Below are 55,046 nucleotides of genomic sequence, written 5' to 3'. Positions count from 1 at the left end.
GGCAGCCCGGATCGCCCTGGGCGCACCGCCGTCTGGACGGCTCGGGCATTGATGACGTGGTGGGTACTGTGGCCGATGTCGACGAGCCGCGCCGGCTGACCCTGACCTGGGCCGGTCCCGGCGAGGACCGGCCGCACGGCGAATCCCGGGTCACCTTTGAACTCCAGCCCTACGGTGACACCACGCGTCTCACGGTCACCCACGTCAACCTGCGGGACGACAAGGAGTACCGCTCCATCTCCGGCGGCTGGAACTTCGTGCTGGCCAACCTCAAGACCTATGCCGAGACCGGCACGACGCTGCCCGTCCCGTCCTGGCGCCCCTGAGAAGACACAGCCCGGCGCATGCCCGACGCATGCCCGGCGCATGCGCCGGCACCGTCCGTACCGGGTACCGGGCCTCGTACCCGTTGTCGTTCAGGCCGGACGCGGCCGCGAGCGGAAGGTGCGGCGGTAGGTGTCCGGGGGCACGCCGACCGCGCGGTTGAAGTGCCGGCGCAGCGTCGTGGCGGTCCCCATGCCGGTGGCCGCGGCGATGGCGTCGACACTGTCCTCGGCGGTCTCCAGCAACTCCTGGGCGTGGCGGATCCGCTGAGCCGGCAGCCATTGCAGCGGGGGCGTGCCGGTCACCGACCTGAAGTGGCGGCCGAGGTGGCGCGAACTCAGCCAGGCCTGGCGGGCGAGGTCTTCGACGGCCAGCGGATGGTCAAGCCGTTCGCTCGCAAGGTCAGTTCTCGTGTGGCGGGGCGGCGGCGAGGAGTTCGCGCTTCACGTGCTCGTAGTCGGCCAGGGCCTGCGGGTCGCCGTGGTGATAGTCGGTCCAGAATCCGGGGCGCTGCCAGCGGGCGTCCGCGAGGCGGGTGCGGCCGTCGGCGATGGCCAGGGTCCAGCCGGGTGGTATTCGAGTGTCCACTGTCTCGAAGTCGGCGGGGTCCCAGAGCAGACCGGGGTCGGGTGTGCCGGGGCCGAGCACACGGATCTGGCAATCGATGTCGTAGGTGACCATCTCCAGAACCGGGTAGACACTGCCCACCCGGATCCCGTCGTACTCCGCGACCGGGATGCCGGCCGCGGGGTGGATGATCTGCCGGCACCTGACTCTCATGGGAAGAGTCTCGCCCCAGTCGATCCCCAGTCGTTGTCCGGGTCACCGCGACGGTTCCAGCGAGGCGGCCATGTCGCGTCGCGGGAGATGCCCACTCCCGGTATTCCCGTGGTTGCCCTGGCGGAACAGCGGCAGGGGCGGAAGCCCATCGCTGCTCCGCAGAGTCTGATGCCAGGTCCGGGGCGCCGCTGACGACCAGGCTCTGCCTTGAAGAGGCCCCGTCGGCCCAAACCGTCTGAGATGACGAGCGAATCGGGCCAGATCACCTGAGACGGGGACCACATCGGTTGAGGGGGGACGCGCGACCACAGCCCATTCGGCCCCGACAGCCGCTATCCGTCTCAACGAACCGAATCCTTGCCTCTCACCCAATCCAGTCCAGCAGCCCAGGTGCCAGGGCCCAGGGGTGAACCGCTCCCGGTGGCGCGGTCGCAGCAGTACCGGGATGGCGTAGGCCGGGGTGAAACCCACGACGGAAATCGCGGTCACCGCCGAGAACGCCGTGGCGGAATACAGGGACGGCAGGGTCGGCACGAAGGCGGCACCGGCCGCGAGCCGGACAGCGTTGGCCGGGACGGCCGTACGGCGGGTGACCTTCTGCCGGTGCGCCGAGCCGGGCAGGGCGCCGTTTGCAGGTTGGCCCAGGCGGCGATGAAGGCCGTGATGCCGTAGTCCTGGGCCGCGATCCCGCCGGGCAGCCCCAGGAGGTTGAGCCGGCCGGTGTATCAGCTCCCACGCTCACCGCCGAGCCGGCGGGCCATGTAGTACAGGCTGCCACTGGTGGGGTGGCGGGAGGCGATTTCGGCCAGCGCCGCGGCCAGGCGCAGCACCAGCGGCTCCACGGCGAGCCACCCCCACAACGCCACTGCGCAGCTGCGCCGGTACGGCGTTCACGCGAGGGGATGATGGACCAGGAGCAGGCGTCGGCGGACGACTTTTCGGCGCCTGTGATCGAGTTCGCCGACCTGCAGGGCCGATCGCCGACCTGCAGGGCCGAGCCGTCAGGTTCCGCCCCGCGGCAACGGGGACGGGGCTGGACCTGGGAGCCCATGTGCCGGTCGGCTGTCTGCCCGAACAGCCGGAGAGCACAAGGGCGTTCACCCGGAAGCACCGCCGGTCGCGGATCGTCGTCCTGCCTACCGGAGGCGTGCTCTTCCTCGGTGCCGCGGTGCCGGCCACGCTCACCTGGTGATCTTTTCCTTGTTCCTCGTCCATCGCGCAAGCTGCTTCGGTGTCGTGAGCGCACGGGGGATCGACCGCGAAGGCACGCGCGACACCGGTACGTCGATGCCCGGCCCGCGTCGCCGCATGTGTTCGGAGCCGCACCCAGTGGAGAACTGGCGTTCTGACGGACGGTAGCCTCGGGTGCCCGGAGAGTGGGCAGGCCGACCCGAGGAAGGATGAGGCGTGGCGGAGGACAGTCGGTTTCCGGTGCTGGTCGGGCGGCAGCGGGAGACGGAGCTGCTATCCGCGGCGCTGGTCCAGGCGGTGGACGGCGCGAGCGGCTCTACGGTGCTGCTGCGCGGTGATGCCGGAGTCGGCAAGAGCACGCTGCTGGTCTGGGCGGAACGCGCGGCCCGCGACCGCGGATTCACCGTGCTGCGCGCGGTCGGCACGGAGGCGGAGACGGATCTCGCGTTCGGAGCCCTTCATCAGGCCTTCTGGTCGCCGCTCTCGCGGTCCGGCGCCCTGTCCGCGCACCAGCGGGACGCCCTGGAGAGCGCGTTCGGCGTCCGCTCCGGGACTCCCAGCGGCTTCGCCGTCGGCACCGCCGCCCTGGCGCTGCTGGAGGAGGCGGTGCGGACCGCACCCGTGCTGCTGCTCCTGGACGACCTGCACTGGATCGACTCGTCGAGCGCGACCGTTTTCGCCTTCCTCCACCGGCGCTGTGCCGGGCTGCCGGTGGTGATCGTCGGTGCGACCCGCCCGGACGAGCCGGCCGCTCAGACGTGGTCGGCCGAAGCCGTCGACGTGCGGGCCCTGCCCCGGGCGGACGCGGCCCTGCTGCTGGGCACCCGCTACCCCGAACTCGCGGCGCCCGCCAGGGACCGGGTCCTGGCCGAGGCGGCCGGGAACCCCCTGGCGCTGGTGGAATTACCGCGCCAGCTCGCGGCCGGCCAGCAGCGGGGAACCGCTCCACTGCCGGAGCGGCTGCCCCTGGGCCGAAAGCTGGAGCGGATGTTCGCCGAGCGGCTGGGAGGGATGGCACCGGAGGTCGGCCGTCTCCTCCTGCTCGGAGCACTGGCCACCGGCCCGGACTTCAGCAGCGGCGGCTGGCTGCGTGCCGTCGCGGACGACAGCGCGCGAGAGGTCCTGGAACGCATCGAGGCCGACGGACTGGCCCGGCTCGACCCGGCCGGACAATTGGTGTTCCGGCACCCCTTGGTCCGCACCGCCGTCGTCTCCATGGCCTCCGGCACCGCACACCGCGAGGCCCACCGCACCCTGTCCGAAGCCTTCGCACCGGACGACCCCCGACGGCTGGTCCACGAGGCGGCCGCCGCGCTGCTGCCCGACGAGGATCTCGCACACCGCCTCCAGGAGGCCGGCCGTGACCTCGCCCTCCGCGGCGGCGACGCGGAGGGAGCACTCCTGCTCGAACGCGCCGCCGCCCTCAGCCCCAGCTCCTGCGATCGTGCCCGGAGGCTCACCTGGGCGGCGGTGATGTCGGCCCACGGCGGGCAACTGCGCCACACCGCGGCCCTGGTGGAGGAACTGAAGGCCAGCACGGTCCCGCAGGACGCCGCCCCGCTGTTCGCGTACGCGGTGGTCTACGCCGACCAGAGCCACCACGTCGACTTCGAGTCCTCCGCCGCACTGCTGCCCGCGGCCCTCGACACGCTGACCGCACCGGGCGCCGACACCTTCGGCGGGCTGGTCGAACAGGCCTATTTCAAACTGCTCCTGGCCGCGACCTACACGGACGACCCCTGGGCTTGGCGGGCCCTGGAACGGCACCGCGAGAACGTCTCCGATGCGGGCCGGCTGTGTCTGCGGGCCTGGACCGTCCCGGGCCCGGACACGGCCACCGCGCTCCGGGCGGTGGCCGAGCGGCTGACCGAGGAACAGGAGGCCGGCGCGGCCTGGCTCCTGCTGTGGACCGCCTCCGCGCTCGACTGCCCCGAGGGCGATCTGTGGCAGCGCTTCACGGGGCCGCACGGCTACGCCACCCAGGGCTCGGTCGCGAAGGCCAAGTGCCATCAGGACTTCCTGCTCGGACACTGGGACCAAGCGCCCGTCTGCCTGCGCGAGGCCGAGATCGCGGACGAACTCGGCTACCACACCAACGCCCTGATGTTCCGCCAGTACTACGCCCACTTCCTGGCCGGCCGGGGCGACGAGACCGGACTGCGGGAGATCGATCAGGTGATCAGACCGACCGCCACCCGCGCCCGGATGCGGTACGTCCTCGACCGCCTGACCCACCTGCGCGGCCTGGCCGCGCTCGCCCACCAGCGCTACGAGGAGGCGTACGCGCACTTCTGCGAGATCACCCCGTCCGGCCGGCTGCCGGGCGGCCCGCCCTGGCAGCACGCTCTGGTCTTCGACCTGGTGACGGCCGCCGTGCACACCGGCCGGCACGAGGAGGCGCGGGCCCACCTCGCGGCCGGGCGCACGGCACGTTCCGCGGAGATCTCCGGCCGGCACGCCTTCCTGTGCGCGGCCGCCACGGCCCTGGCCGCCGCCGACGACGAGGCCGAAGACGCCTACCGTGCCGCGTACGCCGTTCCGGGCGCCGAGCGGTGGGCGTTCGACCTCGCCCGGCTGCGGCTCGCCCACGGCTCGTGGCTGCGTCGCCGCCACCGGCCCGGAGCACGGGAGCCGCTGCGCGCGGCCCACCACGTCTTCCGCCGCCTCCAGGCCGCTCCCTGGGCCCAGGCCTGCGAGGAGGAACTACGGGCCGCCGGCGAGTCCGTGGCCCTGCCGCCGGACGAACCGGCCGAGGGACTGCGCGCCCTGACCGGCCAGGAACTGCGCATCGCCCGGCTCGCCGCGACCGGTCTGACCAACAAGGAGATCGGCCGGCGGCTCCAGCTGTCGCCCCGCACCGTCGGAGCCCACCTCTACAAGGTCTTCCCCAAGCTCGGCATCACCTCGCGCGCCGCCCTCGCCCACGCCCTCGACGGCGCCTGACCTGCCGCAACACCCGCCGTCCCCGGCCCGCCGCCCGGTGCCCGCACGCGACAGTCAGATGACCTAACGACCCGCGGCGCCCGAGCCCCAGGCTGAGCGTGCAGGACTTCGGCGGAAGGGCGGTCGGATGGGCATGCGGGTGACGACCACGTCGGTCGCGGACGACGAGAAGGCGGGCTTCTGGAGCGGGGCGGTGTCGCGGGCACTGGTACCGGTGGAGGCGTGCCCGCTCACTGACCGGCCGTTCGACGGGCTGGTGGAGTCGCACCGGCTCGGGTACGTGCGGATCTCCACGCTGGAGGCGGACCCCGCCCGGCTCTCCCGTACGGCGGCGCTGATCGCCCGGGCACCGCTGAGCGAACCGCAGGCCGTCGTCGGCGTCCAGGTGTCGGGCCGAGCCGTCCTGGAGCAGGACGGACGCCGCGCGGAGGTGCCGCCGGGCGGGCTCGTCCTGTACGACACGGCGCGCCCGTACGCCGTCGACTACCCGGAGCGGTTCCGCACCCACCTGTTCCACCTGCCGCGCCGGCTGCTCGGTGTGCCGGAACGCGACCTGCGGCACGCGTCGGCGACGGCCGTCGGCCCCGCGGAGGGGTACGGACCGGTGCTCCTGCCGTTCCTCGGTGTCCTGGCCGCCTCCGCGCAGACCTACCCGGCCCCGGTCGGCGACCGGCTGGCCGGCAGCGTCGCCGACCTGTTCAGCGCACTGATCGCCCAGCTGTGCCTCGCCCGGGCGGCGCACGAGCCGGGCACCCCGAACGAGCACCTGATCCGCAGGGTGCGGGAGTACATCGACCACCACCTGGACGATCCGGAACTTTCGCCTGAAAAGATCGCACGTGCCCACCACATCTCCGTGCGCTACCTGCACCGCCTGTTCGAAGGCGAGGGTGAGGGGGTGACTGTCAGCCGGTTGATCCAGCGGCTCCGGCTGGACGCGTGCGCCCGCGAGCTGGCCCGGCGCGGCCGCACCGCGCCGACGGTGTCGTCCGTCGCCCAGCGGTGGGGCTTCGTCAGCCCGGCGTACTTCAGCCGGGCCTTCCGCGCCGCGTACGGAGTTCCGCCGCGTGAGTGGCGCTCGCTCCGGAACGAGGATGCCGACCGGCGAGCCGCCCGACCGCCGGCCGAGAGGCACGACGACCTTCCCCTGCCCTGCCCGATATCGCGAGGCCGGACCGGCCGGTCCGGTCGACGTCCGTTTGAGTCAACAGCCGTTTGAGGAGCACTGATGTCCGTCGTCCTCGACACCGCCGAGGTGCCGACCGCCGACCGCGCCGAGTACTGGCACGAGGCCGTCTCCCACACCTTCATCCCGCTGGACGTGGCCCTGTTGGAAAGCGCGCCCGCCCCCGCGACGATCACCAGCCACCGGCTGGGCGCCTTACAGGTCTCTCTGGTGCAGGCCGGCCCGCAGCGGGTCGAGCGCAGCGCGGACCTGATCGCTCGTGGCGGAGAGGACCACCTCACGCTGGCACTCCAGCACCGCGGTACCGCCCGGCTGGCCCAGGACGGCCGCCAGTTGGAGCTGCGGCCGGGCGCCTTCGCGATCTCCGACGCCGGGCGGCCGTTCGCCAAGGAGTTGCCGGAGCCCTTCGTCTTCACGGCCTTCCACTGGCCGCGGTCGGCCGTGGGGGTCTCCGAGGAGGACCTGCGGGTGCTCACTGCGACGGCCTTCGACACGGGCGACGGCACCGCCCGGCTGGTGGCCGCTTACCTGGAGTCCCTCTCCCGGTCGGCCGGCTCGACGGAGCCGCAGCAGGCTTCCCGGCTCGCCACCACGGCGCTCGACTTGCTCGCGGTGCTCGCCCACGAGCGCCGAGGCCGCTCCCGCCCGGAGGTACCCGAGGCCGCCCTGGCCACCCTGGCCCGGGTGAAGGACCACATCCTGCGCCACCTCGGGGACCCGGACCTCTCGCCGGAGCGGATCGCCGCGGCCCACCACGTGTCGGTGCGGTACCTGCACAAGCTCTTCCGCTTAGAGGGGGTGACGGTGGCCCGCTGGATCCGGCGCCAGCGGCTGGACGTGTGCCGCCGCGACCTCGCCCGCCCGACACCGGGCCGGGCGAGCGTGGCGGCGGTCGCGGGCCGCTGGGGGTTCGTGAGCGCCAGTCACTTCAGCCGGGCGTTCCGTGCCGCGTACGGGGTGTCCCCGCGTGAGTGGCAGGCCGCCGCCGGAACGGGCCTGACGCCGGGCGCCGTGAGGTTGCCGCTGCCGGCCGGCGCTGCGGGAGGGGGCGGCTGTCCTTCGGGGTACGGCGCAGCGGTGTGAGCCCGGTGGCGGGCCGTCGACCCCGCCGGCCCGCCACCGGGCACCCGTCACTGATGACCGGTCACCGGTCGGTGTGGATCTCCGCGATGTAGCCGCCCGGGAAGCGCACCATCGCGCTGTCACGGCCGCCCGCCGAGACCGGACCCCACAGCACCGACGCCCCGGCGTCCTTCGCCCGCTTCAGGGTGGCGCCGAGGTCCGGCACGCCGTAGCCGGTGAGCTCCCGGCCGAAGGGGTGCGGCAGGTGCCCGTCCGTCACGGCGACCGTCGTGGTGCCGAAACCGGAGGTGAGCCGCAGCAGCCGGTACGTCGTGCCGGGCAGCCCGACCGCGGCGCCGTCGGCCCGGCGGTCGTCGGAGACGACGCGGCCTTGCGTGAAGGCGAGGTAGCTGCGCAGGAAGGCGCCCACCGCGTCGGGTGACAGGTAAAGCCGGTTCTCGGGGACGCTCACCAGGCGGGGATAGGACGGCGGGGTCGTGTGCACGTAGAGCTGGGCGTTGATCCCGCCGGGGAACTGCACGACGGCGTCCCGCCCGATCGGGTCGGTGAACGGCGCCACGGTCACGGCCGCGCCGTCGGCCCGGGCGGCGCGGACCGCCTGGTCGAGGTCGGTCACCAGCCAGCCGGTGCGCTCGGTGCCGAACGGGTACGGGACGGGCGTGGTGAAGTCGAACACCGACAGCGTGCCCACGGGGGAGACGATCAGCTCGGAGAGCGTCCGGCTGGGCGTGGGCGTCACCTGGGTGGCGTTCGGCCCGATCGTGGTCCCGCCGAAGGTGGCCACCCAACTGGCCGCGAACGCCTGCTCCGTGCCCGGTTCGACGTAGACGTGGGTGGAGTCGTACTGGGGCCCGACGGCGAACTGCCGGTGCGGGCCCGGTGGTCGTGGCTCGGTTCCCTGGGCCACTGAGGCGGTGGGGAGCGCCGTCAGCGTGGCGATCGCCGCCACCAAGGGGACCAGCCGTCGGACGAAGCGTCGTTTCATCGGGGGACCTTCCGGTCGTCGTGTGCGCCCCGGCGTCCGCCTGTACGGGGACGCCGGGCGCCTGGTTGTCGTCGGTGCCGCTCACGTCGTCGGTGCCGCTCACGCCGCCGGTGCAGCTCACGCCGCCGGTGGGGCCCAGTGGGCGTCCGGGGCCGAGACCCGGCGGGCGGTCAGCGCGGTGGCCAGGAGCAGCAGCGCGGCCAGGGCGAGGGCGGCGGCAGGCCGGCCGTGCAGGATCAGCGCCGCGCCCGCGAGGCCGCCGAGCAGCATCGCCAGCGCGGAGAGGATCCGGCGCCCCGGGCGGGGTGCCGCGCCCCCGGCCGCCGTCGAGTCGGCGGCGAGGCCGGTCAGGGTGAGGGTGAGCACGGTGGTGGTCAGGTCGGGCACGCCGAGCCGCCGGGCCACGGCGTTCTGGAGGCCCATGCCCAGGCCCAGCAGGACGATCAGAGCGTAGTGGGCGCCGCCGCCCGCGGCCGCGGCGACGGCGGCCGCCGCGGCCAGCAGAACCGTCTGGACACCGGCGGCCAGGGCCAGCAGCCGCCCGCGGTGGGCCGCAGTCCGGCTGCCGAACCGCCCGCCCACCAGCGCGCCGGCCAGGAAGGAGGCCAGCGAGACGAGCGAGGCCACGGCCGACAGCCCCGGGGCCCCGGCCAGGGCGAACCCCAGGAAGACCACGTTGCCGGTCATGTTCGCCACGAACACGTGCCCGAGGCCGATGTAGCTCACCGCGTCCACCACGCCGGTGGCCACCGTCAGCAGCAGCATCAGCGGCGGCAGCGGTCCGTGCCGGTCCGTGCGCCGCGGGACCAGGGTCCGCAGGGCGTCAGCCAGCAGGGCGCGCACCGTCCGTCGCCTCCTCGGTCGCCGGTGGGCGGTGCAGGACCGCCCGGGTGAGCAGCCCGCTCGCCGGGCCGAGCACGACGGCCGCGACCGACAGCAGGAGCGGCCAGGCGGTCAGGCCGGTGGCGTGGTCGACGGACCACCGGCCCGGGCCGGTGAGGGCGAGCGATCCCGCGATGACGACCAGCACCAGCGGGTACTCGTAGCCGTCGTCCTGCACCCAGAGCCCGTTCGGCAGCTTGACGGTGATCGCCACCGTCATCACGCCCATGGCGACCATGGCCGCCGCCGGCGTGAGCGCGCCCAGGGCCAGGAACAGGCCCGACCCGGCCTGTCCGGCGCCCGCGGCGAGGGCGGTGAGCGGCCCGCCGCGGAAGCCGTCGTGCCGGAACTCCTCCGCTCCGCCGGCGAGGCCGTCGCCCCCGAGACGGTGGCTCACCTTCTGCACCCCATGGCCGGCGATGAGCAGGCCCACCACCACCCGGAGGATCAGCAGTCCGGTATCCATCGTGTCCTGTCCCTGGTCCCTGGTCCCTGGTCCCTGTTCTGACAACGGCGTTGCTGTACGGCGCCGGTGGTGGGGCTCAGCCCGCGGCGTGCTCGCCGATGACCGCCTGGGCGTAGACGACCCCCAGGCCGTACGCGTCGGCGTGCTCCTTGACGATCTCCGTGACGGCGCCGTAGGTCTCCGTCCGCGCCCAGTCGCGCTGGAGCTCCAGCAGCACCTGGAGCCAGGTGACCGGCACCGCGCCGGCCTGCGTCATCCGCTGGATGGCGTGCTCGTGGGCCTTCGGGGAGACGCCGCCGGAAGCATCGGCGACGACGTAGACCTCGTAGCCCTGGCTGATCATGGACAGGACGGGCAGGACCAGGCAGACCTCGGTCCACAGGCCGGCTATGACGATCTTGCCGCGTCCGGTGGCCTTGACCGCCTCGACGACCGCCTCGTCCTCCCAGGCGTTCATCGAAGTGCGGTCGAGGATCTCGGCCTTCGGGAAGACCGCCGCCAGCTGCGGCAGCAGCGGGCCGGAGAAGGACTCGGAGGCGACGGTGGTCAGCACCGTGGGCACCTCGAAGGCCCTGGCGGCCTTGGCGAGGCCGACGGTGGCGTTGATGATCGCGGTGCGGTCGCCGCTGCCGGTGCCGAAGAACATCTGCGGCTGGTGGTCCACGAACAGCACCACGGCGTTGTCGGGGGTGAGCAGGTCCGGGCTCGGGGTGGCGCTGACCTGGGTGAAGTCGACCATGACGGGTTCCTTTCGGTTCTCTTCGGTTCTTGGCACGTCCGTCGCACGGTGATCCGCGGCGGAAGTCGGGGGGCCGGGGAAGGGGGAGGGAGGTCAGAGGAGGAAGCAGGGGTCGAACGGCTGCTGGTGCTCCGTCGCCAGACCGCGTCCGACCCGCCACCGGTGGTGCAGCTCCGATTCGGCGACGACCTGGCCGAGCAGCTCCGCCTGCCGGGCGCCCGCGCCCGGGGCCGGGCGGGAAGCCTGGTAGCCGCCGAAGCGGGCGACCGGGCTCCAGGCGGGGCTGACCGCCGGGAGCTCCTCCTCCATGCCCTCGTACTCCGCCGCGGCGTGGACGATCCGGCCGCCGACGACCGTCAGCACGGACTCGATGTGCGGGACTTCCTGCTCGGGCACGGTGAAGTAGTCGTCGGACAGGACGGCCAGGTCGCCGTAGCAGCCCGGCCGCAGTACGCCCTTGACATCCTGCTCGCCGGTGAGCGCCGCGCCCGCCGTGGTGTACATCGCGAGTGCGGTCGCCCGGTCCACCCGGTTCTGCGGTGGCCGGATCGTCAGGCCGCCGACGGTGCGGCCGGAGATCAGCCAGTGGAGGGCGACCCACGGGTTGTAGGAGGACACGCGGGTGGCGTCCGTGCCGGCGGCCACGGTCAGCCCGCGCTCCAGCATCGCGCGGACCGGCGGGGCGTCGGCGGCGGCGCCGGGGCCGTACCGGCGGGTGAACACCTCGCCCTGGAAGGAGAGGCGGTTCTGCACGGAGAGCGAGCCGCCCAGCGAGGCGATCCGGTCGAGGCTGTCCGGGGAGACGGTCTCGGCGTGGTCGAAGAGCCACCGGTTCCCGGAGGGGAACAGGCCCTCGGCGGCGAGCTTCTCGAACACCGCGAGGTCGCGGCGGATCGTCTCGTCGTAGGTCGCGTGCAGCCGGAAGCCCCAGCCGTGTTCCATGAGCAGGCGTACGGCCTTCTCGAAGTCTTCTTCGTAGGGGGTGAGTTCGGGGCGCGGCTCGGCGAAGTTCTCGAAGTCGGCGGCGGCCCAGGTGAGGTTCTCGCCGGCGCCGTTCAGCCGGAGCCACTCGTCGCCGTCGCCGGGGCGGACCGTCTCGATCCAGCGGGTGAGGTCGTCGAGCTCCTGACCGGGGGTCTGCGGGAACAGGTGATAGGCGATGCGCAGCGAGAGCAGCCCCTCGCGGGCGAGTTCGGTCACCGTGGCGTAGTTCTCGGGGAAGTTCTGGAACCCGCCGGCGGCGTCGATCGCGGAGGTCAGCCCGAAGCGGTTCAGCTCGCGCAGGAAGTGCCGGGTGGAGGTCCTGCGGTCCTCGCCCTCCAGCACCGGGGCCTTGGCGAGTGTGGAGTAGAGGATCAAGGCGCTCGGGGCGGCCAGCAGCATGCCGTTGGGCTCGCCGCCCCGGCCCCGGACGATCTGCCCGCCCACCGGGTCCGGGGTGTCCTTGGTGTAGCCGGCGGCCTTCAGCGCCGCGCGGTTGAGGATCGCCGACTGGTAGAGGTGGAGGACGAACACGGGGGTGTCCGGCGCCGCCTCGTTCAGTTCGGCGGGCGTCGGGAGCCGCCGCTCGGCGAACTGCTCGGCCGACCAGCCGCCGACGACCCGCACCCATTGCCCCCTGGGGGTGCGGGCGGCCTGCTCCCGCAGCATCGTCAGTGCGTGGCGCAGCGAGGTCACGCCGTCCCAGCGCAGCTCCAGGACGTAGTTGAGGCCGCCCCGGATCACGTGCAGGTGCGAGTCGTTGAGACCGGGCACCACACGCCGGCCGAGGGCGTCCACCACGGTGGTGGACGGTCCGACGAGCGGGGCGACGTCCGCGTCGTCCCCCACGGCCGCGATCAAGCCGCCGCGGATGGCGAGGGCACCCGCCCGGGCGCGACGGGCGTCCCCGGTATGGATCTTCGCGTTGCGGACGACGACGTCAGCGGCGTTCTCGACGGCGCGGGGGACCAGCCCGCCGACCGGCATTGCAGACACCTCGACAGCCTCCTGTCACGGGATCGGGACGCCGCCCGGAGCGGGCGGCGGAATGGGGCGGCCGAGCGGATCGGGGCCACTGTTCCGGCCCGTCGGATGCCAGAGGGGACGTTAGGCGGGCGAGCGGTAACGGACTTGACCCGCAGCGCACCGGCTCCGGTCCGCGAGCGCACCGTTTGGAGGGGGTGACAACCCAGGCGTTCCCGCGCTCTCCGCGACGGCCGCCGGGGGCGACGTGTACGTCGCCGTGGACGCCTCCGGCGCCCTCGGCCAGGCCGAGCCGGAGGCCGGACGACGGCGCATGCAGCGGGCGGGCGTCACCGTCAGCGAATCCGCCACCCTCATGGTGGAGGCCCTGGCCGACAACGCCGCCCCGAGGCCGGCGTCCTCTACGCCCCTCTCGACATGCCGTTCGCCGCCCTGGCCGGCCGGATCTCCGTGGCATGCCGGGCCCAGGGCAGCGGTCGGCGGCTCGCCGACCGCTGCCCCCTCTGCGCCTTACCTACTGCCGACCTGTGACCTGCGGCCCCCGTGCCGGGCCTGCGGGTGGCATCAGCCCGTGCGGCCGGTCGGCAGCGGGATGACCCGGATCCCGGCCGGCCGCCGAAAGCAAGGGACGTGTCCGCGGGCCGGAGCCCGGCCGTGGGCGGTCAGCGCTCGGCGGTCTGCCTGATCAAGGCGGCCACCTCGTCCGGCTGCGACACGGAGATCGCGTGGCTGCCGGCGACCTCGACGACTTGAGAGCCCGCACGCTCCGCCATCGCGCGCTGCGCCGGCGGTGGGATCATGCGGTCGTGGGTCGCTACCAGGTACCAGCTTGGTTTCGCCCGCCAGGCGGGGGGGGGGGGGGCGCGGGGGGGGGGGGGCCCCCCCCCCGCGGGGGGGGGGGGGGGGCGGGCCCCTGGGCCCCCCCCCCCGCCCCACGGGATCTGGGAGTCGGCCAGGAAGGCCGCCTGCTCGGCGGGCAGGTCGCCGGCGAAGGAGCCGGCGAACCTCTTGCGGTCGAGGAGCAGGAAGCCGTCCTTGGGCGGCAGGACGGGCGGGACCGGTGCGCCGGGCGTGGGGTCGGCGATGAGCGTGTTCACTGACTCGCCCTTGTCGGGCGCGAATGCGGCGATGGAGACCAGCGCCGAGACCTTGGGACGGTTTCCCGCCTCGGAGATCACGGCGCCGCCGTAGGAGTGTCCCACCAGGACGACCGGCCCGTCCTGGGCATCGATGACCTGCCGCGTCGCGTCGACGTCCCCTTCTGTTGTGCTCGTGTCGCGAAACACCGTCCTGCCCCGCTCCTTGCGTCAGAACTGCGGGTGGAGGTAGAAGGTCTCGTTGACGGCCGGGGTGCCGTTGGGGTTGGTCTGGTAGGGCCACTGGATGACCCAGGTGCCGTCGCCGGTGCCGTTGCCGCGGATGTTGGCGAAGCGGTGGGTGCCGTTGTCGCGCAGCACGGTGAGGTTCGGGAAGCGCGGCTCGGGGTGTTCGAGTGTGAAGTTCTGGGTGTCGCGCGCGTAGCCGCCCGGCAGCGGGGCGCCGTCCCGGTTGTGGCAGTCCCAGACGTTCAGCCAGTCGCCGTCGCCGCTGGCCTGACCGCGGTTGACGTCGAGGCATTTGCCGCTGCCGGCGCTCACCAGTTTGTACAGCGGCTGTCCGGAGTCACCGTTGCGGCCGACCGGGCGGAGCGTCCAGCGCTGGTTGGCGGCGCCGTTGGCGTGGTAGGTGATCACGTGGGTGCCGTTGGCGGTGTTGCCGCGGTAGACGTCGAGCAGGCGGTCGCTGTTGTCGGCGTGGACGGTGAACTGCCGCGGCCCGGCCGCGGCCTGCAGGGCGCTGAAGCCGACGGGCCAGTGGTCGCTGCCGTAGTTGGGGTTGACCGTCGCCTGCCAGTTGTCGGTGTCGACGTTGGAGACCATGTAGTCCAGTTCGCTGCCGTTCTGCTGGGTGGCCTGGCCGCCGTTGTAGATCAGGCCGTTGCCCGGCATGTACCGGTCGGACTGGAGGTCGCCCGGGGCGCGGTTGTAGTCGCCCAGCACCGCCCAGTTGCCGACGTTCTGCTGGAAAGCGGTGTCGGAGACGCGGCGTACGAGGTAGGCGGCGTCGTTGGGCCTGCCGCCGTTGGAGGCGGCGTGCACGGAGGCGAACATGATGTTGTCGCCCGTGTTCGTCACGGCCAGCGCGGAGCGGTAGACGCTCCCGATCTCCTGCACCCGGCCGGGCACCCAGGAGGTGACGATGCCCAGGTTCCGTGACTGCTGGCGCAGGATGTACAGATAGCGGTATGCGCCGCCGCCTATGGGCCACAGGTACGAGGTGACGTTGCCCGTCTGTCCGTCCTGGAGGGCCCCGGCCGGCGGTCTGCTGGGCACCTCTTGGAGGGCCACCACGTCGAAGGTGCGGGCCAGGGTGCGCACCCCGTCCCAGCGGGTGGAGCCGGCCTGCATGTTCCAGGTGGCCATCCGGTGGGTGTCCGGCGGTGCGGCGGCCGCAGGGCCGCCGCCCGCAATCAGCATGGCGAGTGCGAGCAGCCCGGCGGCGAGCAGTGCACCCGCGCGGCGTAACACGTTCCCCGTGGCTCTTGAGGCGGGCGTGGAAGCCCGGCTTCTTCGGGCGGATGTGAAAAACATGCCCGGCAGTATTCCATTCAACTGCAAGAAAAGCAGGGGTGGTTGGTAAATGACTCGCCCCCTTCCGTATCGCGTCGCTCGACTGCCGCCGTCGAGGGGGCGGCATTGAGTGTGACCTGCCTGGGGCGCGTGAAAGCGCGGGCCTGCACGCGGGGATCACGCAAGCGCGTCGGAGCCGCGTCAGCGGCTCCCGCACGCGGTGTAGAGGCGGACCGCCGCCCAGGTCGCCGCCCAGGTCGCCGCCCGGGTGGCCGCCCGGGTGCGATCGGGCTGGGGCTGAACCCGAGGGTCGTCTGCCGGGTGCCGGTCGCGCCCCCCGGTGCGCGTGCCGGCGCTTCGAGAGCCCTTTTGGGTCCTTGGTGTCAGTGCTGCTGAGGGTTGGTCGCGTCGCCCGCGACGATCTTCAATCGTTTCACGGAGTGATGGTGGCCTGGTCCACGATTAGAGGCCAGTGCCTTTTCTCTCCTGCCGATCTCATCGTGCGCCGTGCTCCTGGTGGCGCTCAACGCCGCTCAAGAATCGGTCGCGCCGAGGCGTGTAGCGGATGACCGTCTTCCCGCGGATGCCGATGCCGAAGACGAGCGCGAGGGAACACCTCAAGGAGACTGGACACCCTGGCCGCAACGCAAGGACTCTGCGGGGGGCTCAGGAGAACTCGCGGGATGTCGCACATCACGTGTTGCGTGGCGACAGTCGCCTTGTGATCCGGTCGAACAGCTCAGTCAGCGGCTCGCCGACGTCCCGGCCGAACTCGGTCAGCCCGTAGGTGACCTGGGGCGGCGTCGTCGGCTCGACCTCCCGCCAGACCAGGCCGTCCTGGACCAGCGCGCGCAGGGTCTGGGCGAGCATCTTCTCGCTGATGCCCTGGATGCTCTCGCGCAGCTCATAGAACCGGAGGTTGTTGCTCCGCAAGGAGATCAGCACCCAGACGCCCCACTTGCTGGTCACGTGGTCGACCACATCGCGCGCGGGGCAGTCGGTGTGAAACACCTCATACCCCTTCTCCGTCTCGGCCTGTGTGAGCTGCGCGCGTTCCGCCATGTGATGAGCTTACGTCGAGGTATGTCCTTACTAAAAGTTAGCCCGGCTCCTAGCGTGAAGGCCACAAAGGACATGGGACAAGGAGCTGATCATGATCGTGGTGACCGGGGCGACCGGGAACGTGGGCCGGCCGTTGACGCAGGCACTGGCCGAGGCGGGCCGGCAGGTGACGGCGGTGTCACGGCACGCGGCGGCGGTGCCGGACGGCGTCCGCCACCTGGCGGCCGACCTGGCCGAGCCGGCCGTCCTCGAGCCCGTGCTGGCCGGGGCGAAGGCGTTGTTCCTGCTGCTGCCCGGCGACCTGCACGCCGCCGGGGCCGGCCCGGCCTCCATCATCGGTGAAGCCGCGGCCTGCGGGGTCCGCCGGGTCGTCCTGCTTTCCTCGCAGGGCGTGGCGACCAGGCCTTTCGGCCCGACGCGGATCGCCCTGCGCGGGGTGGAGGACGTTCTGCGGGAGTCCGGCCTGGAGTGGGCCGTCCTGAGGCCGGGCGGTTTCGCCTCCAACGCCCTGTGGTGGGCCGAGTCCGTCCGTGCGCGGCAGGTTGTCGCCGCGCCCTTCGGTGATGTCGGGGTGCCGGTCGTCGACCCGGCGGACATCGCCGAGGTCGCGGCGGCCTGCCTGCTGGATGACCGGCACACCGGCGGCGTGTACGAACTGACCGGCCCGGAGGTCATCACGCCGCGCCGGCAGGCGGAGGCCATCGCCGCCGCGCTGGGCTCGCCCGTACGGTTTGACGACCTCACCCGCGACGAGGCCAAGGCGGCCATGAGTCAGAGCATGCCGGCCGAGCTCGCAGAGGACACCCTGGACATCCTCGGTTCCCCGAGCCCGGCCGAGCTGCGCGTCAGCCCGGACGTCCAGCAGGTCCTCGGCCGCGCCCCGCGCCCGTTCGCCGACTGGGTCGCCCGCAATATCGCCGCGTTCCGCTGAGACGGGTCAGCGCCGCTGGGCGGGCGGAGGCACCGGCGACCAGGGGCAGTCCGGCCGCGTCCGACAGGGTGTGAGTTCGCCCCGGCCCGGGCGTGGGCTGAACAGAGAACCACTCGGGTCACGTTGGCCAGGTCGGCTCGTGGAGGCGGTGCAGGACGGCCTCATGCAGTCGGCCCCGACGGCTTCGGGATTTCCCACTGCCTGTCCGGAGCGATCCGGCTCCCGCCCATACCGGCCCGCGCCGGCGGCCTGCCGTCAGTGTGTGAAGGAGCCGAGCTGGGTGTTGAGGGACTGGCCGGGCCTTCGCATGGCCAGCGTCGGGACGTTCAGGGCCTTGGCCGATGCGGGGCACCTGGACGCGACGGTGCCGGGACCATTTGGTCCCGGCACAGGGTGCTGACCAGCTCCTCGGCGAGGGAGACCTGGCTTTTGCAGGCTGTGCGAGCGAGCAGGAAACGTCCTCTCAGAGCTGGAACGGATAGAGAGAAACGCCGGCCGCTGCGACGCGGATCTCCACGCATGTGGCGACGATGCCTTCCGGAAGCGGTGCGGCGAGGCCGAACATGATCAGCGAGCCCTCTACCTCGAGGACTGCGATGTCAGCCTCGGATCACCACCGCGGTCCCGATCGCCGAGTGAACCCGTACTGCCATCTGCGGCAGCGAGCCCGCCTGCGCCTTTTCCACACGAACCAACATCGCTCGATCATCCATGATCTCGCTCAGGCAGCTCGGCACACCAGGGCCGGAGAGCGGGTGTGGCTCGTCAGTCAGTAAGAGCTACACCCTCCTCCGTTTGTAGGGGTCCCAGGAGTCGGGGGCGCCGATGTACGGGCAGGGTGTGGTCCGCTCCTGCGTGAGATCAGGCCGCCGTGGCGAGGGCCCGGGCGGGCTGTGTCTGCTCGTAGGCGTGGCCGACCCGCAGGAGCGTGGGCTCACCGAGGGGGCGGCCCAGCAGTTGCATGCCGATGGGCATGCCCGCCGCGTCGTGGCCGACCGGAACGGTCAGGGCGGGGACTCCGGTGATGTTGGCGGGGGAGCTCAGGCGGACGTAGGCGTCGGAGACGCTCTCGACCGTGCCGTCGGGCCAGGTCACCGTCTCCTGGCCGGCCCCGACTGCCGGCATCGGGACGCTCGGGGCGACGATCACGTCGACGTCCTCCAGCATCCGTGCCCACTCGGCGCGCATGAGCGTGCGGGAGCGCTGAGCGCGCACGTAGTCGCCGGCGCTCATCAACTCACTTGCCTCCAGGAGGATGCGGACGTCCTCCTCGTACAGGCCGGGGACCGTGCGCAGGCTGCCCTCGTGGTAGGCGCCGGCCTCCGGCACCATCAGGCCCCACTGGGTGGCCTGGACGTAGCGGGTCATCGGGATGTCGACCTCGACGAGCCGGGCGCCCAGGGCTTCCAGTTGCCCGATGGCGTGCCGGACGGCGGTTTCCACCTGCGGGTGGACGTGGTCGAAGTAGTAGGTGCGCGGCAGACCGATGCGCAGCCCTGTCAGGTCGGTGCCGGCACCGGGCCGGTAGTCCACGGCGGGCAGAGCGAGTGAGGCGGGGTCGCGCGGATCGTGTCCGGCCAGCGCGGTCAGGACCAGGGCCGCGTCCTCGACGGTGCGGGTGATCGGGCCGACGTGGTCCAGTGACCAGGACAGGGAGGTGACGCCGTGACGGGGGACGAGACCGTAGGTCGGCTTGAGGCCGACGACGCCGTTGAGCGCGGCGGGCACCCGGATCGACCCGCCGGTGTCGGTGCCCAGGGCGAAGGTCGCGGTGCCCGACGCCACGGCGACCGCGGAGCCGCCGCTGGAGCCGCCGGCGATCCGGCCGGTGTCCCAGGCGTTGCGGGTCTGAGGGGTGGTCAGGCCGAACGCGAATTCGTGGGTGTGGGTCTTGCCGAGCAGAATCGCGCCGGCTGCGCTCAGACGCGCGGCGACGGTGCTGTCCGCCGTGGCGCGGTGGCCGGCACGGACCCGGGAGCTGGCCGTGGTGGCCATCCCGTCGACATCGATGAGGTCCTTGAGTCCCATCGGGATGCCGTGCAGTGGTCCCCGGTAGCGGCCGTGCGCCGCTTCGTGTTCGGCTTCGCGTGCGGTCCGGCGCGCCTGCTCCGCGGCGACCGTGACGTAGGCGCCGAGGTGCGGCTCCGCCTTCTCGATCCGGTCGAGGACCGAGTCGACCAGTTCGACGGGGGACAGCCGCCGGTCCCGTATCGCGTCCGCGGCGGCGGCGAGGGACAGCTCATACGGCTGCATCGTGCTTCTCCTGTACGGGGTGGTAGGCGGCGGCGGGCGGGACGTCTGCGAAGTCCAGCTCACGCAGGACCGAGACGACGCTGTGGATGTGGTTGGCGACCGCGGCGACCGCGGCGTGACGCTCGGCGGGCAGGTCGAGTCCGGCGCGGGCGGCCCAGCGGGCGGCCTCGGGCGGTGTGAGTTCGACGGCGGACATGGATGTTCTTCCTGTCGGTGGGGGTTGGGGCGGCGGTGTGGCCGACACTCTGAAGGCGGAGGTTTCGCGTGGGGCGGCTGAGGACGCCGCGGCGGCCTGTGCCGGTGCGGCCGGTTGCACGGTCAGGCCGCGGTGGCCGGGATCTCGGCGGCGTGCTCGGCGAGCAGCCGGTATCGGCCGTTCTCCCGGCGGACGGTGCCGGCCGTGGGCTGCGGGAAGTGGGTGCCCAGGAGCAGCGCGTCGGTGTCCGCCAGGGTGTCGAGCAGCCGGGCGCGGGTGCGGATGGCCTGGGCGGGGTCGATGTCGACGCAGCTGTGCACGTGGGGGTGGGAGAGCTGCACGGGGTGGTGGATGCTGTCGCCGGTGATCAGCGCGTGGCGGTCGCTGCCGCGCAGTTCGACGGCGACCTGTCCCGGGGTGTGGCCCGGGGCAGGGATGAGCAGGACGCCCGGGGCGACCTCGTGCCCCTGCTCGGGCACGTCCACGAGGTCGTACTGTCCGGCGTCGTGTACGGGGGTGACGGAGTCGCGGAACATCTGGCGTCGGGCCTCGTCCAGGTCCGTGGCGGCCCAGTGGTCCCATTCGGTGCGGCTGGTGAGGTAGCGGGCGTTGGGGAAGGTGGGAACCCAGTCGTCACCTGAGAGGCGGGTGTTCCAGCCGACGTGGTCGGTGTGCAGGTGCGTGGTGATCACCAGGTCCACGGACTCGGGCGGGAAACCGGCCGCCGCCAGGCGCTGCAGGAAGCCGGTGTCGAGTCCGTTCCAGGCCGGGTTGGCGCGCGGCTTGGCGTTGCCGATGCCGGTGTCCACGACGATCCGCAGCCCGCCCGTCTCCACCGCGAAGCTGTGGCTCGCCAGACGGGGGACATCGGCATCGGCGAAGTCGGGGCGCAGCCACGGCGCCTCGTCCAGCACCTCTTTGGTGGCGTCCGGCAGCAGCCAGGGTCCGGTCCGGCGCGGCAGTTCGATCTCGTCGACACGGCGTACGGCGATGTCGCCGAGGCTCCATCCCGTGCGTGCGGGCGAAGTGGCCTGACGGGGCGTGGTGGTGCTCATCGGTGGGTCCTTTCGGATGGGGCGGTGCGGTGCGGGACGGCAGGATCCGGTCGGCCGGTGGCCGGCTGCCGCACGGAGGGGACGAGGCCGGTCAGGGTCAGCAGGATGACCGTCGCGGCGTAGAGGAAGACGGCGGTTTGCAGGCCGTAGAGGTTGGTCAGGAGGCCGGCGAGGACGGTGGGGATGCTCATGGCCAGGTAGCTGAGGACGTAGTGGGCGGCGAGGGTGCCGGCGCGTTCGTCCGGGGCGGCCGGGGCCGGCAGCAGGCGCAGGGCGCCCTGGGCGACGGCGCCGAAGCCGGTGCCCGCGAGGGCGGTGCCGGCGAACAGGGCGGGCAGGCTGTGCAGGTGGGGCGCGCTCAGGGTCAACAGGGCCCCTGGGATCAGGACCGCGGCGCCGACGGAGCTCGCTGTGCGGACGGACAGGGGCCGCGTGGCCAGGACGGCGAGGCCGGCTGCGGCCGTCAGGGTGAAGAAGACCAGGCCGCCGGTGGCGCGGGACGGGTGTGGGCGATGAGCCGGGCGAGTGAGGGAACGAGGGAGGAGTGGAAGCCGACCAGCGCCCAGACGGCGACGACGCCGGGGGCGAATAGTCTCATGGCCGGGCGGGAGGCGGGGGCGACGGCGATGCCGGGACGCAGGGAGCGCCACGCGCCGGAGTGAGGGTGTGCGGTCTCGGTGGTGAGCAGCACCGCGGCCGCCTGCGCGGTGAACAGCAGGAGCAGCAGGAGCAGCAGGAGCAACAGGACGTGGACGGTGCGGGTGGGAGCGGGGGCGTACTGCGCGAGGGCGGTGGAGGCCAGGACGCCGACCGCCATGCCGGCCACGGGGGTGATGCCGTTGGCGAGCGTCGCCCGTCCTGGGCGGCCGGGGCCTCGAAGCCGAGCAGGGCGGCTCCGGCGACGCTGGTGGCGACGCCGGTGGCCAGGCCTTGCAGGATCCGGGCGGCGATCAGCGCCGCGACGCCCTGGGCGGTGGCGAAGACGGCCATCGCGGTGGCCTCCGCGAGCAGCGCACCGATCAGGACGGGGCGCCGGCCGGAGTGGTCCGAGAGAGTGCCTGCCGTCAGCAGGGCGCCGAGCAGGGGCGAGTGCGTAGGCGCTGAACACGACGGTGACGGTCAGCGCCGAGAAGCGCCATTCGGCCTGGTAGAGGGCGTACAGGGGGGTCGGCGCGCTGGAGGCGGCCGGCAGGGCGACCAGGAGGGAGGCGTGGAGGGAGAAGGCACTGCGGCGGCCCGGAACGGGCAGGCGACGGGAAGGGGACGGCGGGGCCAGGACGCTGAGCACGGAGCACCTCTCATGCCTAAAGCAAACGCTTTGCGTTAGGCAGATTAGGCCTCACGCACCCCAAAACGCAAACCCTTAGCTTTTAGGGGCTTTTAGCTGCCGGAGGGAGCGGCGCCCCGGCCGAGCGCCGACGCCACGAGCCCGTCGGTGTAGGCCTCCGACAGATCCGAGGGGCGGAACAGAATGCGGTACATGAGGGGGGCGACGAGGACGTCCAGCAGGGTCTCCACGTCGGGCACGCCCTCCCCGCGTCCGGCCGCGCGCACCCCGATGGCCTTCAACTGCTCGGCGGCGTAATCGGAGCAGCGAACCGCATTGCCCTGCTCAGGGTCGCCCAGCAGGGCGTCGCGGACGTACGTGCGCCCCGCCGTCGAGGCCATCTCCTCCGCGAACTGCACCGCCCACGCCTCCAGGTCCGCCCGCAGGCTGCCGTGGTCGGCCGGCGGACCGTCGGGACGCAGCCGCTCGACGGCGACATCGGACAGCAGTTCCCGCAGATCCCCCCAGCGCCGGTAGACGGTGGACGGTGTCACCCCCGCGCGGGCGGCGATCAGCGGCACGGTCAGCGCGTCCCGCCCCACCTCCGCCTCCAGATCACGGACGGCCTGATGCACGGACTGCTGGACGCGGGCGCTGCGCCCGCCGGGGCGTGTGGTCGCTCGGGCACTCATACGTCCAGCTTAATGCGAAAAAATAGCGTCCAGCCGATTGAACCTCTGAGGCTCTGCCCGTGCAGAACGCGGCAGAGCCGGAGCCACTCTGCCGACACACCACCGCCCCGGGCCGGGCACCGGGTACGGCCGAACGCCCACCCCGTTCCCGAGCCGCGCGCAGCAGGCCTGCTAACCGCCCTGGGGACGCTGGGCAGCCACCCAGTTCCGCGGGTTGACCGGCACCCGGCCTGTCACCGCCTTCGGAGGCCTCGTCACCACACGCCCCACCTCATCAATGGCAAACAGCATGGCGTGATCCTCCAACACGCCTCTGACATCGACCCAATGAGCAAGTGGAGGGGGGTGGTCATCATTGGCGGGTGAAGACATGGATGCGCTGTTATCGGGACGAGGAGGATCTCTGGCTCTGCTTCGAGCCCGCGACGCGGGTCGCCTCGAGGCGTACGACGCCAACTTCGGGATCACAGCTGAACTGCCCGTCTCGCAATGGGAAGGCCACGAGCCCGAGGGGCTGACCTCCGACCAGTTCGAGGAGGTCTGGGACACGGCCTGCCGACAGATCACAGCCCGACGATGTGACTCCTGACGGAGCCGTCAGGAAATGCCACCCTCCTGAGTGGGTGTTCCGCGAGCGTTCGCCGAATTTCAGCTTGAGTTGGCGTCTGGTGAGCCAGGATCTCGCGGTATCCGGCGGGCAGCGGCTCGGGTGGCGGGGTGCCGTCCTCGGCGGCCGGTTCCAGGATGGTCTCCCGGGTGGTCTCCAGACGGTTCAACGTACGCTCGGCAGCGGTGAGTTGGCCGGTGAGCGCGGTGATCTGGTCACGCACTTGTTCTATCGTCTCGCGGACGAGGTGCTGCCGGGTCTCGATCTTGTCCAGGAGTTCCCTCATCGGCGCTCCCGCTGGTCGGGGATGCCGCGTGCCAGGCCGGCGGATCGCGCGGCCGGGCACGGCGGGGCGGAGGATCCGGGATCAGCCGTCGAGATGGCGGGTATCGCCGAGCCGGTCGAGCCGGCGGTTGTGGAAGAAGTCGTCCTCGCTCAGGTGGGTGATGCTGCCTGAGGGCGCCCGGAGATTGATGTAGCCGAGCGACTCGATCGGCATCCTGATCCAGGCCGCCACGACGAAGGTCAGGGCGAAACCGTGGGTCACGATGATCTGGTGTGCACAGGGGCGTTGCAGGATGTCGTCCATGGCCGCGTAGACGCGCCCGGCGAACTCCGCCTTCGTCTCGGCGCCCGCGACCCCCTCGTCGTGCCCCATCCGGTCCCCGACGGCGGGCGGCGCGACGAATCGCCTGTCCAGCCACCCCTGGGGCTTTCCCTCCGCCTCTCCGTAGGACTTCTCCCGGAGCCTGCGGTCCAGGACCGGTTCCACGCCGAAGGTCCCGGCGATCTCCTCGGCCGTGCGCCGGGTCCGCAGCAGGTCCGAGGAGATCAGCTCGACCTCGGCGTCCTCGGGGATCTCGGTCCGCAGCGCCCGGGCGATCAGGGCCGCCTCGCGCAGACCTGCGGGCGTGAGGTGCGCATCGTGCCACCCCCCGACCAGTCCCTCGACGTGGTGGCTCGCCTCCGGGTGAGTGACGACGTGGATGCTGCGCACGAGCGGTGTCCTTCTGCCGGGGAAAGGCCAGGGAGAGGTCAGGGGATAGGGACGGGGGGGAGTTCAGGGGAAGGATAGTTCCAGCATCATCAGGCCCCACAGCAGGCGGGCGTGGTCCCGGCCTGCCGCATGTTCCGTCAGGACATTCCGTGCGGCGGCTGCGCTGAGAAATCCGGAGGCGCAGAGCCGGGGCCCGGCCAGGACGCCGGTGGCGAAGTCCCAGAGCGTGGCGCCCGATGCCATAAAGGCGCCGACCGGGAAGGTGAACGGCTGTTTCTGCCGCTCCCGGACCGCTCGCGGGACCATCTCCGCTCCGGCGTCCCACAGGATCTGCTTGCGCTGAGACCCGGTGACCTTCAGCGCGTCGGGAGTGCGCCGCGCGGACCCGGTGACGGACGGCTGGCAGCAGGGCACACGACCCTCGACCGCGTGCGCCATGGAGAGGTGGTTGAGTTTGCGCAGGTTCAGGCCGGGCAGCTTGTGCAGCCGGTCGAAGGACAGTAGCTGCTCCAGGCGCGAGGGAGCCGGCCGATTCAGCGGCCCTGCGCGCCGTCGTCGCGGGCGCCGTCGAGCAAGCCGCGACGTACGGGCCGGCCGACAGCGCTCGCGCGTTCGCCGGCCGGGACCTGGTCGTCGAGCTGTTCGACTGGTGAAGAGGCAGTGTTTCGACCGTGCGGCATGGCCCAGGTGACGGCTGCCTCAGAGTCGAGGCCGAGGTATTCGGCGTGCCGGCAGATGACGGTGTTGGTGGCACCGGCGGCAGGCCTGCCGCCAGTTGTCTGCCGCACTGGAACACCGCTCAGGATCGGCACCTGGCCGTCTTCGGGAGCCTGACCACCCTGAACACGGCAGGTGTTCACGGCTCATCAGCGACGGCGGGTTCGCCCCCAACCGCCCCGCAAAGGCGACCTCGACGCCTACGCCGGCAAGCTGTCATCGGCGCCTTACACGACCGGGGTGGACGGGCCGATGATGCTCGTCGCCGAGCCCGCGGTAGGCGCCCCGTCCTGGGTCGGTTCGGACTGAACATCGTCATCCGCGGCGTGATCTCCTCCGCGCCCGGCCTGACCACCACATTGAATCCGGGCTCGTTCACAGGCGGCCAAAACTGTTTTTTGGTTGCTCTGACCTGACACGTCTGCCGCATGCACTTAAGAAATCAACCTAAACTGATCTTTCCAGCACGGCCTGCGGCGGATCGCCCCGGAGAAAGACTTGGTATGTGAGACCATCGGCGACATATATGGTTCCATTCCCTGAAAACTTTTCAGTGGAGCCGTCTTGTTTGGCGTAGGTGATCTCGACACTGTATTCGGAATCCTGAGGCATATCATCAAACTGAAGAACATTGCTCACCGCCGGATTGTCGCGATTGACGGTAAGGGTCAAATGCGCAGTGCCGACGGTAATCTCGTCAGTCTGCTGCACCACGTTCTCGTCGTCGGGCATCTCGGTGACCAGCTTCAGGGTTATCTTCTGTGCCGGCTCTGACTGATTGGGTGGAGATGGAGGGTTACCCGAACCGGAGGGTTTGTTGGCAAGCCAATAAAACCCCGCCACAGAAGCCACGAAGAAGAGGACCGCTATGGCTACCAGCACCCCCCTCTGGAACGGCCCCACCTTGCCGGAGATGGTGATCTTAAAATCACGTGCCGCAAGGTCGTTCACGGTAAGAATTCCGATAAGAAACAGCACTGCGGCGATTATGAGCCCGGCAGTAGGAGCGGCATATTCCATCAGAATCCTCCTGCCCTGATAGCAGCGGCGCCTACCACTCTCGCGGCGGCCGGAGCGAAATCCGGTGCACCACCCAGCGCTCAGCGCACACTGCCATGATTGCTCTGGTGATCGCTCTCCGCAAACGGGGTTTCGCCCTTGCTGCGAGTGCTCATTTCACAAGGAGCGGTCGGCGGGGGCACCGTCACGGCGGCCTCGTCGGCGCCCTGGTGGAGCTCGTCAGCCGCCAGGACGCCGCCCTCGCCGAGGTCCGTGATCGCGCGCGGGAAGCACGAGATCAGGTCGCCAACACGCACCGTACGAACCTGCGCGACGACCTCGACCGCGTGCTCGAGGGCCTCGGCCGGGTCCTGGCTGCACGAACACCTGCTCACCCAGCGGTTGCCGGTCGTCACCGCCTCCGGAGCCCGCGTCGCCTACAGCCACCTTCAGCGCCTGGAAGGGGCCGGCCTCGTGGAGCGGGACAACTCCCGTCCCGTGCACGCCGGGCAACCCGTGACCCTCGCCGACGCCGGCCGCGCCGCACTGTCCGGATCAGGCCGCACGAGCCTGCCCGCCACGTCTGCCCACCGGACCGGGGCCTGGCCGCCGGCACTCGCCGCTGACGCCCGCGGCCCCACCGCGCCGCCCGCCGCCACTGACCCCCGAGAGCCCTTGTGCCGCACGACGAGCACAGCTTTCTCCGCCTTGGCGGGTACGAAGCCGAGAACGCCACCGCCCGCACGTTCCGCTTCGAGTACGCCGAACTGCCGTTGCCGACGATGGCCCAATCCTGGCTGATCTCCCGCGGCTTCCCGAAGGAGGCGATGAGCCTCCCGGACGGCATGGGCACGCGCCCCGCCGACGAGGCAACCCGTGCCTTGCAGGAGCGGTTGATCGGTCCCTGCTCGGTCGCCAGGAAGTAGTCCGTCGACTCGTCGAGGATGAGCTGGACCACCTCGGCCGGCTTTCCGGTCCGGGCCGACATCTCGACGGCGTCCTTGCTGGGAGTGATGGTTCCGAGGTGGACGTGGCGCCCTTCGGAGACCGAGACCGCTTTGGAAGTGATGACCAGCACGTCGTCCGGTTCGAGGGCGATGCCTGGGTCATTGAGGACGCCGGGGATGGCGTCGGTGATCGAGGCGCCTTCCTTGATTTCGGGGAAGGGTTCGAGTGAGAAGGAGTGGAAGCCGGTGGTCGGGGTCACGGGGATTCAGCTCCTACACGGATGGTGCCAAAATATCTCGACAGCCTTGGCGAGCGTGCGTGTGGTGTGCTGAGGACGTGGACCTGGGCTGGTAGGCGGTCGGTCGTGGGAGATTCACACCGTCGTCAGCCCCGCGATGCGGGCGCCCGCAATGTCGTCCAGTAGGCGGCCACCAGTAGGACTCGGTCCTCCAGAGGTAGCGGCCAGGGACGTCCGGGGCGAGATCCGTCTGCGCCCTTTCCGCGCACCGTGGTGACCAGTTTGCGGAACATCTGTGGGCTCAGCCCGGTGAACGGGACTTTCCAGGACGTCTCCGACGCCGTGATCACACCAGCCACGGCAGAATCGTCCCACCTTGATTTGCCTGAGCGAACGGCATGTCTATGCCGGGTCCTTCTACATCGTCTGCCGCGTTGACGGCGAGACGGTGATGCTGGACTACAAGTCGTCGAAGGGCATCTACGCTGACGTTCTACGCGCGGGCGGACCGCATCATCGACATCATCGACGCCGATGGGGTCAAGTATCCGGTGCCCCGGTGCGAGGCCGGCGCGGTCCTGCACGTGACCGCTGGCCAGAGTGGGCGCTCAAGCCCGTGGAGATCTCCGACGAGGTCTCGGCCACTTCCTCGCGCTGCGTGAGAGGTTCGAGCGGGGGCGGGAGCGGGAGCGGTCGAAGGCGGTCATCAGCGAGCCGGAGATGTCCGGCGGCTCCTCCCTCGTCACCGGTACCCGGCGCAGGGTCCGGCGGCAGTTGCTAGGGCTCGTCGGCTCCGTACGAATTGGAGGTGAAATGTCCTGCCATGGAAGCGGGCGCTGGACCCGCGTAAGTTCACACAGGCGGGTGGATTGATCCCCCGAACGGCCTTATCGGCGTATTTCCCGTCCGGGCGCCAGCATCATGGGGACACCCCAGTCCGCACCCGCCCGTCGACGGGGAACCACCGTGCGTCTGCCCCCTCGCTGCTCGTTCTCGCGAGCGCCCTCGCCCTGGCCTTCTCATCCGCCACGTCCGCGCACGCGCAGGAAGAGCTCGGACTCAACTACAAGTACACCGACACCACCACCGAGGAGGCGGTGAGCGCGAGCCTGCCGGAACGGCCCTCCTTGAACGAATGCATCCTCATCCCGCAAGTCTCCGAGAACGAGTCCGGGTCCCAATACGCGGATGCGTTCGCACCTCAGAACTCCAGCACCCGAGCCAGGGCCCAGATCTTCGCGGATGACGAATGCACGGGCACGCCCAAGCTTGTCCTCAAGCCGGTCAGCGACCAGGAGCCGGATTCCGTCACCTTCCGGTCGGTGAAGTTCGTATTGCCCCCCTCCACCTCATAATCGCCGCCCGGAACACGGCGTGGAGTCCCTGCGGTGTCGGCTGCAGGGACCCTGAGCGCGCGACGGGCGAACACCGGCCGCCGCAGGGGCCCGTGCAGTGCAGCTCCGGCTCCCGCCCTTCTTCCGGCGAGGTGAACATGGTCGTCATCAGGCCGGCGAACGGCGCCGGGACGGGCGTGTGATGCGCGCCCGTCCCGCGCCATCAGGGCGGCGATGCGGAAGGGGCGAGGCGGGGCGAGTGCCACGGGGAGGTTCGGCCGGCCGCGTGGCGTGGTGCCGAGTCGAACCGTGGGCCATGACCCACTGCGCGTTCGGCGGACAGCCTCCGCAAGGGTCCGTTGAACAGTGGTCCCCACCGCGATGCGGGAGGGCGCGCGGTGGTCAGTGGAGTACGCCTCGGCGTGGCTGGAGTGGCACAGCCCGCTCCGGCCAGGACGTACTTCTGCGCCCGCTCGAACCCATCAGCTTGCCCCTCCCTCGAACCCATCGCACAGCCCGAACCGCTGCAGTCCGCTATCCGAAGCAAGGACGGTTGTCTTCCCACTCCGTGGGGCCGTGACCGACTGTCCTTCAGTCCGTTTTCCAGTCCGAAGCGACCGGACGCAGATAATCCGGTTACCCGCTTCGGCCTCTTGCCCCCACATCATCCCAGTGAGGACACTCCATGACCGGAAGCATCCGCACCCGTCTCGCCGCAGCCCTGGGCACCCTCGCCCTGGTCGCCGGAGGCGCTGTCATCGCAGCGCCCGCCGCCCACGCCGGCGGCCCGGACTGTGCCAACTACCTGGCAGGCGGCAACCCTGCCCGCAGCACCATCGGCGCGGAGATCGCCTGCGGACTCGGTGCAACGGGGCTCCCGACCGCCAGCAAGCTGCTGTGCGAGACCGTGATGAGCAAGGTCGACCAGGTCGGCCCGGGCAGGACCGACACCGCCTGCAAGGAAGCCGCCGACTGACCCGACGCAGTCGAAGCCCCGGCCCCAACGCCGGGGCTTCGCTGTCGTCTCAGGGCGGAACCAGCCCAACGCCTCCAAGAGGTATGCCGCCAAATATGTACGAGATACACAGAGCAGCGCGGTCGGTGGGGGAGCCAACCAAGGCGCGATCACTCCCTCCAGCGGTCGTGGCGGAGTTCCCGGTGCTCGGCGAGGCCCGGGGCAAGGGGGCCGGTGCCGGGGATGCTGCCGGGCTGCCCGGCAACGGGACGGCGTCCAACGGGACGGCGTCCGGCCGCGCGACGTGGCCTACGCCCTCTTCACCTCCGGTTCCACGGGCACGTCCCGGGCCGTGGAGATCGAGCACGGCTCCGTCGTCCACCTCCTGGCGGCACTGGAACGGACCGTCTACGCCGGCCAGGGGCGGGAGGCTGCTGGGCGTCTCCACCATGTTCGAGACCATGTTTGAGCCGGTCTCCGCAGCCGGCCCCAACAACGTCCTGCAGTACGGCGCCGCCGGTAGCATCTTCCTGGGTTGGGTTCCGCTGCTGCGAGTAAGAGGGAAGGGGCGGCGGTGGAGAAGAAGGCAGCCGTGTCGCGGGCGGGCCGCACAGAGCGGTGCCTGTGCCTTGAGCAGAACCACGGCGCCCGGTGAGCATGGTGGACGGCCGGATGCGCTTCGGCGCGGGTGCTTGGGGGCTGATCCGGCGGCAGGACGGGCACGTGCTCCTGGTGCACCACGCCCGCTCGGGGCTGTGGACCCTGCCCGGGGGCAAGGTGGAGGAAGGGGAGACGCTCAGAGAGGCAGCGATACGGGAGGTCCGCGAGGAAACCGGACTTCACGGCGAGGCCGGACGGCTCCTGGTAGTCCGGCACGCACGCCCGGGCACCTGGTTCGGGCCACTGCAGCGCACGCGGGACTCGCTGCACTTCGTGTTCGCTATGAACGTCCCTGCCGACCAGTTCCGCGGTATCCGACGGCAGGAGGACGAGGTTCTGGACGTCCGGTGGTGGGCACCGGATCAAGTGATAGCCGACGGCCGGCAGGAGCCCTCGATTCTCATCGCGGCCGCCCTCGGAGCACTGACAGGACGGACCGAGGGGTGCGCGTACCTGGAGGACGACGAACTGCGGTAGGCGGACGGTGTCCGGCAGGGGTGCGGCGGCGTGACCCTACCCTGCCCCGCGCGAGATCTTCTGGTGTGGGCTGGGATCACGTAGCCACCCGTTGGGCGAACTTCCACTCAGGACCTTGGCCCGCTGAGCGCGCCGGAGTGGGAGGGCTTTACGGTCGTTGAACTGTGCGTATGTGGATCCGGGCCAGGAATGGGAGTCGGCGAAGGCGCTGACCGGCAGCCTGCTGGCGAAGACCGAGCTGGTCGAGGGCTACACCGAGCACAGCCCGTACAGCCATCATCTGACGGCGGTCTGTGGGACGTATGGCGCCACCCATGCCTACGACCGGCAGCTCAGCGCGAACACCTGGCGCTACGCCAGCGCGGCCGCCGTACTCGGCCTGCTGGTTCGCCGACCGCCTGATGCACTCCCGGCTGCCGCTCACCGACGGCACCCTGCAGGCACGGGCAGGAGAGGAACCGACCCTTGTCCACTGGAGACGGCGTTCCGGCCGTTCGACGGCACGGCCCTGGCGGGCACGGTGACGGTTCCGGAGGGGCTCGCGGGCGGTCTGGCGGTGCGGGTGCACGGTGCCGGGGGCACCCGGAACGAGGGCGGTTTCTTTTCCCGGATCGCGGCTGCTCTTGCCGGGGCCGGGGTGCGCTGTCTGCGGTTCGACCTGCGGGCCCACGGCGTCAGCGGCGGCCGGCTGCGGGACATCACGATCGCCGGGGTCGCCGACGACATCCGGGCCGCCTGCGATCACGTGCGCGCCGGGAGTGGTCTGGACCGGCCCGCGTCGGTGATCGCGGCGTCCTTCTCCGGCGGTGCGGCCACGCTGCATGCCGCGCACCGGCCGGAAGGTGTCGGGCGCCTGGTGCTACCCAGGCCGGCCGCGACCAGTTCGTCGGCGGCACCATGATGCCGATCGGCACTTCGCTCGTCACCCAGAGCCGCGTGGACCCGCCCGGTCTGGGAGGCGAACCAGCGCCCTGGTCGCGGACAGGGTCGCCTTCTTCGCGGCGACACCGCGCAGGCGCGGAGTGCCCGCCGGGTGACCGAGATGGCAGGGACCTTCAGCGCCGACACCATCGCCGCCGGGTCCAGGAAGTGCACCTCGTTCAGCAGCGCCCGGTCGGCCCGAACGGGCTCCGCTCGGTGAACCCCTGCCCCTCCAGCGCCTTCACCCCCCCGCGGAGAGGTGGCCGTCCGCGGAACCGGCGTCGACCTCCAGCAACGTCAATCTGGAGCAATATCGGCGGGACCCGGACCTACTCGATACTGCTCTGCCGCGTGGCCATCAGCGGCGCCGTGCGTGTCGGCCGGTGCCCGGCCCGAACATGATCCGGAGGAGGCCCGGCTTTTCCGCAGGGGCCGGCGGCAGAGGGGGCCTCGGAGGCGGCACGGAGCGAGCGATGGCGTTCGGAAGCGGTGTCAGGCTCTGACCAGCCGGGCGGTCTGACAGTGTTGTCCAGCCGGATTCCACCGGCCGGACGTCTTGGCGATGGGACGTGATCGCCGCCTCCGGCTGGTACACGGGCGTTGTCGAAGCCGGCCACTGGGTGCTCCACGGCCCTGTGAAATCAGCTGGCCCCCGTAGTGCCGGTGCCTCGGGCTGGCCCGGCGCGTCGAGTCCGGTCGGGGGCACTGTGTGCAGGTGGTCCGGTACGCCGGTGACGAGGTGGCCCGTGTACGGGTCGAAGGGGAAGGGCACCTCGCAGTAGGGCGTGAGCCCCCAGTCGCCCAGGCTGCCGATCTGCTGCTCGTACGGAAGCGTCGCGGGAGGCGGCGGCATGCGGAGGTTCGCGGCGGCGGAGCGCACCGCGCGCTCCGCTTCCTGCAGGGCCACCTGTCCCCGGAGCTTGTCACGCTCGACGCGTGCCAAGCGGAGGCCTTCGAGAGCACGGGTCTCGGCCGCACGGGCCCGTTCGTAGTCCTGGGAGCGGACGGTGAGCATCTCCTCCAGCTCCTGGATGCGGGCCTGTGCCGCCGCGCGGTCGGCCCGCGCGCGGTCTGCGGCCTCGCGCTGTTTCCGGCGGGCGCTGTCGAGTTCGCTCTGCTGCCATCGCAGCTGGCCTTGGTCGACCTGCTGCTGATGGTGGGCGGCAGCAGCGTCCTCCCCAGCCTGCTTCAGCTGCGACCGTAGCCTCGCGCTCTCGGCCCGGTGCCTCTCGAGCTCCTGTGCGCGCCGCCGGTCACGGGCCTCCAGAACGAGGGCGTAGTCACGCCGGGCCTCCAGCTCCTGCTGCAGCAGGAACTGCTCGTGAATGTCAGGCGCGCAGGCGCGCAGCAAAACGCAGTAGGCGAGCATCAGTACCTGGTGCTCCCGCCTGGTCAGCGCCCGGCCGTCGTGGCTGAGCAGGCGGAGGAGCACCTCGATCTCGCACGGCTGCGGCACCTTGGTGCCTTCCTCCATCGCCCGCAGCTCTTTCGCGGAGAACCCGTCGCCGTGGCCGTCTGGCAGACAGGCCCGCGCGCGTCGGCTGGCGGCATCGAGGTCGCCGTCGAACCGGTCCAAGACCAAGTCGCGCATCGCGTCGGCGAAAGCGCGGGCCTCGGCGGGGATCTCCTCCCGGGCCGCGTCCGTCCACAGCGACCGGGTCCGCTCCCAGGTCTCGTCCTCCGTCTCCGTGCGCGGGCCGGGACTCATGTCGCGCAGGGCCACGACCACGGCGTGCAGGGTGTCTTCACGTGTCCGGCGGGAGCCGTTGAGGATCTCGCGAACCACGGTGTGCGAGGCCGTTGCCAGCCCGTCGTCCCGCTGGCGGGAGAGCAGCTCGATGCGTTGCGAGACTTTCCGCGCCGATGGTCCCCCCGCGGCTTGGTGCAGGGCAGCCACGGCGTTGCGCAGGCGGTGCAGGGCCGGGCCCGGACGCGGTTTCTGAGCGGGCACGGCCGACGCCCCCAGTGTCAGTTGCTGTCAGAGGCTTCAATCGTTCCAATTGCGAGCGCCTGCCGATGGATTACATGACAAACATTCATCCGTAAGAGTGCGTCAGGGCCTCCGGAGCGGGGTGTCGACTGGACACAGCCGGTTGATCGAAACCGGCGTTCCGATGACCGGGCCGCTGTACCAGCCGGCAAGCAAGGACCAGCGGCCCGGCCCCACCCAGCGAGAGGGTGTCATGTACCAGGCTAAGAAGACGCGCCTGCGCGGGCGCGAGTCCGGCCGAAACCGCCACCGCATGCGCTACATGCGCTACTGTGCCCGGCCCGCACACGTGGTCCTGCTGGCAGTCCTGGCCGCCGAAGCCGTCGTTTTCCCCGCCGAGGCCACCGCCGCGGCACCGCCGCAGACCGACGTCCGTCCCGCGGCGGGCTGGTCGTCGGCGGGCGACCTCGTGCACACAGCCCTGCCCCCGCTCCTCGCGACCCTCGCCGCCACCGGCATCGTCACCGCCATCAGGTGGGCCTGGAAGAAGGCGAGCGGCCCGAACCGCAGGCCGCAGACGACGCCGCCGAAGGAGACGGACCACGCGTGAGGCCTGGTGGGCCCGAGCTCGGGCCCACCAGGCCTCACACGCCCGGACCTTCCGGTCCGCCGAGCAGCCCAGTCCGGCTGGGCCGGGGAGGCCGAGGACGCTGAGCCCTCCGAGGGGCCCGTCACTCAGGGGCGGTGCGGGCCAGGATGCCCTTCATGTTGTCAGCGGCTGCGATCAGCACGGCTGCTCACTCCGGATCGGTGGCCGCCTCCCGTCCGGCGGAGAACTGCAGCAGGGTGACCGCACGCTGCAGCACGGTTCGGAGTTCGGTGATGTGCTCGTCACGGGTCTCAGCGGCACGAGCGGGCGTGACGTGCATGATCGGGACTCCTGCAGAAGATCGGGCGAACCACTGATGCTGCCGATCCAGCACATCCCAGGCCCCGGAAACTCTGGCGAATCGCCCAACTCGGCATACGGAAACGGATATTATGGCCCGTGGCGCACCTTGTGCACCCCCTCCGCCCGGGTCCTGCGCACGTCTTCTCTGCTGTAGCCGGATGCGGGACCCGGCCCTCACCGCGGCTCACGGCCCGCGGGCCTCGCTCGAAGGACGGGCTTCCCACCGGTCACCGCCGCCCGCGCGCCCGAAACGTGGCTGCCACCGTCGGATGACAGCAGGGCGCGAACGGGTGCGGCTCAGTAGTCGAGCCCGGCGAACCACTCGCCCCGGCCGCGGGTGGTGAGGTCGAGGACGTGCCACACCGGGCTCATCAGGTCGATGCCGCGCTGGTCGATGTCGTCGGCCATCCGGGGGTGCGCGGAGTAGAAGTGGCGCACCTTGCCTTCGCCGTCGCGGGTGAACACCGAGACCGTCGAGTCCTGGTTGCCCTCGGCGTCCTCGCTCCCGAGGTCGTACTTGAAGGTCCCGGCCCCGGCGCTCAGCAGGCGGAGGTTCGTCCATTGCCGCTTCCGCGCGTACGCGCGGAGCGTGGGCAGGTCGGCGGCGGCGACGATCGCGAAGTCGACGTTCTGCGCGATGTGGCGAGCCACGCCGTTCACCCCGTCGATCCACATCGTGCACATGGGGCACGCCGTGGTCTGCCGCTTGCCGAACATGAAGTGGTAGACGACCAGGTCACGGCCGGGCCCTGTGAACAGTTCGCTCAGCCGGATGGTCGTCACCGGTGTGTCACCGGCCCGCAGGTCGGCAGGACCCTCCTCGAAGACGTAGTCGTCGACGACCGGGCCGGGCGGCAGCCGGCGGCGCTGCTCGGCCACGCGTTCGCGGTGACGCATCAGCTCGATCTCGGCCTGCCGCAGTTCCTCCCGGGCGCGGACGTACTCGGCCGGCTCGTCGCTGAGGTTGGTCACCCGCATGGCTGCCTCCGTGTGCTCTCGCCGCCATTGTCCGCTCGGGCCGGAAGGGCCGCCACGCGGCGCAGCGCCGTGGGAGGCACCTGCCCGCCCTGCCTGCGGCCCGGGTGGGCAGGTGTCACAGTGAGCGGTGAGCGATGGATCCGCCCCGGTAGAGGAGAGCCCTGATGCCCCGAGGTTCGAGTCCCAAGCGTGAGCGCCAGTACGAGCACATCAAGGAGAGCGCGCAGGAGCGCGGCGAGAGCACGAAGCGAGCGAAGGAGATCGCTGCCCGTACCGTCAACAAGGAGCGGGCCCGTGCGGGCGAGTCCAAGACCGCCAGCCGCTCGTCGGTGCAGGACATGTCCTCGTCCCGGCGCGGCGGGCAGCGCTCGCACTCCGGTGCGCAGGGCCCCACCAAGGAGCAGCTGTACAACGAGGCGAAGCAGAAGAACATCGAGGGGCGCTCGCAGATGAACAAGGCCGAGCTGAAGCGGGCGCTCGGCCGCGGCTGAACCCGGCGTCAGGGTCCTCCGCAACCGGCGGCGTTGGTCGCGGTGCCGGCACGGGAGGGGCAGGTGTACCGCTCGCCGTCCCGGCCGGGGCCGTTCGACATGCCTGCCCGCTTGCCTGCACGCACGAGCGATGTCTGAGCGTCCCGGCCGGCACATCGCAGGCCGCCGCCCGGGCGGTTGTGGATTCCCGGCCCGGCTATGCGGCGGGGGTGAGTTCGGCGCGGCCGAACAGCAGGGCGTAGCCGGAGGGGAGCTGTTGGAGGATGCGGGTGATCAGGTCGGGGCCGGCGCAGGCCGCGACGGCGGAGAGGACGGATCCGGTGTCCCAGCGGGTGGTGGCCAGGGAGGCGCCGGTGCGGGCGGCGAGGTCTTTGACGAAGGCCCAGCCGGTCAGCGGCTGGGTGTCGGGGATCTGAGCGGTGAGGATGCGCGCGGCGTCGAGGGGGAGGCGGGCGGCCAGTTCGACGCGTTCGTCGCCGGTCAGCTGGCGTCCCAGTCCTGCGAGGACCAGGCGGACGGCTTCCTCGGCCTTCTCGCGGGTGGGATAGGCGCCGTCGTAGCGGACCTTCTCCAGCATCTGCTCGTACGCCCTCCCGTGGACGGGGTGCTGGAGCGGTGGGCGCCGGTCGGACATCACTGCGGTGGTTGCCTTTCTGTCGCCAGGGTTGATGGTGCCGGTGTGCGGTCACCGGGAATTGCGGGACCCGACAAGTCCCCTCAGGTGGGCTGGGGGCGGCCGAAGAGGAGGTCGTAGCCCGCGGGGAGCTGGAGCAGGATCTGCCCCAGCAGGTCGCCGTCGACGGCGTCGGCGACCGTGCTGAGGACGGCGCTGACGTCCCAGGCCGCGGTCTGTTCGGTGGCGCCCTCGATCCAGGCTGCGGTCGCCCGCACGAACCGCTCCGGGGAGAGCGGCTCGGCGCTCTGGAGCGGGTTGAGCAGGATCAGGGCGAAGTCCTCCGGCAGACGCGCCGCCAGCTGGGCGCGTACCTCGCCGACCAGGTGTGCTCCCAGCAGGGCGAGCACCACGCGGGCCGCGCGCTCGGCTTCCTGCAGGGTGTCGTATGCGCCGCGTTCCTTCACACGGTCGAGGAACGCTTCCCATCGCACCGTCATCTCGGCCGCCACCCTTCCTCGGTCCACGAAGGCGCGGAGGGCGGGCAAGGGGGTAGATCAGTTACCCGTCCTCCGCCGCTGTTCAGCCCTCGGCTGTCCGGCTCAGCCGGAGATCTCCTTGTGGCCGGACCCGGCGCCGATGGAGATCTTGCGGGGCTTGGCGCGCTCGGCGATCGGGATGCGCAGGGTGAGCACGCCCGCGTCGTAGTCGGCCTTGATGTGCTCGGTGTCGAGGGTGTCGGCGAGCACGATCTGGCGGGAGAAGACGCCCAGCGGCCGCTCCGACAGCTCCATCTGCACGTCGTCGCCCTTCGCCACCGGCCGGCGCTCGGCCTTGACCGTGAGCATGTTCCGCTCGACGTCGATGTCGATCGCTTCGGCGCTGACGCCGGGGAGGTCGAAGGCCACCACGTACTCGTCGCCCTCGCGGTAGGCGTCCATCGGCATCGCCGACGGACGGGACCAGGTGCCCGGGCCCATCAGCTGCTGGGCCAGCCGGTCCAGCTCACGGAAGGGGTCAGTGCGCATCAACATCGGAAAACACCTCCAGAAGGTTCGGGCAGTTGCTGCCAATGCGCCTCACTGAATCCGTTGTAACATGTCATCCAGTGGATGACAAACATGCCGTCGTCCAGTGGATGACATCCCAAGGGAGGTGCCCATGACCCCGGCCGACCAGCCGGCCTCACTCAGCGCCGGCACGAACAGCCCGGCATCGTTCCTCGCCGCCGCGGCAGCCCTTAAGGCCATAGACGAGGCCCTGTGCGCCGCCCGGCACGACGCACCCACTCCCGAGGCTCACGAGATCGGTCCGGAGCAGGCCCTGGCCTCCCTCCTGCTGCTGCGGCAGGTCCGCGAACGGCTCGCCGGATGGGAGACCGGCCTGATCGAAACGGCCCGCGACGCGGGCGCCAGCTGGGCCGACCTCGCACACCCCCTCGGCGTCGCCAGCCGCCAGGCCGCCGAACGCCGCTACCTGCGGGGCCGTCCCGGACCCGCCGGAACCACCGGCGAACAACGCGTCCAAGCCACCCGCGAACGCCGCGCCGCCGAACGCACCACCGCCACCTGGGCCCGCCGCAACGCAGCCGACCTGCGCCGCATCGCCGGCCAGATCACCGCCCTCACCGACCTGCCGGAGGCAGCCCGCCTCCCGCTCAGCCGACTCCACGCGGCCCTCGCCCACGACAACCCCGCCGACCTCATTCACCCCCTCAACGCCACCCGCCCCCACCTGACCACCACCCACCCCGACCTCGCCGCACAACTCGACACCCTCACACCCCCCTGAGCCCGACCGTCGTCGAAGGGGGCGCGGGGCGCGGGTCGCGCAGGAGGCGGCTCGCCATGCGGACGCATCGGCAGACGATCACGCAGCAGGCCGATGCGAGGAACCCCTCGCGGCTATCGCCCTGCCGGGTGTCAGCGCAGGGCGACCGCCGCGTCCGTTCGTCCGGTGGCGATCCTGACGGCGGAGCCCGCCGGGGCGGTGCCCACCGCATGCATGACGGCGCACTCAGTCATCAGGGACCACTCCGGCGATCCTTTGGAGACGGACCGTAGGAGCGGCTCCCAGGCACCCACCCGGGCGCGGCGCTCCGCCCGGCGTACACCGCCGCCCGGGGCTCCCGCGGGCGGCGGAGCGGACAGTCGTTCAGTACGCGAGGTGGAAGCCGGCGCCGACTCCACCGTTGGCGTTCATCTCGTCGATGATGCTCAGGATGGGCGAGCTGTGCTGGGCGCCCCAAGCGTTGCCGACCAGCGTCTGCCCGACGACGACCGGGGAACCGGAGTCGCCGCCATTGGTCCAGATGAGGTGGGTGAACCACATGTTGTGGGTGCCGAGCTTGATGCCACAGGTGAGGCCGGTGCGGTGGCCTTGCTTGCACATGCGGACCCCGTTGGCGGGCGGGGCTCCGATCGATGAGATGGTCACGTCGCCGACGGTGCTGGTGGGAGCGACTCTGGTCTCGTCCAGCAGGATCACCGCGTAGTCGAGGCCCTTGGGACCGTTGTTGAGAAGGTTGTTGGGCGTGCTGACGTACGTCACCGTGCCGATGGGACCGGTCTCCAGGTCGGGGCGGGTGTTGGGAATCGGCGCCGGGGCCTGTGCTGTTCCCGCGGGCGAGGCGTCCCGGTAGACCTTGTCCCCGACGAGCTTGTTGCCCTTGTCGTCGATGAAGCAGTGTGCATTGGTCAGCCCCACCAGATTGCCGGCGTTGTCGCGGCCGACCGCGGTGAGGGTGCAGATGTACAGGCTGGTGGGTGCCTCCGGACTCGGACTCATCCGGAAGACGATCCCGGTGCCACCGCCGATGGGGGTGCGTGTGTCTGTACGGGAGTCCGCGCTCGCGGACGGAACCGTGCCGATGGATATGGCCGCCGCGAGGACGGCGAGGCCGAGGGTGCGTATCACTCGTAACATGTGATGACTCCTGTGTAGGACTGGTTTCTGGTGCGGGGCTTGGCGGGGGGCCAGGTGCGGACGGGAACCGTATACGACTGGAAACTGCATACGGCCAGGCCGGCGGTAGCGCCGACGGTCGCACCGACGGGCCTTCAGGTGACCGTCGCATCTGGCTGAGAGTCCAGGTCTGCTCGTGAAGACGTTCCACTCTGGGTGTTGGCCACCACGGACACGTGGCGGCCGTCCGCGGTGACCATCGTCCGGGTGCAGTAGCCGGGCACCATGCCGTTGCGGCCCCAGACCGAGCCGCCGCAGGGCAGGTCGCGCCTGATCAGCCCGGACCCGTACCCGGCTCCCTCGAACTCGGCTCCCGCGGTCTTCTCCGTCTCGGTCAGGGCGGCCGGGACAGACGACCTTGCCGCCGATCAGCGCCTGGTAGAACTTCGTGAGGTCCTCCTACGTCGAGATCACCGCTTCGGCGCTGCTGAAGACGGACGGACGGGTCGTAGTCGAGGACCCGGGACCAGAAGGAGAACCCGCCGATCCGCACGCCGTGGTAACCGCGTACGGGCGAGGCGGGCAGGGAGCGATCACCGGGGGCCGGGAAAACGGTCCGGGACAGGCCGAGCGGCCTGATGATCCGGTTCGTGACGGCCTCGTGCACCGCCGTCCCTGCGGTCTTCTCGACGAGCATGCCGAGGATCAGGTAGTTGGTGTTGGACTACAGGAACGCGGTACCGGGCGCGGAAGCCGGGGCGCGCTTCAGACTCCTCCTTGGGATGATTGAACGAGCCGATAGATCCGCATGGTAGCCAGGGCGCGCAGGACTGGCTCCCCGGAACTTTCCGGGTGGACAGCCGAACGGTCCGGCGGGCGTGGCGGCCCGCACACTCCCTTCTTCCGGACCAGGCGGTTACGACGGGAAGACGCCCCGCCCTCGCCCCGCGACGGCGGGAATGGGGACTGCGCGTCTGCACCGCCCTGCGGCGTGCCTCGTCGGGACTCGGGGACACGCACCGTGTCGTTTCCTTTGGGGTCGATTTATGCGGTTTTGTAGAGCGAGCGGGCTCCCGGGCTGTTGCTCTTGAAACGCTGGCCCATGGCGATCTCGTCGCCCACCACCGACCAGACGGTCTCGTCGTCCTGGAAGGGGAGCGGGTCGATGCTGCTCGTCTCCTCGCGGATGCGATCGACCTCACCGCCCAGGCGCTCGAAGCCGGCCTCTTCGTCGCTCTCGTCGCTCTCGTCTCCGCTGAAGGTGAACTCTTCGAGCAGGCGCTGGAACCGGAGGGTGACCTGGACGAGGGAGGAGAGGTCCGTGTGGAGTTCCTGCACGGTCCCCTCGCCGGGGTCGAAGGCGTGCACCTTGCCGGATACGGGGTCGAGGGCGAGGTGCGCGTTGAGCAGCCAGCCGATGACGGGCCAGGTACCCGCGCCCTCCGCGCCCGCCGCGGCGTCCTCGAAGTCCTCGATGTGGACGACGTCCTGGACGAGGGGCAGCAGACCGTCGTGCTCGTCGGGCTGACGCAGCAGGAGCGTCCCGGTGGGGACGCCGATGGTCTGCAGGAGGCGGGCGCCCTCGGTGTCCGCGGCGGCGGGTGGGAAGGCGGTGGCGGGCAGGGTCGCGATCCGGTCCTCGCCGAAGATGCCGGCGAGTCCGCTGCGGGTGATCTCGAAAAGCACTGCCGGAACTCCGAACTCCGCGGCGGCACGGGCGCCGTGGGACACTCTCAGCGGATGGAAACGGGTACAACAACTGCGTTGCGGATCAAGGCGTTTTCGGCGACCCCGACCCCGACCCCGACCCCGTTCCCGCCCCGCCCTCTGACCGGAGAGCAGCATAAACCCAAGAACAAACCGACACTGCCCGGCACCGGATCGTGAGGCCCTGGCCTGGCCTTGAGCACCTCTCCTTGTCCTTGACCGGCTGAACGTCCGTGGACGGTATTTGCGACCTGTCCGGCTTGCTCCAAATCTGTGCGCCGGAAGCCCGGCAGAGGGCAAACTGGCGTGGGAGAGGACGGTGCGCGCGGCTGGGGGCCTGCGTACTGTCATTGGACCGCGTTCGCCGGGGCGGGCCGCTGCCGTGGCCGTGGGGGGAATGAATGACGCAGTCGCTTTCCGGGCAGCGCCGTGCCGTGGGCGGGCCGGGTTCCGGGGCAGCAAGTGGGCCGGTGGTGGTGATCGGGGCCGGTCCGTACGGTCTGTCGGTGGCCGCGCATCTGCGGGCGGCCGGGGTGCCGGTGCGGGTCTTCGGCGAGATCATGGACAGCTGGCGGCACGCGATGGCCACGGGGATGTTCCTGAAGTCGACGCCCGCGGCCACGGATCTGGCCGCCCCGGTTCAGGGCGCCCGGCTGAAGGATTTCTGCCGTGTGACGGGCCTGGAGGAGCTGACCGAACTGACACCGATCCCGTGCACGACGTTCGTGAACTACGGGATGTGGTTCGCCCGGCAGCATGCCGGGCCCGTCGACCCGGCCCGGGTGAGCATGGTGCAGCGGGCCGGGAGCGGTTTCACGGTCCGGCTGGAAGACGGCAAGGAAGTCGAGGCCGCGGCCGTGGTCGTGGCCACCGGCCTTGGCACGCTCGCGCACATCCCGCACCGGCTGCGCCATCTGGCACCCGCGGGACCGGGGCCGCAGGCGCCGCTGTCCCACACGAGCCAGCACACCGACCTGTCCCGGTACGCCGGGCGCCGCGTCGCGGTGGTGGGAGGCGGGCAGTCGGCGCTGGAGAGCGGCGCTTTGCTGCACGAGGCCGGCGCCCGCGTCGAGGTCCTGGTGCGCGCTGCCCGGGTGCGCTGGGGAGAGCGCCCGCAGTTGCGGCGGCCATGGAGCGAGCGGCTGGCCGCACCGGCGTCGCCGCTGGGGACCGGCTGGCCCCTGGCCGCGGTGTGCCGCGCACCGGGCGCTGTGCGGCACCTCCCGGCGTCCGCGCGGATGCTGCTGTTCCGCCGTGCGCTGGGCCCGTCCGGCGGGTGGTGGCTGCGCGACCGCGTCGAGGGCGTCGTGCCCGTCCGTACTTCCTGCCGCATCCGGCAGGCGCGCTTGGAGCCGGCCGGGGTGAGGCTGTGCTTGGAGGGGGCGGGCGCCGGCCCGGCCGAGCTCGTGGTCGATCACGTACTGGCGGCCACCGGGTACCGGCTCGACGTGGACGTCCTGGCCTTCCTCGCACCGGAAATGCGGCGCGCTGTGGCCCGGGTGCCCGGTTCGAAGGCTCCCCGCCTGTCCGGCGCGTTCGAGTCCCGCGTCCGGGGTCTGTTCTTCACCGGCTCGCTCGCCGCGCCCACCTTCGGGCCGATGCTGCGTTTCGTCGCCGGGACCGAGTTCACCGCCCGGCGGGTCACTAGCGTCCTGGCGCGCCGGACCTCGCACCGCTGACCTCTCACCTACCGAAGGGCGCCCGTCTCCAGCCTGCCGGCCGTTCGCATCCATGCGTGTGCCGGCCACTGCCGCCGGCAGCGTGACCCTTGGCCCGCGGCCGGCGCCAACCCCGTACAACCGGAGGCGACCGGCCGACGCGGGCGGCTTCTACGATGAGGGCATGCCGGAACGCGAACAAACTCCAGTTGCTCCCCATTCGCATCAGCGGACCCCGGGCAGGGAGCAGCTGGCCACCGCCGCGACCGTGTTCGCGCTGCTGGCCGACCCGACGCGGCTGCATCTGCTGTGGCTGCTGGCCAAGAACGAGGCGGACGTGACCGCCTTGGCCTCAATGAGCGAGGCTCCTCGCCCGGCCGTGAGCCAGCACCTGGCGAAGCTGCGGCTTGCGGGCCTGGTGGAGGCCCGTAAGGACGGGCGGCGGATGGTGTACTCCCTGCGTGACGGGCATCTGCGTCGTCTCGTCGTCGAGGCTCTCAGTCACGCGGACCACCAGGTCACCGGTGAGCCCTGGCACGCCTGACCGCATCTTTCCCGAATGACGTTCGATCGACGTGTGCGCATGTATGCACACGTTGTCTATGGTGGAAGGTGCCCGGGTTCGCCGACCGAGGAGTCCCCATGCTCGCCGTGCTGCGCGACCGCACCTACCGCCGTCTGTTCACCGCCCAGGTCATCGCCCTGGCCGGCACCGGTCTGGCAACGGTCGCGCTGAGCCTGCTGGCGTACGACCTGGCGGGCGGCGGCGCCTCCGCCGTGCTCGGCACGGCGCTGGCGATCAAGATGGTCGCGTACGTGGGCATCGCGCCGGTGATCAGCGCGTTCGCGGACCGAATACCGCGCAGGGCCCTGCTGGTGGGGATGGACCTCACCCGGGCCGGCGTCGCACTCGTCCTGCCGTTCGTGGACAGCGTGTGGCAGGTCTACGTCCTGATCTTCCTGCTCCAGTCGGCGTCGGCCGCCTTCACTCCGACGTTCCAGGCCACCATCCCCGAAGTCCTGCCCGACGAGCGTGACTACACCCAGGCCCTGTCGCTGTCCCGGCTCGCCTACGACCTGGAGAGCCTCTTCAGCCCGGCACTCGCAGCCGGACTGCTGACGCTGGTCACGTACAACTGGCTGTTCGCCGGCACGGTCGTGGGCTTCCTCGCCTCCGCCGCCCTCGTCGTCTCCGCCGTCCTGCCCAAACCTGCCCCGGTCGAACGCACCGGCGGCATCTACGCCAAGGCGACCTTCGGCACCCGCCTGTACTGGGCCACGCCCCGGTTGCGGGCCCTGCTCGCCCTCGACCTCGTGGTGGCCGCCGCCGGTGCCATGGTCTTCGTCAACACCGTGGTCCTCGTCCGCGACCAGCTGCACCGCGGGGCCGGTGACGTCTCCCTCGCGCTGGGGGCCTACGGGGCCGGGTCCATGGCCGCGGCACTGATGCTGCCGAAGCTCCTTGAGCGACTGACCGATCGCGCGGTGATGCTCCCCGCCGCGTTCACGCTCGTCGGCGTACTCGGCGTGTTCGCCGCAACACCCTGGTCGTGGCCCGCGCTGCTGACCGCCTGGGCCCTGCTGGGCGCCGCAACGTCCGCCGTCCTCACCCCCGCCGGACGGCTGATCCGGCGCTCCGCCGCGCCCGCGGACCTGCCGGCCGCCTTCGCCGCCCAGTTCTCCCTCTCCCACGGCTGCTGGCTGCTCACCTACCCCCTGGCCGGCTGGCTGGCAGCCGGGGCGGGCATGACGACGGCCGCCGCCGTCCTCACCGCGATCGGTCTGGCCTCGGCCGCCGTGGCCCTGTTCCTGTGGCCGTCCCGTGATCCGGTCAGCCTCGGCCACGTCCACACCGGCCTGCCTGCCGACGATCCCCACCTCGCCGACGCCCACCAGCACCCGAACGGCTGGCACCACGCCCACGCCTACGTCATCGACGTCCGGCACCCGCGCTGGCCCACCTCCCATCGCGCCCGGAGGACGCCCGCATCGGCCCTGCACGGGTAAACCGTGACCACCGCCCCTCAGATGGTGACGACGTTGACCACGAGGGACGCGAACACGGCCAGCGCCCCGGCCTGCCCGAAGCGGCGCGGGTCGGCCTCGCCTTGTGGCGGGGTGCCGTCGCCTTGCCCGCATCCCGGAGTGGATCACTACCCCCGCCGCGCGCCGCTACTCCCGCCTGGCCGCCTATGCCCAGTCCCAGCTCGCCCTGACGATCTTCTCCAGGGAGAGCGCCCCGTGGACGTCCGTCAGCGTGCACCCCGGTGTGTGCGACACCGCCCTGCTCCCGCTCTACGCCCATGAGGGCGACTCCGCGGCCGACGGCGCCGCTTGCGTGGTGCGCCTGTGCGACCCGGCGACCGAGGTGGAGTCCGGTGCGTATTACGACCGTACCGCCCCCGCCCCTGCCGCGCCGGTGGCGCTGGAGGACCGCACGGTCCGGCTGCTTTGCAAGCTCGCCGACCACCTGGTCGCCGCGAGCGCCTGACTTCTGTCCCGAAAACCCCTGAACCCCTGAACCCCTGAACCCCAAAGAAGGAAGACCGATGTCGAAGCGTGCTCGCAAGAAGCGAGCCCGTCGCAAGAAGAACGCCAACCACGGTAAGAAGGCCTGCAACTGACCACCTGACGCTGGTCGCAGGACGTTGCGGACCCGGGGGAACGGCTTCGCAACGTCCGCTTCGTACGTCTACGGAGTGGGCTCCCGTTCACCGTGAACTGCGGCAGGCAGGATACGGGTTCCGTCCTCGGTGACGACACGTGTCATGTCCGGAGCGTGGCAAGATTTCGTCAGCGTCGGGTAAGTTCCCCAGTGGAGTGCCGGGAAGACTGGTCGGCGGCGAGGCTTCCTCAGCCGCGCCTCGGCACACACTCGGGGGAACGACCACATGACCGGCCTGGCTGCTGTGCTCTTCCTCGTGGCGCTGGCAACCGCGGTGGCCACCGGGGCGCGGCACTGGCGCATCCCGGCTCCTTCACTGCTGGTCGTCGCGGGAGTCGCGGTAGGGGTGCTGCCGTGGATGCCGGATGTCCGCGTCGAGCCCGAAGTGATCAGTGTGCTGGTGTTGCCGCCCCTGTTGTACGCCTCCGCGGAGGAGATCTCCTGGCGGGACCTCCGCGAGGTGTGGCGACCTGTCACTGTCCTCGTCTTCGGCCTGGTGCTGGCCTCGGCGGCGGTGGTGTGCACCGTGGCCGCACTGACGACTCCGCTTACCGGGTCCATGGCCTTCGTGCTCGGCGCGGTGCTCGCCAGCACCGACCCGGTAGCGGTGACCGCCTTGGGCCGTCGTCTGGCCCTGCCGCCACGGGTGCAGGTCATGGTGCAGGCGGAGAGTCTGTTCAACGACGCTACGAGCCTGGTGCTGTTCAAGGTGGCGGTGGGGTCAGCGGTGATCAGCGGCGCGGTCTCTCCTCCGGGCGCGGTGGGGAAGTTCGTGGTGCTGGGCGGCGGAGGGGCACTTGTCGGCGCGGCCGTCGCCGGCATGGTGGTGCTGATACGGAAGCGGACCGAGGACCCGGTGCTGGAGGCCGTGATCGCCTTGGTCACCCCGTACGCGGCGTACGTACTGGCCGAAGACCTGAAGACTTCCGGGGTGACGGCGGTCGTCCTCGCGGGCGTGCTTCTCGGAAGCACCGGCCACAAGCTGGCCAGCGCCCCGATACGACTGCAGGTGCACGCCGTGTACGCCACCGTGGTGTTCCTGCTGGAGAACGTCGTCTTCGCTCTCATAGGACTGGAGTTGCCGTCCCTGGTCCGTGCACTCGCACCGGACGAGCGAGGCTGGCCGCTCGGCGTCCTCGCGGTGGCCGCCACCGTCATCGCGGTACGGGTGCTGTGGATCTTCCCCCTCTCGGCAGTGATGCAGCACCGGCGCGGCGAGGGCAGGATCTCCTGGCGAATCCCGGCGGTGGCCTCCTGGGCCGGCACCCGGGGAGTCATGCCGCTGGCGGCCGCGCTGTCCATTCCGCTGGTGACGAGCGGTGGCGAGTCGCTGCCGCACCGCTCACTGGTCCTCACCCTCACGACCGGTGTCGTCGCGCTCACTCTCGTCGTTCAGGGATTCACCCTGGCCCCCCTGGTCCGCAGGTCCGGCATCGCCCTGGAGCCTGAGCACACCGCACGCGAAGAGGCCCGCGCTCGCTGCAGCCTGGCCCATGCGGCTCTGCTCCATCTCGACAAGCTCATCGATCTCGAGGCGGTCCCCACGGCCGTGGCCGACCAGTTGCGCCGCGACCTTGAGAATCGCCTCGGTGTCGAAGGCGAAGCGGGCGTGGACGATACCGCAGGCCTGCGCTTCGCCATCGCCGACCACCGGGCCATGCGGCGCACTCTGATCGGTGTCGAGTCCGAAGAACTGCTACGCCTCTACGAGACCCATGAGATCAGTGACACCACCAGACGCCGCATCCAACGGTCGCTGGACCTGGAGGAACTCGGCCTCACGGACTGAGGAATTGTCCCAGTAGGACAGCCCGGTCGGGTTCCGGCACCAGAACAAGGCATCGGATGCCATAAAAGGAGCGTCAAAGTAATGGGGTGATGCGTCAGGAATCCATAAAGAACCCCTGTCGACCGGGCTGTTCGCGCTTTGCTACGAAGCCCGTACACCTCAGGCTCCCCCGCCGGGGCCGGGCGGACTTGTCCTCACGTTTCCCTACTCGACGGGTGTTCCTACATGGCGGATCCGGGCCCCTCGGCGCCACTTTTGTCCGGGCTCCACCGCTCCTTGACCACCCTGACAGGACGACATCCCCATGACACCGCCCGGCCGCCCGAGCTCAGGCTCGTGTCCCGGGCAGCGTGCCGTCTCGTGGAGAAGGACCGAACCATGGCGCAGCACAGTGCTTCGACCGGTGGTCCGGGCACGCGTCCGGGCAGGCGTCCGGGAAGGCTCAAGGTGTTCCTCGGGGCGGCACCCGGGGTCGGCAAGACCTACCGGATGCTCGACGAAGGACAGCGGCGCACGGCCCGGGGCAAAGAAGTGGTGGTGGCCTTCGCCGAGAGCCACGACCGCCCGCGCACCGACGCGCTGCTCGAAGGACTCGACACCATGCCCCGCACGACACGCACCTACCGGGGCATGGAACTCACCGAGCTCGATCTCGACGCGGTGCTGACGCGTCGCCCCGAGGTCGTGCTCGTCGACGAGCTCGCGCACACCAATGTCCCCGGTGGCCGCAACGCCAAGCGCTGGCAGGACATCGAGGAAATGCTCGCGGCCGGGATCGATGTGGTCACCACCGTAAACATCCAGCACCTGGAGTCCCTCAACGACGTCGTCGAGAAGATCACGGGGGTCCAGCAGCGTGAGACCGTGCCCGACGAATTCGTGCGCAAGGCCCATGAGATCGAATTCGTCGACATGTCACCCGAAGGCCTGCGGCGGCGCATGGCACACGGCAACATCTACCCGCCCGAGAAGGTCGACGCGGCCCTCTCGCGCTACTTCCGGATCGGCAACCTCACGGCGCTGCGGGAGCTGGCCCTGCTGTGGGTGGCGGGCAGGGTCGACGAGGCTCTGCAGAGCTACCGGTACGAGCACGGGATCGGCAGCGTCTGGGAAACCCGTGAACGCGTCGTGGTCGCCATCACCGGCGGCCCCGAGAGCGAGGCCCTCATCCGCCGTGGCGCCCGCATCGCGGCCCGTTCCTCCGGCGGTGACCTGCTGGCCGTCCACATTGCCCGGAGCGACGGCCTGGCCGATGCCTCACCCGTAGCCCTGGCCAGGCAGCGACAGCTGGTGGAGAGCCTCGGCGGCACCTTCCACTCCGTCGTCGGGGACCATGTGCCCACTGCACTGATGGAGTTCGCTCGTGCCGAGAACGCCACCCAGCTGGTCATCGGAACCCGTGTCCGCGGCTGGCTGCTCGGCTCGCTGACCGTACGCGGCGCGGGCGAGACCATCGTCGAGCTCTCCGGCGACATCGACGTGCACATGGTCACCCACGAACGCGCCAAGCGGAGGCGCGTGCCGGCCAACCCTCCCAACCGCCTGCCACTCACCCGCCGCGTGGCAGGTCCCGTAGCCGGTCTCACTCTGCCCGTGCTTCTGACGGTGCTGATGCGCGGCCTCTCCGGGCGCGTCGACCTCAACCTCACCAGCGACACCCTGCTCTTCCTGCTGACCGCATCGGGAGTCGCCTGCATCGGCGGCGTCGTCTCCGCGCTGCTCGCCGCGGTGACGGCCTCCCTGCTGATGAATTACTACTTCATCCCGCCCACCGACCGGTTCACCATCGACGACGCCGACAACGTCCTCGCACTGATCGTTTTCGTGACCGTGGCCGTCACGGTGGCCGCTGTCGTGGACCGCTCTTTGCGGCTGGGCCGCCGCGCCGCCGGCGCGGCGGCGGAGGCAGAGACCCTCTCGGCACTCGCGAGCAGCATCTTGCGCGGTGACAGGGCCGTGCCCGCGCTGCTGGAACGCACCCGGGAAACGTTCGGGATGGAGAGCGTCGAACTTTCCCACGGCAAAAGTGAAACGGGGCGCAGGGCAATGGCCGACGGCGAGACGGACGCGGCCCACGAGACCAGGGTCCCGATCGGCTCGGACAGTGTGCTGGTGCTGCGCGGCCGCCGACTGCCCGCCTCCGAGCACCGGGTGCTCACGGCCTTCGCCGCCCATCTCACCGCCGCTGTCGAGCGCGCCCGGCTGGCCGAGGTCGCGGCCGAGGTCGAACCGGTCAAGGCCGCCGACCGGATGCGCACGGCGCTCCTCGCCGCCGTCAGCCACGACCTCCGCACACCACTGGCCGGCTGCTGGGCCGCCGTCAGCTCACTGCGCAGCCGGGACGTCGAGTTCTCGCAGGAGGACCGCGACGCGCTCCTCGCCACGGCGGAGGAGTCCCTTGCCAAGCTCAGCCGCCTCGTGGACAACCTGCTCGACATGAGCAGGCTTCAGGCGGGCGCGCTCACCCTCCGCTTGGAGCCCACAGCGCTCGCCGAAGTGCTGCCACTCGCGCTCGACACCCTGCCCGAACCGACGGTCCCTGTGATCACCCAGGACCTGGAAAGCACTCCTCAGGTGCTCGCGGACCCGCCGCTGCTGGAACGCGTCATCGCCAACCTCGTGGCCAATGCGGTACGCAACGCGCCTCCCGGGCACCCGGTGATCGTCAGTGCCAGCACCCTGGCCCCGTACGTGGAAGTACGGGTCATCGACCGTGGCCCGGGGATTCAACCAGCCGACAAGGAACGTGCGTTCCTGCCCTTCCAACGCCTCGGTGACACCGACAACACCACCGGTCTCGGACTTGGACTCGCCCTCTCCCGCGGCCTCACCGAAGCCATGGGCGGGACGCTCACCCCCGAGGACACCCCCGGAGGCGGACTCACCATGGTCATCTCCCTGCCCGCCGCACCGGACTCCGCCGGCGATCCGGGCAACTGACATTCCTGCCGGTCCGGCGTCCGGACTGATCCGGTTCGCTGCAGGGCACGGCTCCGCCCGCAGGGATCCCTGGGGCTGCGGCTTTGATCAGCCGCTCGCCCGGGTGTCCTGTGCACGGCGGACCGGATGGGCCAAGGGCGCGTCACCCGTGCGTAGGAAAACCGTCAATGCCTCTGGCACGTCCTGCGGAGGGGAGCTTCCATGGCCACCATGGCGGCTTCGGCTCGGGCCCGGAGCGATGAGAACCGTGCGGTGAAGCACTGCTGGTGGGAGAGATGTCATGACCGCAGGACATGTCGTCGGGTTGATCGTCGCCGCCGCACTGGTCGGCTATCTCGTGCTCGCCGTGAAATTCCCCGAGCGATTCTGACGATGCGCCACGGTGGTCGCAGTAGCCGGGCCGGGCCCCGTTCCGGCTTCCGGCGTGTCCGTCCTGCCACGTCGTTGCGGCTGCGCTGATCCTTCCACCGGCCGTAGCCGTCGCACTCGTGCCGCTGTGGACGACGCTGCCGGACACCGATGCGTCGCGGGCCAGGGCGCCAGGCCGCACCCGCCTCGCATTTCTTCAGCACGTGCCCGTCGCTTCCGCCTGCCGCGCGCAAGCCGGCTCGCCGGCACACGCTGGGGCCGGTGACGCGCATCGCTTCGCCGGTCAGGGTGTTCCGCTGCCGGGTGACGGTGGCGCTGCTGATCAGACCGAAGACCAATTGCCGAACAGAGCGAGACTACGCTTTCCTGCGATCCGATGTGATGGGCCGGATCGCGGCCGTGTGAGGGTGACGTCAGGAGGCTGATGGCGTGTCGGCCTCTCGTGGTAGCTTCCGCGAGTATTGGCGAGTGATTTCTGCCCAGGGGGGGGGCAGCGTGACCGATCGGTTCGTCGGTAATTCCGATGCTTGGGAACGGATTCGGCTGGAGGCCGAGAGCGCGGGGCTGGGGGAGCATCGCGCGGTGTACTGGCCGTTGACGTCCTACCCGCCGGGAAAGCAGCGGCGGGTAGGCATAGGTGCCTTCGTCTGCCTGGCCCTGTCGGTGGTTTTCGTGAACACGACGGTATGGATCCTCACGGCCTTCACCGCCCCCTTCGCGGCGGTCTGCGCCCTGGGGTGGCTGATCGCGGTGCGTACCGACCAGCGGAACGCCGGTGTGCGGCTCGATCTGTTCGCACATGGCCTGGTCTTCACCGGGCCCGGTACTTCCCTGCACGTGCATCGCTGGGACACGGTGTCCGTCCTGGAACAGATTCGCAATCCCACCCGCAACAGCCTGTACTACGGCCGGACGTGGATCTACGTGCTGACCGATCCCGGTGGCCGGACCGTCAGGATCAGAGGCGGCATGACGGAGGGCGGCGGCATCGCGGACGTCGAGGAATGGGGCCCGGCGATCCTCCGGGCCGTCACCGAGGCTCAGCTGCCCGGGTCGCTCGCCGCCCTCGAACAGGGACGGACGCTGGAGTTCGGCGGCCTGGCGGTGAGCCGCGACGCCGTGACAGCCCTGGGGGTGTCCGTACCGTGGACGCAGACCGGGGACGTGACGTACAAAGGCGGCGATCTGATCATCAAGGCCGCAGGGAGCCGGCGGACGCTGGTCAGGACGAGTGTCCTTCGCATCCCGAACCACCCCCTGCTCGATGTGCTCATCAGGCACCTGCGTGACTGCGCACGGCAGTCGTAGCGGCGACGACTTCGGCGATCCCACCCACGCCCGAGGCCGCGCGCTTGACCGCGCATCGGTGCGCTCGCCGTCCAGCGGAGTCGCGAGCACGTCACCGCCGGGAACCTCTCGGGTCGTGCACAGTGAACTGCCACGCCGCCGGATCCAGTCGGCGATCGCCCACAAGGTCGCCCCGAACACCGAAGTCGCGATTCGGCTGCCGTGGGCGAAGGCCGCCTCAACGTCCGGCGAGCGTCCAGGTGAAGCGGCTTGGTTCGAGACGCATGGCGACGCCGGCGGTTGAAGGCAAGGTCAGTCGGCCCATACCCGCACCAGGCAGCGGCCGGGGTGCGGTGGGGGCGGGTCGGCGAATGAAGTCCTGCCGTGCAGGATGGCCATGTTGTCCACCAGCAGCAGGTCACCGCGGCGGAGCCGCACGCGCAGGGCCATGCGAGGGTCCGCCAGGACCTCGTCAAAGGCGTTCAGAGCGGCAACCTGGGCGGCGGACAGCGGGTTTCCGTGCTCCTGCTGGCCACGCGTGATCCAGTACCGGTTGTACTGCACGTGCAGGCGGCCGGCGCCGCGCCGGAAGACGGGGTAGATGTGTTCGAAGTCCGGCCCGCGGCCGAAGTGGAAGTCCTGGTAGAGGTCAGGCAGGACATCCGGTCGGGACCTGAGCAGTACGTTGTGCACGGCGTGGCCGCTCACCAGCACCGATTCGCCGCCGTGGCGCGCCGGCCGGATGCACAGCATGCCCAGCAGCCGTGGAGGTCCGGGGAATTTCGCCCGGTCGGTGTGCAGGGCGAGGTCTTCCCCGGGGTGGTGCGCGCGTGCCGGGGGCACGGGGGCGGAGGTCGCGGCCGTCACCAGGTTGTCGCCCGGGTGGTCCGGGTTCGCAGGGCGTACGTCGCCCAGCGGTGCCATGAACCGCCGGCACGCCGCGACGCACTCTTCATCGGTCAACGCGTCAAGGCCGAGGCCGCGTACCACCGCCAGCCCGGGACCGCGGTTCAGGCACTGCGCGGCCCGGGCCGCGGGATCGCCACCCTCCTGGCCCGGGGGCGCGTCACCCGTGGCGCCCCCAGGCAGCAGAGGATGCACCGGAACCAGCCAGTCCCGCTCCTTCAGCGTCGCGCCCTGCCACACGGAGGGCCCCGCGACCGCAACCGGTGTGTCCATCAACGGGCTCCTTCCGGCCTTTCGGTCCCTTGTCACCACCGGGTAGATCGGACCAGACATACGTCAGGATGAGGTCATGTGATCTCCCAACGCTGGGCGGCGAGGAAGGCGGCCACGGCACGTTCGATGCGATGCACGTTGGTCCCGGTGGCCGGGAGGACACTGAGATGGTCGCAGTCGAAGCGGTAGAGAGGATACTCCTCGCCGGCCTTGCGATGTCCGCTGATCACCAAACGGTGCCGTATTGACCGTTCGCCGGAGTCGACGCCTTGGCGGGCGACGCGGACGCCAACCCGCTTGCCCTGCAACCGCTTCCGCTGGTGGGGGACGTCAGAGGCCCCTCGTCAGGACAGAGCGTGCTCCCTCCGGGAAGGCGGGAATGCGGGAAGGCGTCTCAGGGGCGGACCAGCAGGCCCACCGTGCCGAACGCGTGCGACGCCCCGTACTGCTCGTCGCCTCGGAAGGTGGCGACGTAGCCGTTGGTCAGAGTGCCGGCGCTCGCCGTGCCCAGGCGGAGGGGTCCGATGCACGCGGCTTCGCCATCGCCGCCGGTGACGGCGCGGCAGATCTCGCTGCCGTCGGGGGTTGTGAACTCCACACGCTTACCCCTGAGCGGCTTGCCGGTCTCGGCGTCGTACAGAAAGGCCCTCGCGCCGATGGAGGGCGGGAAGAGGTTGGCGTTCGCGTTCTGGGTGGACAGGCGCGTCGCATGCGGTTCGCGGGAGCCGTGCTCCCCGTGGGCCGAGGCGGCTTGCGTGCAGGACAGGACCGTGGCGGCGGCGAGGACCGCGGCGCCGAACCAGGACCGTACGGACATGGGGTCTCCTTGAAAGGCGGGTTCCGGAGCTGAATGATCTGCTCCTCATACTGTGCGCCTAACGGTGCGATGCGGCGGAGGTTACGGGGCGAAGGGGCCGGGTCGGCGCGAAGGGTGCGTCAGGCCAACTACTCCACCACGTAGAGGGATTGACGTGACCGGTGCCAGTCCTACAGTTCCCTCGTGCTGTATTTGCTGGCGCTGCCCCCGACCGACTCCGTCACCGAGGGGTACCTCCCCGCCGCCGCCCGGCTGGGGCTCGACGTCACGCTGCTCACCGACGCGCCCGAAGCGCACCGACGGGCTTACGAGGGGCGCGGCGGGGACGCGTGGCCCCGGATCGACATCGTCCCCTGTGAGGTTCGCGACTTCCGGGAGGTGATCGCCCGCATCGCGGCGCTCGACCGCCGGCCGGAGGCCGTGTTCACCAACAGTGACCACCTCCAGGTGCAAGCGGCGCTCGCCGCCGACTGGTTCGGCCTGCCGGGCAAGGGCTGGCGGGCCGCGCTGCTCACCAAGAACAAGGCGCAGATGCGGCGGGCCCTCGCCGAGGCGGGGCTGGAGACCGTATGGAGCGCGGAGTTGACCCGGCCCGGGGACGCGGAGGACGTCCGGCCGCCCTTCCCTTGTGTGGTCAAACCCCGCGAAGGGGTGGCCAGTGAGGACGCCGAGCTGGTCGAGGACCGGGCGGAACTGCTCCGCCACTGCCGGGACGTGTGGTCCCGGCGGCCCGGCCTGCCCTTGGTCGTCGAGGATTACCTGCGGGGGCCGCTGCGCACCCTGGAGACCCTGGGGGACGGACGCGTCCTGCACGTCCTCGGTTCCTTCCATGAAGTGGGTGTCGTGCCACCGCACTTCGTCCTGCAACGCGCCGATCTGGTGCCCGCGCCGCCCCGGACGCACGTGAAGCAGGTCGTCGCACGGCTCGAGGCCCTCGGCGTCGGGTTCGGCGCCTGCCACACCGAGTTCGTGATCCAGGGCGAGCGGGTCCGCGTGATCGAAGTCAACTACCGCTCCGCCGGCGACCAGTCCGACCTCGGTCTCGCCGAGGCGCTCGGCATCCCCTTGTTCGAGCACATCCTCGGCACCCACCTCGGCCACCCGCTCCCGGCCGACCTCGGCGCGCGGAGAGCGGGAGGGCTGCTCCGTATCGAGACCGTGCACGCCGAGCGCGCCGGAGCCCTCACGTCCGCACCGGGGCCCGTGGAGTGGGACCGGGACGGGGTGCGGCTGGTCTACCGGCCGCAGCGCAAGATCGGCGAGGAGCACCCCCTTCACCACTCCGACCGCGACCACCTCGGCGTC

57 protein-coding genes and 6 pseudogenes (2 of these 63 cut by a window edge) are annotated in these 55,046 nt (G+C 71.0%); 25 read left to right on the top strand and 38 right to left on the bottom strand.

From position 1 onward, the window contains the following. Positions 1–326: the end of an ArsR/SmtB family transcription factor gene (locus tag ACOTKD_RS12800; RefSeq protein WP_424889130.1), read on the top strand. 442 nt of this gene lie to the left of the window's left edge; 326 of the gene's 768 nt are visible here — the last part of the coding sequence; its start codon lies off the left edge, out of view; its stop codon occupies positions 324–326. 90 nt (positions 327–416) lie between these two features. On the opposite strand, the pseudogene ACOTKD_RS12795 reads toward ACOTKD_RS12800, so the two are convergent. From ACOTKD_RS12795 to ACOTKD_RS12780, 4 genes and pseudogenes are all read right to left on the bottom strand, one after another. After that, a pseudogene (locus tag ACOTKD_RS12795) lies at positions 417–722 on the bottom strand (helix-turn-helix domain-containing protein); the annotation flags it as partial. A 4-nt stretch (positions 723–726) separates the two neighbouring features. Next, entirely contained in the window at positions 727–1,104 is a 378-nt protein-coding gene (locus ACOTKD_RS12790) for a hypothetical protein (protein WP_424889018.1), read from the bottom strand. A gap of 375 nt (positions 1,105–1,479) precedes the next feature. Further along, positions 1,480–1,734: pseudogene (locus ACOTKD_RS12785) on the bottom strand (amino acid permease); the annotation flags it as partial. A 95-nt stretch (positions 1,735–1,829) separates the two neighbouring features. Beyond that, entirely contained in the window at positions 1,830–1,970 is a 141-nt protein-coding gene (locus ACOTKD_RS12780) for a hypothetical protein (RefSeq protein WP_424889017.1), read from the bottom strand. A gap of 541 nt (positions 1,971–2,511) precedes the next feature. Between ACOTKD_RS12780 and ACOTKD_RS12775 the strand changes: the two genes are divergently transcribed. The 3 genes from ACOTKD_RS12775 (at position 2,512) to ACOTKD_RS12765 (ending at position 7,507) form a co-directional block, all read left to right on the top strand. Beyond that, a complete protein-coding gene (locus tag ACOTKD_RS12775; RefSeq protein WP_424889016.1) occupies positions 2,512–5,238 on the top strand; it encodes an AAA family ATPase in 2,727 nt (908 codons plus the stop codon). A 133-nt stretch (positions 5,239–5,371) separates the two neighbouring features. Then, positions 5,372–6,457, top strand: coding sequence for a helix-turn-helix domain-containing protein (locus ACOTKD_RS12770; protein ID WP_424889129.1), 1,086 nt, complete (start codon positions 5,372–5,374; stop codon positions 6,455–6,457). Between the two features lie 9 nt (positions 6,458–6,466). Continuing rightward, positions 6,467–7,507, top strand: a complete 1,041-nt coding sequence (locus ACOTKD_RS12765) for a helix-turn-helix domain-containing protein (RefSeq protein ID WP_424889015.1) — start codon at positions 6,467–6,469, stop codon at positions 7,505–7,507. A gap of 61 nt (positions 7,508–7,568) precedes the next feature. Here ACOTKD_RS12765 and ACOTKD_RS12760 read toward each other — a convergent pair whose 3' ends face one another. From ACOTKD_RS12760 to ACOTKD_RS12725, 8 genes are all read right to left on the bottom strand, one after another. Then, a complete protein-coding gene (locus ACOTKD_RS12760) occupies positions 7,569–8,492 on the bottom strand; it encodes a VOC family protein (protein ID WP_424889014.1) in 924 nt (307 codons plus the stop codon). Between the two features lie 117 nt (positions 8,493–8,609). Further along, complete coding sequence (locus tag ACOTKD_RS12755) at positions 8,610–9,335, bottom strand: YoaK family protein (protein WP_424889013.1); 726 nt, start codon at positions 9,333–9,335, stop codon at positions 8,610–8,612. Further along, a complete protein-coding gene (locus ACOTKD_RS12750; RefSeq protein ID WP_424889012.1) occupies positions 9,316–9,840 on the bottom strand; it encodes a DoxX family protein in 525 nt (174 codons plus the stop codon). Before ACOTKD_RS12750 ends, ACOTKD_RS12755 begins: the two co-directional genes overlap by 20 nt. Positions 9,841–9,916: 76 nt before the next feature. Beyond that, positions 9,917–10,579, bottom strand: coding sequence for a hydrolase (locus tag ACOTKD_RS12745; protein WP_424889011.1), 663 nt, complete (start codon positions 10,577–10,579; stop codon positions 9,917–9,919). 93 nt (positions 10,580–10,672) lie between these two features. Next, positions 10,673–12,547, bottom strand: coding sequence for an amidohydrolase (locus ACOTKD_RS12740; RefSeq protein ID WP_424889128.1), 1,875 nt, complete (start codon positions 12,545–12,547; stop codon positions 10,673–10,675). 659 nt (positions 12,548–13,206) lie between these two features. After that, positions 13,207–13,830: an alpha/beta fold hydrolase gene (locus tag ACOTKD_RS12735; RefSeq protein WP_424889010.1), complete on the bottom strand. Its 624-nt coding sequence runs from the start codon at positions 13,828–13,830 to the stop codon at positions 13,207–13,209. Positions 13,831–13,851: 21 nt separating this feature from the next. Further along, positions 13,852–15,111, bottom strand: coding sequence for an RICIN domain-containing protein (locus ACOTKD_RS12730; protein WP_424889009.1), 1,260 nt, complete (start codon positions 15,109–15,111; stop codon positions 13,852–13,854). Positions 15,112–15,846: 735 nt separating this feature from the next. Then, the gene (locus ACOTKD_RS12725; RefSeq protein ID WP_424889008.1) at positions 15,847–16,215 is read right to left on the bottom strand and encodes a winged helix-turn-helix transcriptional regulator; all 369 of its coding nucleotides are present in this window, start codon (positions 16,213–16,215) and stop codon (positions 15,847–15,849) included. Positions 16,216–16,306: 91 nt separating this feature from the next. Between ACOTKD_RS12725 and ACOTKD_RS12720 the strand changes: the two genes are divergently transcribed. After that, positions 16,307–17,146 (top strand): SDR family oxidoreductase, encoded by an 840-nt coding sequence (locus ACOTKD_RS12720; protein WP_424889007.1) that lies wholly within the window; start codon positions 16,307–16,309, stop codon positions 17,144–17,146. 861 nt (positions 17,147–18,007) lie between these two features. On the opposite strand, the gene ACOTKD_RS12715 is transcribed toward ACOTKD_RS12720, so the two are convergent. From ACOTKD_RS12715 to ACOTKD_RS12660, 12 genes and pseudogenes are all read right to left on the bottom strand, one after another. Continuing rightward, on the bottom strand, positions 18,008–19,399 hold the full coding sequence (locus ACOTKD_RS12715; RefSeq protein ID WP_424889006.1) for an amidase: 1,392 nt from the start codon (positions 19,397–19,399) through the stop codon (positions 18,008–18,010). Then, positions 19,386–19,595 (bottom strand): hypothetical protein, encoded by a 210-nt coding sequence (locus ACOTKD_RS12710; RefSeq protein WP_364899071.1) that lies wholly within the window; start codon positions 19,593–19,595, stop codon positions 19,386–19,388. The genes ACOTKD_RS12715 and ACOTKD_RS12710 overlap by 14 nt, the downstream gene beginning before the upstream one ends. Before the next feature lie 122 nt (positions 19,596–19,717). After that, positions 19,718–20,650: an MBL fold metallo-hydrolase gene (locus tag ACOTKD_RS12705; RefSeq protein ID WP_424889005.1), complete on the bottom strand. Its 933-nt coding sequence runs from the start codon at positions 20,648–20,650 to the stop codon at positions 19,718–19,720. Continuing rightward, complete coding sequence (locus ACOTKD_RS12700; RefSeq protein ID WP_424889004.1) at positions 20,647–21,018, bottom strand: hypothetical protein; 372 nt, start codon at positions 21,016–21,018, stop codon at positions 20,647–20,649. The genes ACOTKD_RS12705 and ACOTKD_RS12700 overlap by 4 nt, the downstream gene beginning before the upstream one ends. Positions 21,019–21,113: 95 nt before the next feature. Beyond that, positions 21,114–21,476 carry a hypothetical protein gene (locus ACOTKD_RS12695; RefSeq protein WP_424889003.1) on the bottom strand — a complete coding sequence of 121 codons (363 nt, stop codon included), beginning with the start codon at positions 21,474–21,476 and terminating at the stop codon, positions 21,114–21,116. A 119-nt stretch (positions 21,477–21,595) separates the two neighbouring features. Then, positions 21,596–21,670 (bottom strand): annotated as a pseudogene (locus ACOTKD_RS12690) (hypothetical protein); the annotation flags it as partial. Positions 21,671–22,030: 360 nt separating this feature from the next. Then, positions 22,031–22,609, bottom strand: a complete 579-nt coding sequence (locus tag ACOTKD_RS12685; RefSeq protein ID WP_424889002.1) for a TetR/AcrR family transcriptional regulator — start codon at positions 22,607–22,609, stop codon at positions 22,031–22,033. A gap of 563 nt (positions 22,610–23,172) precedes the next feature. Beyond that, a complete protein-coding gene (locus tag ACOTKD_RS12680) occupies positions 23,173–23,502 on the bottom strand; it encodes a hypothetical protein (RefSeq protein WP_424889001.1) in 330 nt (109 codons plus the stop codon). 81 nt (positions 23,503–23,583) lie between these two features. Beyond that, positions 23,584–24,213 carry a histidine phosphatase family protein gene (locus ACOTKD_RS12675; RefSeq protein ID WP_424889000.1) on the bottom strand — a complete coding sequence of 210 codons (630 nt, stop codon included), beginning with the start codon at positions 24,211–24,213 and terminating at the stop codon, positions 23,584–23,586. Between the two features lie 63 nt (positions 24,214–24,276). Then, positions 24,277–24,900: an asparagine synthase-related protein gene (locus ACOTKD_RS12670; protein WP_424889127.1), complete on the bottom strand. Its 624-nt coding sequence runs from the start codon at positions 24,898–24,900 to the stop codon at positions 24,277–24,279. A gap of 477 nt (positions 24,901–25,377) precedes the next feature. After that, positions 25,378–25,950 (bottom strand): hypothetical protein, encoded by a 573-nt coding sequence (locus ACOTKD_RS12665; protein ID WP_424888999.1) that lies wholly within the window; start codon positions 25,948–25,950, stop codon positions 25,378–25,380. Positions 25,951–26,030: 80 nt separating this feature from the next. Then, the gene (locus tag ACOTKD_RS12660; RefSeq protein ID WP_424888998.1) at positions 26,031–26,345 is read right to left on the bottom strand and encodes a hypothetical protein; all 315 of its coding nucleotides are present in this window, start codon (positions 26,343–26,345) and stop codon (positions 26,031–26,033) included. A 261-nt stretch (positions 26,346–26,606) separates the two neighbouring features. On the opposite strand from ACOTKD_RS12660, the gene ACOTKD_RS12655 reads away from it, so the two are divergent. Further along, positions 26,607–26,855 (top strand): hypothetical protein, encoded by a 249-nt coding sequence (locus ACOTKD_RS12655; protein WP_424889134.1) that lies wholly within the window; start codon positions 26,607–26,609, stop codon positions 26,853–26,855. Positions 26,856–26,899: 44 nt separating this feature from the next. On the opposite strand, the pseudogene ACOTKD_RS12650 reads toward ACOTKD_RS12655, so the two are convergent. Then, a pseudogene (locus ACOTKD_RS12650) lies at positions 26,900–27,136 on the bottom strand (coenzyme F420-0:L-glutamate ligase); the annotation flags it as partial. Between the two features lie 152 nt (positions 27,137–27,288). Next, positions 27,289–27,474: pseudogene (locus ACOTKD_RS12645) on the bottom strand (IS5/IS1182 family transposase); the annotation flags it as partial. Between the two features lie 510 nt (positions 27,475–27,984). Between ACOTKD_RS12645 and ACOTKD_RS12640 the strand changes: the two are divergent. The 5 genes from ACOTKD_RS12640 (at position 27,985) to ACOTKD_RS12620 (ending at position 31,442) form a co-directional block, all read left to right on the top strand. Beyond that, a complete protein-coding gene (locus ACOTKD_RS12640) occupies positions 27,985–28,470 on the top strand; it encodes a hypothetical protein (RefSeq protein ID WP_424888997.1) in 486 nt (161 codons plus the stop codon). Between the two features lie 664 nt (positions 28,471–29,134). After that, complete coding sequence (locus tag ACOTKD_RS12635; protein ID WP_424888996.1) at positions 29,135–29,425, top strand: hypothetical protein; 291 nt, start codon at positions 29,135–29,137, stop codon at positions 29,423–29,425. Between the two features lie 148 nt (positions 29,426–29,573). Further along, positions 29,574–29,873 carry an AMP-binding protein gene (locus ACOTKD_RS12630; RefSeq protein ID WP_424889126.1) on the top strand — a complete coding sequence of 100 codons (300 nt, stop codon included), beginning with the start codon at positions 29,574–29,576 and terminating at the stop codon, positions 29,871–29,873. Positions 29,874–30,061: 188 nt separating this feature from the next. Further along, positions 30,062–30,541: an NUDIX hydrolase gene (locus ACOTKD_RS12625; RefSeq protein ID WP_424889125.1), complete on the top strand. Its 480-nt coding sequence runs from the start codon at positions 30,062–30,064 to the stop codon at positions 30,539–30,541. 172 nt (positions 30,542–30,713) lie between these two features. After that, on the top strand, positions 30,714–31,442 hold the full coding sequence (locus ACOTKD_RS12620; protein WP_424888995.1) for an alpha/beta hydrolase: 729 nt from the start codon (positions 30,714–30,716) through the stop codon (positions 31,440–31,442). A 378-nt stretch (positions 31,443–31,820) separates the two neighbouring features. On the opposite strand, the gene ACOTKD_RS12615 is transcribed toward ACOTKD_RS12620, so the two are convergent. Next, positions 31,821–33,413 carry a hypothetical protein gene (locus tag ACOTKD_RS12615; protein WP_424888994.1) on the bottom strand — a complete coding sequence of 531 codons (1,593 nt, stop codon included), beginning with the start codon at positions 33,411–33,413 and terminating at the stop codon, positions 31,821–31,823. Positions 33,414–33,645: 232 nt separating this feature from the next. On the opposite strand from ACOTKD_RS12615, the gene ACOTKD_RS12610 reads away from it, so the two are divergent. Beyond that, positions 33,646–34,002, top strand: a complete 357-nt coding sequence (locus ACOTKD_RS12610) for a hypothetical protein (protein ID WP_424888993.1) — start codon at positions 33,646–33,648, stop codon at positions 34,000–34,002. Between the two features lie 187 nt (positions 34,003–34,189). Here the strand turns inward: ACOTKD_RS12610 and ACOTKD_RS12605 are convergent, their stop codons facing one another. Both ACOTKD_RS12605 and ACOTKD_RS12600 read right to left on the bottom strand, forming a co-directional pair. Continuing rightward, positions 34,190–34,321, bottom strand: a complete 132-nt coding sequence (locus tag ACOTKD_RS12605; protein WP_424888992.1) for a hypothetical protein — start codon at positions 34,319–34,321, stop codon at positions 34,190–34,192. Between the two features lie 320 nt (positions 34,322–34,641). Then, positions 34,642–35,322, bottom strand: coding sequence for a DUF899 family protein (locus ACOTKD_RS12600; protein ID WP_424888991.1), 681 nt, complete (start codon positions 35,320–35,322; stop codon positions 34,642–34,644). Between the two features lie 164 nt (positions 35,323–35,486). On the opposite strand from ACOTKD_RS12600, the gene ACOTKD_RS12595 reads away from it, so the two are divergent. Then, complete coding sequence (locus tag ACOTKD_RS12595; RefSeq protein WP_424888990.1) at positions 35,487–35,813, top strand: plasmid stabilization protein; 327 nt, start codon at positions 35,487–35,489, stop codon at positions 35,811–35,813. A 196-nt stretch (positions 35,814–36,009) separates the two neighbouring features. Here ACOTKD_RS12595 and ACOTKD_RS12590 read toward each other — a convergent pair whose 3' ends face one another. The 3 genes from ACOTKD_RS12590 to ACOTKD_RS12580 all read right to left on the bottom strand — a co-directional run bounded on the left by ACOTKD_RS12590 (position 36,010) and on the right by ACOTKD_RS12580 (position 37,460). Further along, on the bottom strand, positions 36,010–36,447 hold the full coding sequence (locus ACOTKD_RS12590; RefSeq protein ID WP_424888989.1) for a DUF2267 domain-containing protein: 438 nt from the start codon (positions 36,445–36,447) through the stop codon (positions 36,010–36,012). 83 nt (positions 36,448–36,530) lie between these two features. Beyond that, positions 36,531–36,926, bottom strand: a complete 396-nt coding sequence (locus ACOTKD_RS12585; protein WP_424888988.1) for a DUF2267 domain-containing protein — start codon at positions 36,924–36,926, stop codon at positions 36,531–36,533. A gap of 102 nt (positions 36,927–37,028) precedes the next feature. Beyond that, the gene (locus ACOTKD_RS12580; RefSeq protein WP_424888987.1) at positions 37,029–37,460 is read right to left on the bottom strand and encodes an Hsp20/alpha crystallin family protein; all 432 of its coding nucleotides are present in this window, start codon (positions 37,458–37,460) and stop codon (positions 37,029–37,031) included. Between the two features lie 127 nt (positions 37,461–37,587). Between ACOTKD_RS12580 and ACOTKD_RS12575 the strand changes: the two genes are divergently transcribed. Beyond that, positions 37,588–38,217, top strand: a complete 630-nt coding sequence (locus tag ACOTKD_RS12575; RefSeq protein ID WP_424888986.1) for a type III effector protein — start codon at positions 37,588–37,590, stop codon at positions 38,215–38,217. Between the two features lie 363 nt (positions 38,218–38,580). Here the strand turns inward: ACOTKD_RS12575 and ACOTKD_RS12570 are convergent, their stop codons facing one another. From ACOTKD_RS12570 to ACOTKD_RS12560, 3 genes and pseudogenes are all read right to left on the bottom strand, one after another. Then, positions 38,581–39,351, bottom strand: coding sequence for a peptidase S1 (locus ACOTKD_RS12570; protein ID WP_424888985.1), 771 nt, complete (start codon positions 39,349–39,351; stop codon positions 38,581–38,583). A 373-nt stretch (positions 39,352–39,724) separates the two neighbouring features. After that, positions 39,725–40,042, bottom strand: a pseudogene (locus ACOTKD_RS12565) (hypothetical protein); the annotation flags it as partial. Positions 40,043–40,374: 332 nt separating this feature from the next. Next, entirely contained in the window at positions 40,375–41,016 is a 642-nt protein-coding gene (locus ACOTKD_RS12560; protein WP_424888984.1) for an SUKH-4 family immunity protein, read from the bottom strand. 422 nt (positions 41,017–41,438) lie between these two features. Here ACOTKD_RS12560 and ACOTKD_RS12555 point away from each other — a divergent pair, with 422 nt between their 5' ends. From ACOTKD_RS12555 to ACOTKD_RS12510, 10 genes are all read left to right on the top strand, one after another. Next, on the top strand, positions 41,439–42,716 hold the full coding sequence (locus ACOTKD_RS12555) for an NAD(P)-binding domain-containing protein (RefSeq protein ID WP_424888983.1): 1,278 nt from the start codon (positions 41,439–41,441) through the stop codon (positions 42,714–42,716). 163 nt (positions 42,717–42,879) lie between these two features. Next, positions 42,880–43,239 carry an ArsR/SmtB family transcription factor gene (locus ACOTKD_RS12550; protein WP_424888982.1) on the top strand — a complete coding sequence of 120 codons (360 nt, stop codon included), beginning with the start codon at positions 42,880–42,882 and terminating at the stop codon, positions 43,237–43,239. Positions 43,240–43,337: 98 nt separating this feature from the next. After that, positions 43,338–44,702: an MFS transporter gene (locus tag ACOTKD_RS12545; RefSeq protein ID WP_424888981.1), complete on the top strand. Its 1,365-nt coding sequence runs from the start codon at positions 43,338–43,340 to the stop codon at positions 44,700–44,702. Positions 44,703–44,805: 103 nt separating this feature from the next. Further along, positions 44,806–45,186 carry a hypothetical protein gene (locus ACOTKD_RS12540; RefSeq protein ID WP_424888980.1) on the top strand — a complete coding sequence of 127 codons (381 nt, stop codon included), beginning with the start codon at positions 44,806–44,808 and terminating at the stop codon, positions 45,184–45,186. 58 nt (positions 45,187–45,244) lie between these two features. After that, on the top strand, positions 45,245–45,319 hold the full coding sequence (locus tag ACOTKD_RS12535; protein WP_424889124.1) for a 50S ribosomal protein bL37: 75 nt from the start codon (positions 45,245–45,247) through the stop codon (positions 45,317–45,319). A gap of 267 nt (positions 45,320–45,586) precedes the next feature. Beyond that, positions 45,587–47,149 carry a Na+/H+ antiporter gene (locus tag ACOTKD_RS12530; protein ID WP_424888979.1) on the top strand — a complete coding sequence of 521 codons (1,563 nt, stop codon included), beginning with the start codon at positions 45,587–45,589 and terminating at the stop codon, positions 47,147–47,149. A gap of 378 nt (positions 47,150–47,527) precedes the next feature. Continuing rightward, positions 47,528–50,089, top strand: a complete 2,562-nt coding sequence (locus tag ACOTKD_RS12525; RefSeq protein WP_424888978.1) for an ATP-binding protein — start codon at positions 47,528–47,530, stop codon at positions 50,087–50,089. A gap of 280 nt (positions 50,090–50,369) precedes the next feature. After that, positions 50,370–50,459 carry a potassium-transporting ATPase subunit F gene (locus ACOTKD_RS12520; protein ID WP_424888977.1) on the top strand — a complete coding sequence of 30 codons (90 nt, stop codon included), beginning with the start codon at positions 50,370–50,372 and terminating at the stop codon, positions 50,457–50,459. 260 nt (positions 50,460–50,719) lie between these two features. Beyond that, a complete protein-coding gene (locus ACOTKD_RS12515; protein ID WP_424888976.1) occupies positions 50,720–50,863 on the top strand; it encodes a hypothetical protein in 144 nt (47 codons plus the stop codon). Positions 50,864–50,953: 90 nt separating this feature from the next. Next, positions 50,954–51,766: a DUF6585 family protein gene (locus ACOTKD_RS12510; protein WP_424888975.1), complete on the top strand. Its 813-nt coding sequence runs from the start codon at positions 50,954–50,956 to the stop codon at positions 51,764–51,766. Positions 51,767–52,057: 291 nt separating this feature from the next. Here ACOTKD_RS12510 and ACOTKD_RS12505 read toward each other — a convergent pair whose 3' ends face one another. The 3 genes from ACOTKD_RS12505 to ACOTKD_RS12495 form a co-directional block, all read right to left on the bottom strand. Further along, entirely contained in the window at positions 52,058–52,924 is an 867-nt protein-coding gene (locus ACOTKD_RS12505) for a TauD/TfdA family dioxygenase (RefSeq protein ID WP_424888974.1), read from the bottom strand. Between the two features lie 74 nt (positions 52,925–52,998). Continuing rightward, positions 52,999–53,154, bottom strand: a complete 156-nt coding sequence (locus tag ACOTKD_RS12500; protein ID WP_424888973.1) for a hypothetical protein — start codon at positions 53,152–53,154, stop codon at positions 52,999–53,001. A gap of 164 nt (positions 53,155–53,318) precedes the next feature. Beyond that, positions 53,319–53,741: a hypothetical protein gene (locus ACOTKD_RS12495; protein WP_424888972.1), complete on the bottom strand. Its 423-nt coding sequence runs from the start codon at positions 53,739–53,741 to the stop codon at positions 53,319–53,321. Positions 53,742–53,924: 183 nt separating this feature from the next. Here ACOTKD_RS12495 and ACOTKD_RS12490 point away from each other — a divergent pair, with 183 nt between their 5' ends. Continuing rightward, positions 53,925–55,046, top strand: the 5' portion of a protein-coding gene (locus tag ACOTKD_RS12490) for an ATP-grasp domain-containing protein (RefSeq protein WP_424888971.1). Its footprint extends 84 nt past the window's final position; only the first 1,122 of its 1,206 coding nucleotides appear in the window; its start codon is at positions 53,925–53,927; its stop codon lies beyond the right edge, outside the window.

Source organism: Streptomyces sp. XH2, from assembly GCF_049725035.1.
In the GTDB taxonomy this organism is placed as follows: domain Bacteria; phylum Actinomycetota; class Actinomycetes; order Streptomycetales; family Streptomycetaceae; genus Streptomyces; species Streptomyces roseoverticillatus.
This window is presented reverse-complemented; position numbering and strand designations above follow the sequence as displayed.

Bases quoted from the DNA above. Each gene is read 5' to 3' on its own strand.
- ACOTKD_RS12705 (WP_424889005.1), bottom strand. From the start codon at position 20,650: ATGAGCACCACCACGCCCCGTCAGGCCACTTCGCCCGCACGCACGGGA.
- ACOTKD_RS12555 (WP_424888983.1), top strand. From the start codon at position 41,439: ATGACGCAGTCGCTTTCCGGGCAGCGCCGTGCCGTGGGCGGGCCGGGT.
- ACOTKD_RS12740 (WP_424889128.1), bottom strand. From the start codon at position 12,547: ATGCCGGTCGGCGGGCTGGTCCCCCGCGCCGTCGAGAACGCCGCTGAC.
- ACOTKD_RS12760 (WP_424889014.1), bottom strand. From the start codon at position 8,492: ATGAAACGACGCTTCGTCCGACGGCTGGTCCCCTTGGTGGCGGCGATC.
- ACOTKD_RS12495 (WP_424888972.1), bottom strand. From the start codon at position 53,741: ATGTCCGTACGGTCCTGGTTCGGCGCCGCGGTCCTCGCCGCCGCCACG.
- ACOTKD_RS12685 (WP_424889002.1), bottom strand. From the start codon at position 22,609: ATGAGTGCCCGAGCGACCACACGCCCCGGCGGGCGCAGCGCCCGCGTC.
- ACOTKD_RS12530 (WP_424888979.1), top strand. From the start codon at position 45,587: ATGACCGGCCTGGCTGCTGTGCTCTTCCTCGTGGCGCTGGCAACCGCG.
- ACOTKD_RS12765 (WP_424889015.1), top strand. From the start codon at position 6,467: ATGTCCGTCGTCCTCGACACCGCCGAGGTGCCGACCGCCGACCGCGCC.
- ACOTKD_RS12680 (WP_424889001.1), bottom strand. From the start codon at position 23,502: ATGAGGGAACTCCTGGACAAGATCGAGACCCGGCAGCACCTCGTCCGC.
- ACOTKD_RS12575 (WP_424888986.1), top strand. From the start codon at position 37,588: ATGACCCCGGCCGACCAGCCGGCCTCACTCAGCGCCGGCACGAACAGC.
- ACOTKD_RS12595 (WP_424888990.1), top strand. From the start codon at position 35,487: ATGCCCCGAGGTTCGAGTCCCAAGCGTGAGCGCCAGTACGAGCACATC.
- ACOTKD_RS12720 (WP_424889007.1), top strand. From the start codon at position 16,307: ATGATCGTGGTGACCGGGGCGACCGGGAACGTGGGCCGGCCGTTGACG.
- ACOTKD_RS12610 (WP_424888993.1), top strand. From the start codon at position 33,646: ATGTACCAGGCTAAGAAGACGCGCCTGCGCGGGCGCGAGTCCGGCCGA.
- ACOTKD_RS12635 (WP_424888996.1), top strand. From the start codon at position 29,135: ATGACCGGAAGCATCCGCACCCGTCTCGCCGCAGCCCTGGGCACCCTC.
- ACOTKD_RS12545 (WP_424888981.1), top strand. From the start codon at position 43,338: ATGCTCGCCGTGCTGCGCGACCGCACCTACCGCCGTCTGTTCACCGCC.
- ACOTKD_RS12520 (WP_424888977.1), top strand. From the start codon at position 50,370: ATGACCGCAGGACATGTCGTCGGGTTGATCGTCGCCGCCGCACTGGTC.
- ACOTKD_RS12665 (WP_424888999.1), bottom strand. From the start codon at position 25,950: ATGGAATATGCCGCTCCTACTGCCGGGCTCATAATCGCCGCAGTGCTG.
- ACOTKD_RS12625 (WP_424889125.1), top strand. From the start codon at position 30,062: ATGGTGGACGGCCGGATGCGCTTCGGCGCGGGTGCTTGGGGGCTGATC.
- ACOTKD_RS12745 (WP_424889011.1), bottom strand. From the start codon at position 10,579: ATGGTCGACTTCACCCAGGTCAGCGCCACCCCGAGCCCGGACCTGCTC.
- ACOTKD_RS12600 (WP_424888991.1), bottom strand. From the start codon at position 35,322: ATGCGGGTGACCAACCTCAGCGACGAGCCGGCCGAGTACGTCCGCGCC.
- ACOTKD_RS12525 (WP_424888978.1), top strand. From the start codon at position 47,528: ATGGCGCAGCACAGTGCTTCGACCGGTGGTCCGGGCACGCGTCCGGGC.
- ACOTKD_RS12580 (WP_424888987.1), bottom strand. From the start codon at position 37,460: ATGTTGATGCGCACTGACCCCTTCCGTGAGCTGGACCGGCTGGCCCAG.
- ACOTKD_RS12585 (WP_424888988.1), bottom strand. From the start codon at position 36,926: ATGACGGTGCGATGGGAAGCGTTCCTCGACCGTGTGAAGGAACGCGGC.
- ACOTKD_RS12590 (WP_424888989.1), bottom strand. From the start codon at position 36,447: ATGTCCGACCGGCGCCCACCGCTCCAGCACCCCGTCCACGGGAGGGCG.
- ACOTKD_RS12570 (WP_424888985.1), bottom strand. From the start codon at position 39,351: ATGTTACGAGTGATACGCACCCTCGGCCTCGCCGTCCTCGCGGCGGCC.
- ACOTKD_RS12710 (WP_364899071.1), bottom strand. From the start codon at position 19,595: ATGTCCGCCGTCGAACTCACACCGCCCGAGGCCGCCCGCTGGGCCGCC.
- ACOTKD_RS12770 (WP_424889129.1), top strand. From the start codon at position 5,372: ATGCGGGTGACGACCACGTCGGTCGCGGACGACGAGAAGGCGGGCTTC.
- ACOTKD_RS12550 (WP_424888982.1), top strand. From the start codon at position 42,880: ATGCCGGAACGCGAACAAACTCCAGTTGCTCCCCATTCGCATCAGCGG.
- ACOTKD_RS12725 (WP_424889008.1), bottom strand. From the start codon at position 16,215: ATGGCGGAACGCGCGCAGCTCACACAGGCCGAGACGGAGAAGGGGTAT.
- ACOTKD_RS12790 (WP_424889018.1), bottom strand. From the start codon at position 1,104: ATGAGAGTCAGGTGCCGGCAGATCATCCACCCCGCGGCCGGCATCCCG.
- ACOTKD_RS12715 (WP_424889006.1), bottom strand. From the start codon at position 19,399: ATGCAGCCGTATGAGCTGTCCCTCGCCGCCGCCGCGGACGCGATACGG.
- ACOTKD_RS12605 (WP_424888992.1), bottom strand. From the start codon at position 34,321: ATGCACGTCACGCCCGCTCGTGCCGCTGAGACCCGTGACGAGCACATC.
- ACOTKD_RS12505 (WP_424888974.1), bottom strand. From the start codon at position 52,924: ATGGACACACCGGTTGCGGTCGCGGGGCCCTCCGTGTGGCAGGGCGCG.
- ACOTKD_RS12750 (WP_424889012.1), bottom strand. From the start codon at position 9,840: ATGGATACCGGACTGCTGATCCTCCGGGTGGTGGTGGGCCTGCTCATC.